Source organism: Rhizobium sp. 11_C7_N12_5, from assembly GCF_051811145.1.
Taxonomy (GTDB): Bacteria; Pseudomonadota; Alphaproteobacteria; order Rhizobiales; family Rhizobiaceae; genus Rhizobium; species Rhizobium lusitanum.
The window spans coordinates 864,256-920,910 of the sequence record NZ_JBPWPY010000002.1 but is presented as its reverse complement, the minus strand read 5'-3'; the positions used below and the strand labels follow the sequence as shown (position 1 = coordinate 920,910).

Below are 56,655 nucleotides of genomic sequence, written 5' to 3'. Positions count from 1 at the left end.
CATAATGCCGATCGACGGGATGTTGAGGATGGCGGTCTTGCCCTTGAAGGCCGGGTCGAGAATATCGGCCCAGCTGGTGATCGGACGGCCTGTCAGGTCGGGACGAATGCCGAGCGTGTCGGCGTTATAGATGGTCGGAACCATCGTCATCCACTGCGTCGGCTCCTTGGCGAATTTCTTGGAACCCTGGCCTTCGACGAAACCGACCGTGTGCGGCGCCGTGCCCTGAGCGATGACGCTGTCCGGCTTCAGCTTGCCGTTGATGAACAGCGGTACGATCTTGTCGTAATATTTCAGCTTCTTGACATCCATCGGCTGTAGGACGCCGACGGGGAACACCTTCTTGGCGATCCAGTATTCGATGTCGGCGATGTCGTAGCTGTTCGGCTGCGTGACGGCGCGCTGAGCGGCAGCGTCGGAATCGGTCGCGGTCATCTCCAGCGTGATGCCGAGATCAGCCTTGCACTTCTCGGCAATGGCATTGATGTTCGAAACGCCGGTGCCGAACTGGCGCAGCGTGATGTTCGACTGTGCCCAGATGGTCGGAAAGCCGGTGATGAGGCCGGAGCCTGCGATGGCGCCGGCGGCAGCAGCGCCGGTCTTCAGCAATGAACGGCGGGAAATGCCCTTTGCTGCCTTGGTAGTCTTCGTTTCAGTGGTCATGTCAGTTCCCCTTTTGTGATGCTTAGGATTCATGCGGAAATGCGACCGAGGAGGATGGCATCCTCCATGCCCCAACTCAGAGAGACGGCATCGCCGACCGATAGGAATTTGGCGGCGCTATCGTCGTTGCTTGCGATAACGGTGAAATCGTCGCTGCCGGCGCCGATGACGGTAATCTTCACCGTCGCTCCGCGGTATTCGATGTTGGAGACGACGCCATTGAAGCCGAGGCCCTTTTCGGCGGATTGCGAAAGGCGGACGCGATCGGTGCGGATACCGAAGTCGACCGGCTCTCCGACCTGGCGACCGGCGCCCCGCACGGAAAAGCTTTGTCCTTCCGGCGCGGTCATGGTGATGATGCCGTCATCGCTCGCCGTCACCCGGCCGGACAGCACATTGTGGTCGCCCATGAAGCGCGCAACGAAGGCAGTCGCAGGACGTTCGAAAACCTCTCGCGGCGAAGCCGCCTGCTCGATGCGGCCGTCGTTCATGATGACCATGATGTCGGCAAGCGCCATCGCCTCTTCCTGGCTGTGCGTGACATGGACGAAGGTGATGCCCAGCGTCTTCTGCAGCTTTTTCAGCTCGGCGCGCATGCGGATCTTCAGGAACGGATCGAGCGCCGACAAGGGCTCGTCCAGCAGCAACGCCTCGGGATCGGTGATCAGGGCGCGAGCGAGCGCCACGCGCTGTTGCTGGCCGCCCGAAAGCTGGGCCGGACGGCGGGTCGCATAGGCTTCCATCTGCATGAGCTTCAGCATTTCGAGCGCCTTGGCGCGACGCTCCTCCTTGGCGACACCTTTCATCTTCAGGCTGAAGGCGACGTTGTCGATGAGATCGAGATGCGGAAACAGCGCGTAGGACTGGAACATCATCGCCGTGCCGCGCTTGGCAGGCGGAAAATCGGTGACGACGATATTTCCCAGCCGGACATCGCCCGACGAAATGCTTTCATGCCCCGCGATCATGCGCAGGGTCGATGTCTTGCCGCAGCCGGACGGGCCGAGAAAGCAACAATAAGACCCTGCCGGTATTTTGAGGCTGATCGCATGCACTGCCGTCGTCGTGCCGTAGACCTTCGAAACGGACGCTATATCTATCTCTGCCGCTTTCGACATCATCTTCCCCTTTTGTCTGGGAAAGACAGTGCATCAATCGTGCCAGTTTTGCTGCGCCGCACTAACTGTTTGCGATCTTTGTATTTTTATAGAGATCTAAAATAAATACCCTTCACGAGGCAATCGACCGTCTGCACATGAAATAGGCTATTGTCCTCGATAAGTGCAGATAATTGTATACGATTTGACTTTATTTATGCATCAAATTCCGTTTAACTTTTGCAGCAAACCGCGATATCATTTCTCTGATAATCAGGTATGCGATTTCATGAATTCTCAAGCAGACGCGCTGCAGGCGCCCGGCGACTCCACGGAAAACGGTGCACAACAGATCCGCGATGCCCTTCGCGAGGCAATCGTCGAGCGCAGGCTCTCGCCCGGTACGAAACTATCCGAGAGCGATGTGGGCAGCCTGTTCAATGTCAGCCGCACACTGGCGCGCGCCGCCCTGCAGGCTCTTTCCTATGAGGGTCTCGTCAGCGTCGAGAAGAACAGAGGTGCCTTTGTCGCCTACCCTTCCCCCGATGAGGCCAGACAGATCTTCGCGGCTCGCCGTCTGGTGGAGCCCGGCATTCTCAAATCTGCGGCCGAACGTATCACGCCGGCTCAGCTCAAGCACCTGAGGCAGCTCCTCATAGAAGAAGGGCGGCTGATGAGCGAGCGTGGTCAATCCGCTCGTCGCGCCGAGATCAAGGCATCAGGCGATTTCCATCTGATGCTGGCTTCGATTTCCGGCAACCTCATCATGCAGCGTTTCATGGAAGAGCTGGTCGCGCGCTCCTCGCTGGTGATCGCACTCTACGGCCAGTCGAGCGCCTCGAGCTGTGGCCATGCTGAACATGGCGGCATCATCACCGCGCTCGAACGCAAGGATATCGATACGGCCTGCCATCTGATGCTTCATCATATCGCGCATATCGAAGCCGATCTCGATCTGCGCGAGCGCAAGAGCTTTGGCCTCAAGGAAGCCTTCGAGCGCTAAGGGGTCGCCCATATCGGTGCGGCACCCGAACGATTGAGTTTCAGCAGTGAAGGAGAAAGATTTGAGCGCGATCGAGACGCTTTTTACCCGAGCCAAGCTCGCCGACGGCGCAATAAAGGACATCGGCGTTACTGACGGACGCATCGTTTCGATCGAGCCGGCAGGATCGGTAGTCACAGCGGGCGAGATCGTCGAACTCGAAGGCGCGCTGGTCGTTCCCGGTTTTGTCGAGGGACATATCCATCTCGATACAAGTTTTTATGGCGACGCCTGGATACCGCACAAGCCCTGCACCAATGGCTTCGACGTCCACGAACGCGTCGCATTTCAGGCTGAGAACATGGCGCAGGCAGCGCCCATGGACGTGCGGGCGAGGAACCAGCTCGACCTCTGCATTGCCAATGGCAGCACGCATATGCGCAGCCATGTCATGGTCGACGGCTCCGTTGGGCTGAAATCGCTCGAAACCGTGCTCGCCGTGCGTGAGGAATATCGCGGACTGATCGATATCCAGCTTGTCGCCTTTCCGCAAAGCGGCATTCTGAAGAGCCCCGGCACGCCGCAATTGATGGACGAAGCGGTCGCGATGGGTGCCGATCTCGTCGGCGGCCTTGATCCGGCAAGCTTCGACCGCGATGTCGAGAAGCATCTCGACGTCGTTTTCGGTATTGCCGAAAAGCATGGCGTCGATGTCGATATTCACCTCCATGATGGCGGCACGCTCGGCCTGTTCACCATCGAGCAGATCTGCGCCCGCACGCGCGCCCTTTCCATGGGCGGACATGTCGCGGTCAGCCACGCCTACGGGCTCGGCGATCTCTCAAGCGAGGCGGCAAAGCGCGCCGCCACTCTCATTGCCGAGAGCGGCGTTTCCATCATGACCAATGCGCCGGGCAATCACGCCTTCCCGCCAGTCGCTATGCTTCGCGCAGCAGGCGTCACCGTCTTCAGCGGCAGCGACAACATTCGCGACTCCTGGTGGCCCTATGGCGATGGCGATATGCTCGGACGCGCGATGATGATCGGCTATCGCTCCGGCTTCTATACCGATGACGAGCTGAGGGCCGCCTTCGACATCGTTACCGAAAGCGGTGCCAAGGCGCTGCGCCTTGAAGACTATGGCTTGCGCGTCGGCGCGAAAGCCGATTTTGTGACTTTGAAGGCTGAGCATGTGCCCGAGGCGGTCGTCGCGGTTCCGAAAGGGCGTTGCGTTTACAAGGCCGGCAAGCTCATCGCCAGAGACGGTGCCGTCCTGCGGAACTGACAAAGCACCGGCATTCAGCTTGCGAAAATAAGGTAGCCCGATGCTCGACCTGGTGATTTCTAATGTTCGTATCGCCAACCGCGAGGGCTGCTTCGACATCGGCATCAGGGACGGCAGGATTGCCGCAATCGAACATGCCTTGGCAACCGATGCACCGCGGCAGGATATGTGCGGCTGCCTCGCCTTTGGCGGCTTCGTCGATAGCCATATCCATCTCGACAAGGCCTGCATTCTCGATCGCTGCCTGATATGCGAGGGAACGCTGGAGGAAGCGGTCCGTGAGACTGCCAAAGCAAAAGCCGGCTTCACAACCGAGGACGTCTACGCACGCGCGGCCCGTGTCGTCGAAAATGCCATCCTGAACGGTACGACAGCGATGCGGACCTTCGTGGAGGTCGATCCTCGTGCCGGCTTTCGTTCGCTGGATGCGATCAGGCAGATCAGGCGCACCTATGCCTGGGCGATAGATATTCAGATCTGTGCCTTTGCCCAGGAGGGCCTTACGAACGAGCCTGAAACGACGGACATGCTGGATCGCGCGCTCACCGACGGGGCGGATCTCATCGGCGGCTGTCCCTACACCGATCCCGATCCCCAGGCTCATATCACCAGGATTTTCGATCTGGCCGAGCGCCATGGTGTCGACGTCGATTTCCATCTCGATTTCGATCTCAATCCGTCAGGCTCCGCGATCCCGGCGGTCGTGGCGGAAACCAAGCGGCGGGGCTATGGCGGCCGTGTTTCCATCGGCCATGCCACGAAGCTTTCTGCCATGTCGACACAGGCGGCCGACGAGCTTGCCGCGCGTCTTGCCGATGCCGGGATAGCCGTGACGGTGCTACCAGCAACGGATCTCTTCCTGCTCGGCCGTGACAGGGATCATCTTATCCCGCGCGGCCTCGCTCCGGCGATGCTGCTTACGGCCAGCGGCGTCACCGTGACGGCGGCGACAAACAATGTTCTCAATCCCTTCACTCCTTACGGCGACGTCTCGCTTGGCCGCATGGCCAATCTCTTCGCCAATGTGGCGCAACTCTCGCGGGATGAAGATATCGGAAGGGCATTCGACATGGTTACGGCCAATGCCGCCCGCCTGATGCGACGCAACTATGGTCTGGAACCGGGCGCACCCGCGGATATAGTAGTAGCGGACGCTGCCGATCCACTATCGATGATCCGAGAAATCCGCCAGCCCATAGCCGGCTGGAAGAACGGCAAGCAGACGTTCGTACGGCCGCAGCCGCGCCTGTTGCCTCCTGCAAGCTAGGCCACGAATGGGGCCTCACCCGCCTATCGCTTCAACTCCCGCTCGAATTTCTCGATCTGCTGCAAGATCCATGGATCGTCGGCGGAATACTGAATCGTCTCGGCCTCCAGCCGCCGCTGGCGACGACGCCTAATCCAGTCGATGAAAGCGAGAAGCAGCCGCATGCGTATATCCAAGTCTTTCAGTATCTGCGAGGCCCGACTACCAGGCGTAAGCCGCAAGGTAGTCGGGCCTCGACAACCGCAAGGCGTTGCGGCAACTATCTATTTGCCCGCGCCTAAATGAACGGTAGCTGAACACATTTACACGGAAAGATGGTTTTCTTCTCGGCCTTCGCATCCATAGGGAAGCTTGACGAGCTACAACCCATGCTCTGAAGAAGCCAAAAGCAGCCGGCATCGGCGACATGGTTCAGGGATGAAAAGCTTTTTTATGCGAGCGTACCGCTATCGCCCAATCTGACCTAGCCGAGCAGAATGACCACCGCTAAACAACGCCACGTCGCTTCCGATTTCCCCGGAGCGGCACAAGCTTGGCCTCGCCTTTGCGAGGCCTTTTTCTTTTTGGCAGCGATGTTGCTACCGGCGCGGCTCGCCGCCCGGTGCATAGACCGTGTCCTGTTCGAAACGGAAGACGGCGCCGCAGCGGCAACGCATCATATGCTTGCGCGGGTCGGGCGACGGCCGTTCGGTGGAGAAGCCGCGGGGCATCTCATCGATCTTGAAATCGCGGCTGGGTGCCCGACGGTTGTCGGTCTCGGAAACCTCGGCAAAACCGGCGTGCCCGCATCTCGCACATTCCAGCTTCCGTGAATATCGATCTCGCGCGGCCATTCTCTTCCAACTCGGGGACTCACATTGGGCCCTTTCTATCAGCGCTATCAGCACTCTTGAAGACCGCGCGATCTCGCTGTCCCGCCTTCTTCCCATGGATCCGCTCAATCTTGATGCCGAACACAGAAAAATTCGGCTTACCGGAAAAAGAGATTGACCTGATGGCAGATGTCAGACCAATTTATCGACCCATGATCAAGACGATGCTCACACCCCTTCCCTCCATCGACCGGACGCAGCAAGTCATCGACGCGCTGTCGACCTTCATCGAGTCGTCGAAACTCCGGGCGGGCGACCGGTTGCCCACGGAGCGCGAGTTGATGGCGGCGCTTTCCGTTGGGCGCTCGACCATCCGGGAGGTGCTCACCTATTTCCAGGCTCTGGGTGTCATGGAAACCCGCAAGGGCAGCGGCACCTATCTGCTGAAGCCTGTTTCCAAGGGCACCATCCACATGCCCCTGTCGCTCGACCCGCCGCATCTGCGCGATGCTCTGCTGCAGACGCTGGAGGTTCGTCGCGGCATCGAATGCGAGGCCGGCATGGTGGCGGCCAGGAAACGCACCTCCGAGGACATCGTCATCATCGAGCAGAAGCTCAACGAGATGGAACGCGTCCACATGGCCAAGGGCACGTCTGGACCTGAGGATCTCGCCTTTCACCTGGCAGTCTACGACGCCACGCACAATCCGTTGTTCAAGCAACTGCTCGAACAGATGCGCGAAACCTTCGAGCGCTTCTGGTCTCATCCATTCGACCGGCAGGACTTCGCCCGCCGATCCTTTCCCTTTCACCGCACCCTGTTCAACGCGATCGTCGACCAGGATCCCGAAGCGGCGCGCGCCGAAACACTGAAAATTCTCGACGTCGTCGAGGAAGACATCAAGGAAATGTCCAAATGACTGACGGGCTAGAGCCGTTCGATCTTGCGTCCCTCATAACAGCCCACGACGAAGGCAATTTCGCCGAGGCCGTGGTGCCGCCGATCTTTCAGACATCGTTGTTCACCTTCTCCAGCTATGACGAGATGATCGCCTCCTATCGCGGCGAGAAGGTGCGGCCGATCTATACGCGCGGCCTCAACCCGACCGTGCGTATGTTCGAGGAAATGCTGGCTAAGCTCGAAGGCGGCGAGGATGCGCTCGGATTCGCAAGCGGCATGGCCGCAATCTCGTCCGCCGTGCTGAGCTTCGTCGAGCCGGGCGACCGGATCGTGGCGGTCAAGCATGTCTATCCCGATGCCTTCCGTCTCTTCGGCACGGTTCTGAAGCGCATGAAGGTCGAAGTGACCTATGTCGATGGCCGCGATGAGGAAGCCGTCGCCAAGGCCCTGCCCGGCGCCAAGGTCTTCTATATGGAGAGCCCGACGAGCTGGGTCATGCAAGCGCACGATGTCGGCGCTCTCGCAGCCCTTGCCAAGAAGCACGGCGTCGTCTCGATGATCGACAACAGCTGGGCCACTCCCTATTTCCAGCAGCCCTTGAAGCTCGGCGTCGATCTCGTCATCCATTCCGCCTCCAAATATCTTGGCGGCCACAGCGATGTGGTGGCGGGTGTGGTGGCCGGCTCGAAGGAGATGATCGCGCGGCTGAAAGCCGAAGCCTATCCCTATCTCGGCGGCAAGCTCTCGCCCTTCGATGCCTGGCTCCTGATCCGCGGCCTTCGCACCCTGCCGATCCGCATGAAGGCACATGAAGCCGCGGCGATGACGATTGCCAAGCGGCTGCAGGAACTCGACGTCGTCGAGCAGGTCTGCCATCCGGGCCTTGCCAATCGGTTGCCTTCCGGCCTCAACGGCACGTCTGGCCTGTTTTCCTTCATCTTCCGTGAAGGCGTGGATATCCGCACCTTCGCCGACCGTCTCAGGCTCTTCAAACTGGGCGTGAGCTGGGGCGGGCATGAGAGCCTGATCGTGCCTGGCGAAGTCGTGCTGCAGCAAAAGGCGCAGCCGAATTCCGCCCACACATTCGGCATCAATCCACGCTCCGTGCGGCTCCATATCGGCCTCGAAGGAACCGAGGCGCTGTGGAGAGAACTCGAGGAGGCGATCGCCGCCGCCTCGTGACGTCAGCAACCCAAAAGGAAAACCTAAAAAGGGGGAACCAAGCATGAAAAGACTGATAACCGCAGCACTCTTCACCGCCATGATGGCCGGCACGGCCTTTGCCGACACGACGCTGAAGCTCGTCGAAGTGATCACCAGCCCGGAGCGCACCGAGACGCTGAAGTCGATCGTCGCCCAGTTCGAAGCAGCCAATCCCGGCACCAAGGTCGATATCATCTCGCTGCCCTGGAACGAAGCCTTCCAGAAGTTCGCGACCATGGTCTCTGCCGGCGACACGCCCGACGTCATGGAAATGCCGGACACTTGGCTTTCGCTCTATGGTAACAACGGCATGCTCGAAAGCCTTGAACCTTACCTGGCGAAGTGGGACCATACTAAGGAACTGACGCCGCGCGCACTCCAGCTCGGCCGCGACGTGAAGAACACCGCCTATATGCTGCCCTACGGCTTCTATCTGCGCGCCATGTTCTACAACAAGAAGCTTCTGAAGGACGCCGGCGTCAGCGAGCCGCCGAAGACGTTGGACGATTTCGTCAAGGCTTCCGAAGCGGTTTCGAAGCTGCCGGGCAAATATGGCTACTGCATGCGCGGCGGGCCTGGCGGCCTGAACGGCTGGATGATCTTTGCCGCCTCCATGGCCGGCGACAACAAATACTTCAAGGATGACGGCACCTCGACGATGAACAGCCCGGGCTGGGCCAAGGGCATCGAATGGATGGTTGACCTCTACAAGAAAGGCTTGGCGCCGAAGGATAGCGTCAACTGGGGCTTCAACGAAGTCGTTGCCGGCTTCTATTCCGGCACCTGCGCCTTCCTCGACCAGGATCCGGACGCCCTGATTGCCGTCGCCGAGCGCATGAAAAAGGATGATTTCGGCGTTGCGCCGCTGCCGAAGGGACCGGACGGAAAATCCTTCCCGACCATCGGCTATGGCGGCTGGTCGATGTTCTCCACCAGCCAGAACAAGGATCTCTCCTGGAAGCTGATCGCAACGCTCGAGGGGCCGGAAGGCAACCTCACCTGGAACAAGAAGATCGGCGCCCTGCCGGCCTATACGGCGGCGGAGAAGGATCCCTTCTATGCGGGTGACCAGTTCAAGGGCTGGTTCCAGGAACTGGCCGACAAGGACACCGTTCCGACAGTGATGCCGACCTACCTTGAGGAATTCGCCTTCTTCAAGGATTCGCTCGCCATCAAGACCTCGCAGCAGGCGCTGCTCGGCGATATCTCCGCGAAGGATCTTGCCGATCAGTGGGCAGACTATCTGACCAAGGCGCAGCAGAAGTTCCTTGCCAAGAAATAATCCACATATCCGGCGGCGGAGCGATCCGCCGCCGCTCTTGCCCACCTGAAACAGACGGCGTCCGAACGCCGCGAACGGGAACTCTTGCAGATGACTTCGATCACCGACACGCTCGACAGGCGTCACGACCAAAGGCCGTGGCTGAAACGCCTCGCCGACGCCTCGGAGCCTTATCTCTACAGCGCCCCTGCCCTCATCCTCATCATAGCCGTGATGCTGGTGCCGCTGGCGATCGGCATTTCCTACGCATTTCGCGATATCCAATTGCTCAATCCATTTTCGGGCGGCTTCATCGGCCTGCAGCACTTCCGCGACCTCTCCAAGGATGCAGCCTTCTACGGCGCGCTGAAGAACACGCTCTGGTGGACCGGCGCATCCGTCGTGCTGCAATTCATCTTCGGGCTGATCCTCGCCCTTTTGCTCGACAAGCCCTTCCTCGGCAGGTCGATCGTGCAGGCGCTGGTGTTCCTGCCTTGGGCGGTTCCCTCGTTCCTGGCCGGCCTCAACTGGTCATGGCTCTTCAATCCCGTCATAGGCCCGATCCCGCATTGGCTTTACGCCATGGGGTTGATGAGCGAGCCGGGTAACATTCTTTCCGATCCGCACTATGCGATGTGGGGGCCGATCATCGCCAATGTCTGGTGGGGCATCCCCTTCTTTGCGATCACGCTGCTGGCCGCGCTTCAGGCAATCCCGCGCGATCTCTATGAAGCGGCCTCCATCGATGGCGCCGGCTGGTTCGAGCGCTTCCGCTCTATCACGCTTCCCTTCCTCGCGCCGACCATCGCCATCACGGTACTCCTGCGTACGGTCTGGGTTTCCAACTTCGCCGACCTGATCGTCGTCATGACGGGCGGCGGACCGGCCGACCGCACGCAGATCGTCGCGAGCTACATCTTCACGCAGGCCTTCAGGCGGCTGGACTTCGGTTATGCCTCGGCCATCGCGTTGGTGCTGCTGGTCCTGCTGCTTGCCTATTCCATGCTGATCATCCTGCTGCGGCAGACCCTGCTGAACAAGGATTGAGCCATGAGACGATCCGTTCTCCCGACTATCGCGCATCGCCTGGCGATCCTCTGCTACGTCGTCTTCGCGCTCTTCCCGCTCTTCTGGCTGCTGAAGGTCTCGGTGACGCCGAACGACCTGCTCTATACGGAAGGCGTGCGCATGTGGCCCTCGCGCACGACATGGGAACACTATGCTTTCGTGCTGCAGCACAGCGACTTCCCGACATTCTTCAAGAACAGCCTGATCGTCTCGGGCTCGACGGCGATTGCGGTGACCATCTGCGCTTCGCTGTCCGGCTATGCGCTCTCGCGCTTCAACTTCCGCGCCAAGTACTGGATCGTGGCGCTGATGCTGCTCACCCAGATGTTTCCGCTGGTCATGCTGGTGGCGCCGATCTTCAAGATCCTGACGCCGCTGCATCTGACAAATAGTCTCACCGGCCTCGTCGTCGTCTACACGGCCTTCAACGTGCCCTTCGCCACCTTCCTGATGCAGTCCTTCTTCGACGGCATTCCGAAGGATCTGGAAGAGGCTGCCATGATCGACGGCGCGACCCAGTTTATCGCCTTCCGGCAGATCATCCTGCCGCTGACGCTGCCCGGCATCGCCGCGACGCTCGGTTTCGTCTTCACGGCCGCCTGGAGTGAGCTGCTCTTCGCGCTCATGCTGATCAACGGCAATCAGGCCGCGACCTTCCCGGTCGGGCTTCTCACCTTCGTCTCGAAATTCTCGGTGGATTTCGGGCAGATGATGGCAGCGGGCGTCATGGCGCTCATTCCGGCCGCACTCTTCTTCCTGCTCATCCAACGCTATCTCGTGCAGGGCCTGACGGCCGGCGCGGTCAAGGGTTAGTCACATGGCATCGATCGATATCCAGAACGTCAAGAAGGCCTACGGCCATGTGCAGGTGCTGCACGACATCGATCTGAGGATCAAGGATGGGGAGTTCGTCGTCCTCGTCGGCCCATCGGGATGCGGCAAGTCGACCCTGCTCAGAATGATCGCCGGCTTGGAGGACATCAGCGGCGGCGAGATCCGTATCGCCGAGAAGCGCGTCAACGAGCTGCATCCGAAGGACCGTGACATCGCCATGGTCTTCCAGTCCTACGCGCTCTATCCGCATATGAATGTCGCCGGCAACATGAGCTACAGCCTGCGACTTCGGAAGATGGCGAAGGAGAGTATCGCGAAAGCGGTCGCGGCAGCTGCCGCGAAGCTCGGCCTCGACCCCCTGCTTGAGCGCCGCCCGAAGGCGCTTTCCGGCGGCCAGCGTCAGCGCGTCGCCATGGGACGCGCCATCGTGCGCCAGCCGAAAGCCTTCCTCTTCGACGAGCCGCTGTCGAACCTCGACGCCCGTCTGCGCGAACAGATGCGGGCCGAAATCAAGAAATTGCATGGCGACCTGAAAGCGACATCGATCTACGTCACCCACGATCAGATCGAGGCGATGACGCTGGCGGACCGGATTGTCGCCATGCATGGCGGGGTGGTCCAGCAGGTCGGGAGCCCCCTTGAGCTCTACGACCGCCCCGCCAACCTCTTCGTTGCCGGCTTCATCGGCTCACCCGGCATGAATTTTCTCGATGCGACCTATGAAACGGGCAGCATGAAGCTGAAGGACGGCACCGTCGTGCCGCTACCGGCGCCGCTAAACTTGCGGTCAGGCGTCAGGGCGACCCTCGGCATCCGGCCTGAGCATGTCGTCCTCTCTTCGGATCAGTCCGATATGGCCGCCAATGTCGAGCTTCTCGAGCCTACGGGTTTCGGCATCATCCTGCACCTTTCTCTGCATGGCCTGCCGTTCAAGGTGTTCACGCTGGATCGCAGTGCGTTGAGCGCCGGTACCCAGGTGAATGTCGCCTTTCCGCCGCAGCATCTGCACGTCTTCGATGAAGAGGGAAAAAGGGCGACCTAAGCGACGACTTTTTTCCTCGCCGGAGCCAAATCGCGCAAACCGATAGAACTTTGACGCGCGCGCGGCTATCTTCTAATGTCGCAGAAGTTTCATTCAAGTACGACACTATGCTCTTCCTTAAATAGACCAGGGAGGATGTCATGCCGCTTAACAATTACGCCGTGCTCAAAGGCAGACCCATCAACAATCGCCTGGCGACCGGCTCAAGCCCGCATTATCAGGTGCTCGTTTCGGAAAATGGAACGCTGTATCGCATCGCGGTCAATGTGCGTTCGCAGGACGGAAGCGAGGTCGAATTCCTCGTGCGGGACCGCTTTGAACATCCAATCACGGCACAGCTGGCCGAGCTGCCGGAAGGATTGCACCCGACGCCCAGCCAACCCGGTGGCGTCGCGCTCGATTTCATTCGCGGCAATCTCATGCAGCCCTGGGAACTGAAACCGCTTCCGATTTCGGCGGCAGGCCCCGACAACGATCTCAACGAAAAGATCGATAGTTACATTCAGCGCGCCATGTCGGACGAACAGGCGATGATCTATGCCTTTGGCGAGACCTGGGGACCGGAGAATAGCAAGGCGGATCAATATTTCGGCTTCAAACCCGGCCGCGGCATTCATGACATCCATTTCAATCAGGGCAATCCGGGCGGAAAATACGCCTCTCAGAACGGTCCGTGGCAGGACGGCGGCCTGATACTGGAGTTTCCTCGCGAGCAGCAATGGGTCGCGATCTTCATGAAATTCCAGACGCAGGCGTGGCATTCGGACGACACGGACGGGTCCGTCATCGTCGCGCCGAGCCGGGATCATCCGAACCTGCCGCATGCGCCGGTCGACCGTGATGCCATCCCGACCTTCGATGTACCGGACGGGCTGGTGCGCATCATCGCCGCCTATGTCAACGACGTTAAGACGCCCGAACGCGAAACCGTCACGCTGCTGAATACCGCCGATGTGCCCGTCGATCTCACCGGCTGGCAAATCAAGGACAAGCAGAAGAACGCAATGCCGCTCGCAGGTTCGATTGCTGCCGGCGCGACGCAGGTTGTCGAAATCCACCCTCCCGTTGCACTCTCAAACAAGGGCGGGATCATCACCCTGCTCAATGCGCAGGGCATCAAGGTCCACGGTGTCTCCTATACCAAGGATCAGGCAAAGCAGCCGGGACGTACCATTCCGTTCCAGGCGTGAGCACGGCTCATACGTTCTTCAGGCATTTCCCGGCGCTAGTTCCCTTCGGAGCGCCGGGGTCGCCTGCCATCAGGAAAATGGTTCGGTCGGCCCCTTGGACGGCTGGGTGAACCAACGCGGACCATCCGCCGTCATGTGGATATGGTCCTCGAGCCGGATACCGAATTTCTGCGGAAAGACGATCATCGGCTCGTTCGAGAAGCACATGCCGGCAGCAAGCGTCGTCGCATTGCCGCGCACGATATAGGGCTCCTCATGGATTTCCAGCCCGAGGCCGTGGCCGGCGCGGTGCGGCAGTCCTGGCAGCTTATAATCCGGCCCCAGGGAATATCTGGCAAGCACGGCACGAGCAGCATCATCCAGACTTGAGCAGGTTGCGCCCAGCTTTGCGGCATCGAAAACGGCCTGCTGCGCATCGCGCTCGATCGCCCAGGCCTGTTCGAAGGCGCTGTCGCCTGTCTTCAGCTTGTAGGTTCGCGTCAGGTCGGAGTGATAGCCGTCGATGCGGCAACCGGTGTCCACGAGAATGACATCGTCTTCGCCGAGCGTCTGGTCACCATTGGCGCCATGCGGGAGTGACGTTGCCTCGCCAAAGGACACGATGCAGAAAGTCGAGCCGCCATGGGCGCCCGCCTCCCGATGCCGCCGGTCGATGAATTCCACCACCTCGGAGGCGCGGATTCCCGGCTTGAGCAAGGCATGCGCTTGCTTGTGCACATCGAGCGTCAGGTTCATCGCATAGTGAATGAGCGCGATCTCAGCAGGCGATTTGATCCGGCGAAGGCTATTGATGATCGGCCCGCCGTTCGTCAGCCTTTCAGTCCCGAGCTTGGCCGCCAGAGCGTGATAGAAGAAAAGCGGCATGCTGTCGTCAAGTGCCAGAACACCGGCATCGCCGAGCAGACGTGCGATCAGCGCGGCACTGCTTTCCTCCTCCTGCCATTCGAGAATTTCGGCAGGCAGCCGCGGCAAGGTTTCGACGCGGCTGCGCTCGAAGCCGGGGACGATGTAATAAAGCTCGGTCGGCGTGACCAACGCCCCGAGGAACCGTTCGCTCGCGTGCCAGACAAGCCCGGTGAAATAGCGCAGGCTCTCGCTCGGTCCGATCAGCATGCCGGCCAGGCCTTGTGCATCGAGTAGCCGGCGAAGCCTTGAAAGGCGCTCCTGCCTTTCCTCCTGGGTGATCCGGGGTACGGGATGCTGCCACGACATGTTTTCAACTCTCCTCAATGATCCCAGGCGAATGCGCTTTGGTGCCATACACAATGATATCGACACTAGCGACCCTGTAGGCAAAATGTCGACAGATAAAATGCAGTCATTACCGGCCGCTTGCGTGGCCGGCTTTCAGCCCAGTTTGACCGCCACTGGCCTATCCATGTCACGGGCGATATAATCCTGGATCTGTCGGACGATCTGGGCGGCGTGATCGATCGCGAGCCTATCGGCCTGCTCGACATCGCCGGCTTCGATCGCGGCGATCATCTCTTCATGCTCATCGACATATTGACGCGGCAGGCGGTCATCGAAGGTGGAATAATAGAGCCGCAGGATGCGTCGCCCTTCGTCGAGCAGGCGCGTGAAAAATGTCGTGTAGTAGGGGTTGCCGGCGAGCTCGGCGATGGCGACGTGAAACTCGCGGTTCGCCTCGATCATCGCGAAGGCATCGCGCGCAAGCACGGCGTCGGCGAAATCCTTCTGATGGGCGCGAATGGTTCGCATGATGGCTGCATCGCGTCTCTGCGCCGCGCCACGCGTCGTCACCCGATACATCAGCGTGAGCGCCTCGAAATAGGTGGGAAGGCCGGCGAAATCGATCGTGGCGACGATGGTGTTCCTGTTCGGAAGCGTCGTTACCAGTCCGTCGGCGGCAAGGCGAAGCAGCGCCTCGCGCACCGGCGTCCTCGACATGCCGAAACGCTCCGAAAGCCGCACCTCGTCGAGCGGGCTTCCTGGCTCGAGAGCCATGGACAATATCTCCCGCCGCAGCGTCACATAGACGCTCTGCGTGCCGGACCCCCGCACCCGCACATTTTCCGCATCACTCTGCATTCGGATACCCCTCGCAGCCAAGGCTCCAATATTGCCTTTTCACATGCCCCGGCAAGGCCGGCCACCACTTGTTAAACTTTCATGCCACGCTTCTTGAGCTTTGTCGACAGTTTGTATATAAGACCTTCATCTCCAATGAGGATCGAACGATGACGACAGGATGGAAGGGCGTATTTCCCGCCGTAACGACGCAATTCAAGGAAGATCTTTCCGTTGATATCCCCGAAACGCAGCGCGTTCAGGACGCGCTCGTCAACGATGGCGTCAACGGCTTGATCGTCATGGGAACATGCGGCGAGAACAATTCACTCGACCCGGAGGAAAAGCGCACCATCCTCAAGGCCGCCGTCGAGGTGGTCAACGGTCGAGTGCCTGTGGTCACGGGCGTCTCCGAACTCGATACGCGCCGGGCCGTCGCCTACGCCCGCGATGCCGAGAAGCTCGGCGCCGACGGCCTGATGCTGCTGCCGGCAATGGTCTATGTGCCGAAGCCTGAAGAACTGATCGCGCATTTCCGCGCTGTTGCGCAAGCGACCTCCCTGCCGATCATGCTCTACAACAATCCGCCCGCCTACCGCGTCAACATCGGCGCCGATGTGCTGCAGGCGCTTGCCGACGTGCCGAACATCAAGGCCGTCAAGGAGAGCGCGCCGGATCCGCGCCGCTTCACGGATCTCATTAATGCTTTCGGTGATCGCTTTGATATCTTTGCAGGTTTGGACGATGTCGCGCTTGAGGGCCTGATGCTCGGCGCCAAGGGCTGGGTCTCCGGCCTGACGAGCGCCTTCCCGCAGGAATCGGTGCAACTGGTTGCCGCCGCCGAGCGTGGCGATTGGCAGGAAGCACGCAAGATCTATCGCTGGTTCATGCCGCTCCTGCATCTCGATGCCGAGCATGATCTCGTGCAGTCCATCAAGCTTGCCGAGCAGATCATGGGCCGTGGCTCGGAGCGCGTCCGTATGCCGCGCCTGCCGCTTTCCGGAGCCCGTCGCGCCGAGGTTACCGCGATGGTCGAAAAGGCAGCGGCCACCCGCCCGTCGAAGGTTCGTACCGCCGCCTGATTTTAAACGCCGGCGACCGCTGCGACAGCGGTTGCCGGCTGCCTCCCCCCTGCGGCGAAACGATCGGCCCTGTTCGATCGCTAAATTATCTGACAGCGCGGACGCCGCGGGAGTGGTTGACTGCCTCCATCGAAACCAACGGTGGAGGATCACCATGCAAAGCCCCAGCATCACAATTTCATCCGCGCGCATTCGTGTCGGCCTCAAGGTTCGGCGCACGCCCCTCTCTGCCATCGCAGCCGTTGCGCGATTGCTGATGCACAAGATGACTGAACGGCGCAATCGAAACGCACTTCTGGAGCTCTCCGACGATCAGCTGAAGGATATCGGGCTTTCGCGCGGTCAAGCGGGAAGCGACGTTCATGTTTACAGCCGCTACTAAAAAGCCGGCGCGAGATGTGTTAAGCTCGGGCAGCGGAGCCCTACGGCTCGATGGGGATTGCGGTATGTCACAAATTTCGACGGCTCTGCTGCTGAAGACGAAAACCGTCATGATCCGCGATGTCGTCTGCAATGGCGAATGCCGCCACAAGAGCGACGAGGAATGCGCTCACAAGACAAGCCTCGTCTACCCCTATCGCGGCGTCTTCAAGCGGCATGTCGGCCAGAATGACGTTGTCGCCGAGGCCAATCAGGTCATCTTCTTCAACGGCGGACAAGATTACAGGATCAGCCACCCGGTCGAGGGTGGCGATTCCTGTCTCGATCTGGCGATCGATGAGGCTGTACTCCAAGAGCTTGCGCCGAAGGAACAGGTGCAGGCCGGCGAAGGCGTCGTCTTCCGCCGCCAACGCCGTCGCGTCGACCCGCGCGCGCAGGCGCTCGTCGCCCTTCTTCGCCACGGCCTGAGCCGCAACATAGCCGAAAGCCTCGAGGGCGAGACCTTGGCACTGACCCTGGTGCGCCGATCGCTCGGCGAGCGCACATCACATGCGGCCGGCGCCAGCTTTGGCCGGCAGAAGCTTGTCGATCGGGCGAAGCTCGTCCTGTCTTCCGATCTCGCCCGGCGATGGACGCTCGCAGAGATCGCCAAGGAGGTCGGTGTCTCGCCGGTTTACCTCACGCAGGTCTTCCAGCAGGTCGAAGCCATGCCGCTCTATCGCTATCAATTGCGGCTGCGGCTGGCCCGCGCGCTCGACCTTCTTGGCCGGTACGACGACCTGACCATGCTCGGCCTCGATCTCGGCTTTTCCAGCCACAGCCATTTCAGCGCCGCCTTCAAGCAGACCTATGGCCTGACACCCGCGGAATTTCAGCGTTCCGCGCAGCTGAAACCGAAGCGCTACATCAGTCGCTAAAGATTCCGACAGCGCCGATAGGGCCAACGGTGCTCTCATGACCCTGCCCCGATCGGGGGATCATTCAGGAAAGGGTTATGAGATGAAGAGAACCACATGCGCCGCCTGCGACTGCGAATTGGGTGCAGAGACCATCAAGGTCAACCTCGGCGGCAAGTCGGTCGAGGTCTGCTGCGAGGAGTGCGCCGCCGCACTCAGGGAAGCCGATCAGTCAACCTCGGCTGCGTTGAGCAGCAAGGAATAGAGACGGGACCGAAGCGGCTCGAGCCGCGCTTTCATCGGGCCATTATCATGGAAAGAGCCGCGCCCAAGGCGCGGCTCTTTCCATGATGATTCAAAGGAAAATATAGGCACCAGGTGCGACGGACCGCAGATTTCACCCCCTACGTGTCCTCCGCAGGAAAGTTGTAAAGAATTGTTGCCACCGCGCTCCCAGCAAACTTCGTTCGCAACATTCCTTCGCCAAGAAACATTCGGAAATATCGGGACCTATTGCATTCATACGGCCTCGCTAGCCTCAGCATCAGTAAATCGTAATGAAGGTACTGATCATGAGGCAACGACACATCGTCGCAACTTTGTTGATAACAGCCATCGGCGGCATTGCCGTTTCCGCGCTCGCCGCCGAGCCGGCTGCCACACCCGACACGCAGAAGCCCCCAGGCATCGAGGCGGCGCAACCCATGCCGGGCCGCATGGCGCCGGGCGGTTGGCCCTGCCCGGGTCCGCATCCCGAAGGGCCGATGATAGCCTTCGGCGCCGGCATGCCCATGCCGCCAAACGAGCCGCCCGGCGGCTTCCATCATGGGCCGGATCCGGCTCTCGAGCTTGCGGGCAAGCTGTCGGCCATGGAAACGCTGATCGGCATTCATAGCGCCCAGCTCGATGCCTGGCGGGACTACACCAGCGCGCTGTCGGATTTTCTGGCTTTTCCGAAACATCGTCCACCCGGCCCGCCGCTCCCGGATGACGCTGCTGCGTCGCAGCCCGATCAAGACGCCGACAAGCAGAAAGAACTCTTTGGCGAACTCGTCGCCGATCACGCGCTGGATCGCGCCGCCAAGGCCACCATCCTCAAGGGCAAGGCCGTCGCCCTGCGCAACGTCCTGACCGCCGATCAACTTGCAAAGCTTGAGGATGCGGAACGATCCCTCGTTCCAGGCCCTCACGCATTCCGCTGATAGACGATCGAGGATTCGACCAGGGAACATCCGACTGCATAGTCACAACAGACCATTTCCTCTCCGCCTCCAACCGATCGAGATTCCCCCCGGACGCCCTCGTCGATTGGAAGGAGCGGCCCCTCAAAGGGCCGAATGGTCCGGGAACGCCCCGCCCGGCGTTCCCGGACCAATGACGCGTGAGCTTCATCGTCCCTTCCCGCAGAAGGAAAGCCGATTGCCTCCTCAAACGCTCCGCCTCCCGTCCGAGCCAGAACCGAGGCCGGCGCACATGATCCATGAACAGGGATAGAGATCTTGCCGATATGTTCGCCTTCAAACACAGGGTTGTCGGATATTGCTGCTGCCATCGCACTCGCCGTGACGTTGACAAGCTGTGTCGTTGGCCCGGACTACCGGACGCCTGGCCTTGCCGTGCCGTCGCACTGGGGCAGCAAGGCCGGAACCAAGCCTGCGAAGGCGCCGCAATTGTCCCAATGGTGGAAGCAGCTCAAGGACCCAACGCTCGATGCACTGATCGAGGAGGCGATAGCCGGCAATCTCGACGTCGCGACGGCCAAGGCAAAGATCCGCGAAGCGCGCGCCACCTATCGCGAGCAGAGAGGCGCTTTGCTGCCGACAGCCGAGGGAACCGCATCGGCAACCCGCACGCGCACGTCAGCCGCGGCAGGCGGCGCGACCGATGCTACCTTCTCCACGTTATATGATGGAGGTTTCGACGCCAGCTGGGAGCTCGATCTCTTCGGTGGCAACAAGCGCGCAGCCGAAGCGGCAAAATATGGCGTCGATGCAGCCGACGAGGAGTTGCGCGACACGATGCTGACCCTGATCGGCGATGTCGCTTCCTATTATGTGCAGGCACGCGAATATCAGGCGCTGCGCGATCTGGCCAAGCGCACCGCCGTCTCGCAGCGCAAGAGCGCCGCCCTCACCCATGCCGAATATCTGGCGGGCAGTGCCACCGCTGTCGACACCGCCAAGGCGGACGCTCTGGCGAGCAGCACCGAAGCCGATATTCCGGCCTACGAAATCTCCTACGCCCAAGCTGTTCATCGTCTCGGCGTACTGCTGGGTAGGCCGCCGGCGGCACTTGAGGAGAGGCTCAAGGCCAGCGCTCCCATTCCCAGCCCCAAAATGAGCGTCTCGACGGGCATTCCCGCCGATATCCTCGTCTCACGACCCGACGTCCGGCTGGCCGAACGGCAACTTGCGCAATATACGGCCAAGATCGGCAAGGCCGAGGCCAATCGCTATCCATCCATCTCGCTGACGGGCGACATCTCCTCGTCCGCCGCCAGCATCGGCGACCTCGCCAAGAGATCCTCCATCGGATGGTCGCTCGGTCCTTCGCTGACCGTGCCGATCTTCCAGGGCGGCCAGCTCAAGGCGGCGGTCGACGTCGCCAAGGCCGAGCGCGATCAATATTTCATCGCCTACCAATCAGCCGTGCTTTCGGCGATGGAAGACGTCGAGAACGCCGTCGTATCGCTCACCCAGGAGCGATTGAAATACGGTAAGCTCGTCTCCTCCAGCAGCTCCTACAACCGTGCTTCGGATTTGTCGCGTACACTCAACAAGGCTGGTGTTACCGACTTTCTCGACGTGCTCGACGCCGAACGCTCGCTCTACAGCGCCGAGGAAGCCGTCATTCAGAGTCGTGCATCGATCGCCACCGACTATATCTCGCTCAACAAGGCGCTCGGCGGCGGCTGGGACGGCGATGTCGACGTCTCCAAACCCGCGGTGGTCGATACCGACACCGGTCCACATTTGACGATGGCCAAATAATCACATGCTGAACACCCTAGACCGAGAAGCACCGGCGACCATCAATCCGAAACAAACCGCAGAAGCAGTCCCTGCGAGATCCCCCTCACGCCGAGGCTTCAAACCGATGCGGCTGGCATTTGTGATTTTGCTCCTGCTCGCCGCTATTGGCCTCATCCTCTTCTGGTACGGCTTTTTCGACCGGCAGACATCATCCGCCATTACCGCGCCGGTGACACGCGGCGATGTCGAGGAAGCCGTGCTTGCCTCCGGCACGTTCAAGCCAGTCAAGCTGGTCGCAGTCGGCGCGCAGGTCTCGGGGCGCATTACCGCGCTCGATGTGAAGCTCGGCGATGCCGTGAAGAAGGACACATTGATCGCCGAGATCGACTCGACGACGCAGAGCAACGACCTCAAAATCGCGCAGGCCTCGCTTGCCAACGTCAAGGCGCAGCGTCAGGAGAGCGAGGCCGACCTTGCCAATGCGCAGCTGACCCTCATCCGCCAGCAGACCGTCTTTCGCAACCAGGCCGGCTCCAAGGCCGATCTGGACAGCGCGGAAGCCAGCGTTAAGAAGATCACGGCGCAGATCGCCGCTCTCGATGCGCAGATCACCTCGGCGGAGGTAGCGGTGGAAACGGCGCAGGCCAACCTCTCCTATACGCGCATAACCGCGCCGATGGACGGCACCGTGCTCGCGATCGTCAATCAGCAGGGCCAGACGGTGAATGCGGCGCAATCGGCGCCGACCATCGTCATTCTCGGACAACTCGATACGATGATCGTTCGCACCGAGATATCGGAAGCCGATGTCGTCAAGGTCAAGGTCGGGCAGCCGGTCTATTTCACCATTCTCGGCGATCCCGGCACCCGCTACGACGCCATGCTGCAATCAATCGAACCGGCGCCGGAATCGATCACCAGCGACACCAGCGTCACATCCTCTTCCACCACGACATCGTCCAGCAGCAGCACGACGTCATCCTCGGCGTCTTCGGCGATCTACTACAACGGCGTCTTCGCCGTGCCGAACCACGACAATCATTTCCGCACCTATATGTCCGCCGAAGTGCACATCGTCCTCGGCCAGGCCAGGAGCGCGCTGACCATTCCATCCTCCGCGCTCGGTGCAAGGCTGGCCGACGGTTCCTACAGCGTTCAGGTCGTCGATCAAAATGGCAAGCAGAGTTCCAGAAAGGTTATGGTCGGCCTCAACAACAATGTCACGGCCGAGATCCAGTCCGGCCTGTCGGAGGGCGAGAGCGTCGTGATCGGCGAGGCCATCGCCGCGACGACGAAGAACAGCAACAATGGTGGGCCGCCGCCGATGGGGTTCTGAACCATGGCTTTTCCGATCATAGAACTGCAGGGCGTGCGCCGGGAATACCAGTCGGGCGAGCGCACCATCGCCGTATTGCAGGACATCGATCTGTCCATCGACGAAGGTGAGATGGTGGCTATCGTCGGCCCTTCCGGTTCCGGCAAATCGACATTGATGAACATTATCGGCCTGCTCGATCGCCCGACCGACGGAACCTATGCGATCGCCGGCGCGCAGACGCATCGCCTCGACAACGACGCGCTTTCCAGGCTGCGGCGAGAGCATTTCGGCTTCATCTTCCAGCGCTACCATCTGCTTTCGGAGTTGACCGCGATCGGCAATATCGAAGTGCCGGCAATCTATGCCGGGCAACCGGGCGAGGCGAGACGGGTGCGCGCGGCCGCACTTCTCGAACGCCTGGGCATGGCCGAAAGGGCAGGACATCGGCCAGGCCAGCTTTCCGGTGGCCAGCAGCAGCGCGTCTCGATAGCGCGCGCGCTGATGAACAACGGCAATGTCATTCTCGCCGACGAGCCGACCGGGGCGCTGGACCGACAAAGCGGCGAAGAGGTGCTGCGCATCCTTGGCGAGCTGCACGCAGAAGGCCATACGGTCGTCATCGTCACCCACGACATGAATGTGGCCGCCCGCGCCGATCGCATCATCGAGATCTCCGATGGCCGGATCGTTGCCGATAGGCGCACGCGGGAGGAAACTCCCCGGCTTCGCACAGCGGTCGCCGAGGCCGGTTTCGGCAAATCCAGCTGGCGCGAAATGTCTGGCCGACTGGCCGAAGCCTTTTTCATGGCGATGCTTGCACTTAGGGCCCACCGGCTGCGCACCTTCCTCACAATGCTCGGCATCATCATCGGTATCGCCTCGGTCGTCAGCGTCATCGCGCTTGGCGAGGGATCGCAGCGCAAGGTCCTGGCAAACATCAACAGCCTTGGCACGAACACGCTGGAGATTTTCCCCGGCAAAAGCTTCGGCGATATGCGGTCGGGGCGCATAAAGACCCTGGTCGTCGCGGACGCCGACGCGCTGGCGAAGCTCACTTATGTCGCAGCCGTCACACCGACTGTCTCGACGAGCAGTACCGTGCGCTTCGGCTCAACGGAAGCAAATGCGCTGATCAACGGCGTTGGTGACGCCTATTTTACGGTGAAGGGATCAAAACTGGTCGCCGGCCGTCTGTTTGACGCTGACGGTATCAGGCGCATGGCGCAGGACGCCGTGATCGATCAGAACACCGCAACGACGCTGTTTACCGACAAAGGTCTCGACCCGATCGGGCAGACGATCTTCGTCGGCAAGGTGCCTGTGCGTGTCATCGGCGTCATTGCCTCCCAACAGGGCGGCTTCGGCTCCAGCGACAATCTTTCCGTCTATCTGCCCTATACCGGCGTGCAGGCGCGCTTCCTCGGCGATATGTCGCTGCGCAGCGTCACCGTACGCGTCGTGGACGATATCGAAAGCTCAACAGCCGAAGCGGCCGTGACGCAGTTCCTGGAGCGCCGCCACGGCACCAAGGATTTCTTCATTCTCAATACCGACGATATCCGCCAGACGATCACCACCACGACCAGGACAATGACCCTCCTCGTCTCGGCGATCGCCGTCATCTCGCTGCTTGTCGGCGGCATCGGCGTCATGAACATCATGCTCGTCTCGGTATCCGAGCGTATCGCGGAGATCGGCGTGCGCATGGCCGTCGGTGCAAGGCGCCAGGACATCCTGCAGCAGTTCCTGATCGAGGCCGTGCTGGTCTGCCTCCTCGGCGGCGCTTTCGGCATTGCCACAGCGCTCGGCTTCGGCGCCGCCTTCAATCATTTCGCGTCCAATTTCACATTGGTTTTTTCGGCGAGCTCGATCCTTCTCGCCTTCACGTGTTCGTGCGCCATCGGCCTCACCTTTGGATATCTGCCGGCACGCAACGCCTCGCGGCTCGATCCGGTCGCAGCGCTTTCAAGAGACTGATTATCAAGGGAAATTTTAGGGGTGCCCTCGGAGATAATCCGGCTTCGCCATTCGTGTTGGGGGCGTCATGGCGAAGCCGGTATGCGGGGCGATCAAAGCCTGCTCGAGCCAGGCTTGTGATCGACTGTGATACTACATCAGTCCGCGGCTCGAACATTTCTGAATGTTTCTGAAAGGAGGCATTTTCGAGAAATTTAGTGTCTCGGCTTTGCCAAAGGGCCGGCTTTATTTGGTAAGTTCTGTAACCTTATTATAATACTATCGTCCATTGAAACTTCCGAAAGTCTTACGCAAGTAAATCTTGTTTTTCTGCGAAACGCCAGTCGCAATTCGGCACTCGGTTCGAAAATGCGACCGAGTTGTGCCCACCGCGAAAACTTGGGCGAACGGACATGGCTTAATTCGCGGATTTACCGTCGGCGCTCTTAAATGAAACTACCTGCTCAAGCCCCGTAGGCTGCCGGTTTCGCACGGTGATTTCGCCGTCGAAGCGGGTGACGATCTCATGGGCAATGGCCATGCCGAGACCGGCGCCGGGAAAGGATCTTTGTCTTGCTATGTCGATGCGGAAGAAAGGCTCGAACACCTGATTGAGCCGCTCCTCGGGGATGCCGGGACCGGTATCGATAATTCTGACCACCGCCTTGTTGCCGAGATGCGTCACGGTGACCGTTGCCGATTGGCCATGCGTGGCGGCATTGATGAGCAGATTCCGCAATGCCCTGGTGACCGCCAGCGGCCCCGCAGAGATCAGCGCAGGTTCCAGCTCGCCGCTTTTGACATTCATGTGGATCGCCTGAAGCTCCTCGACGATTTCCTCTACGGCCGTATCGAGCCTAACGCGCTCCAGGCTGTCCTTGGAAATCTCTTCCCTCACCAGGCCAATCGCGCTGTCGGCGATCCTGTCGAGCTCCTCGAGATCGGCGAGCCATTTGCGCCGCTCTTCATCGTCCTGGATGAACTCCGCCCGCAGACGCATCCGCGTCATCGGCGTCCTCAGATCATGCCCGGCAGCCGCCACGAGCCGCATCCGGCTTTCCGTGGAGGCCTTCACTCGGGCCGACAGGCCGTTGAGCGCCTGTGCGGTGACCCGAATTTCACCCGGACCGGTTTCCGGTATATGTGGGAGCGTGCCATCCGGGTTGACTTCGGCCACGGCCCGCTCCAGCAGGCGAAGCGGTTTCATGATCTTCGAAGCCGCGAAGATGGAAACCAGCACGCTGCCGATGATGATAAGGCCGAGCCATCCGACAAGAATCTTCCAGCCTCCCGGCGGTGGACCATGTTGCGGCATCGGCGTGACGAGCCAGCTGCCGTCGGAGAGCTTCAGCGACGCAATCATCTCGCCGGTCGATTGGCGCGATATGATCGCCTCGCGCATGCTGGAAATCCGAAGCAGCGCCTCGACCAGAAAGCGGGACAATTCTTCATCGCGCGGACCGTCGGCAGGCTTGGGAGCGACAATCAACCCCGCCGCGGCAGCCATGGCCCGGTCCTTCTCGGCAAAGGCGGCCAGAACGGCGAGTTGCCGTGCCTCCGGCTCGATCATCATGTCCGGCCTGGGTCCCCGCATGACAAGGCTTGCCACGAAAGACGATGAAATGACGACCAGAACGATAGCCGTCAGCAGGAGCAGCGCCAGACGCGCACCGAGGGATTTCATGGATCGCCCTTGACCGCCGTCACCGGTACGACGAGCTGATAGCCGCCATTGCGGACCGTTCGGAAGACCGGCTCCTCAGCGGTTTCGCCGAGCTTCCGGCGCAGCCGGCTCATCAGGACATCGATCGAGCGGTCGGCGGGATCGCGATCACGCCCCTGCGTCAGGTCGAGCAGCTGATCACGCGACAAAAGCCGCCCCGCCCGCTCGAGGAAGGTCTTGAGCAGATCGAATTCGGCGCCGGTCAGCGGGATCACTTCGCCATTCTCCCTGGTCACCCGGCGGAGCTGCGGATCAAGGGTCATATCAGCGAAAAGATACCGCCTTTGTTCAGGCTCGGAAGACATGTCCTCGTTGGTACGACGCAACACGGCACGAATGCGGGCAGCCAGCTCACGCGGATTGAACGGCTTGCCGAGATAATCGTCAGCGCCGATCTCGAGGCCGAGAATCCGGTCTATATCTTCCTTTAAGGCCGTCAGCAGAATGACCGGAACGCGCGGGCGCCTGTTGCGCAGGTCGCGGCAGAGATCGAGACCTGATCCGTCCGGCAGCATGACATCCAGAACAAGCAGATCGGGGGAGCGCCGATTGAGGGAATCATTGCAGCCGCGGAGGTCGCTTGCCGTCGACACGCGAAAACCCTGCTCCTCGAGATACCGGCTCAGCAGCGAGCGAATCTCGTGGTCGTCATCGACGATTAAAATATCCGGTGCGGCGATAACAGTCATGGGCTTCATTCCGTTTCTCAACTCTTATACGAACTATCAACTCCATGAAAAGACGGGTTTTGCGGCGCCAATACGGAATTTCTCGCGCCGGAAATGTTGGTTTACAAAATTCCCGACAATAGAAATGTTCAGCAACAAAATCGCATTCATGACGGGGGAAAACGCCTCCGGTGAGATCATCCGCACAGCATATCACGGTTCGGAAAAGTACGATCGGCCGATAGTCACGGCAATGCGCGCTGGATCGGCGGGATCCTGGGCTCAAGGCATCACGCCGCGCGCAGCCATTCGACACTCCAGGCCGAAAGCCGCCCTTCGATGGCGCCGCTGTCCATCATGATCCGAATTTCGATAGGCGCACGCGGATTGGTGACTTCGACGGGCACTGCCGCTTCGAAAGAGGCGGTACCCTGCGGGCAGACGCGCAGCTTGCCAAGCAATTCCGCAGCATGAACTTCCACGGTGAAAATCTGGCCGTGGCAATCCTCGTCGACGTCGAAGAAGAATTTGGCGTTCCAGCGGCCGGTCGGCAGATGAAGCTAGGGGGGCCACAGATCAGGCAACGCGCGCGCCCGGTCGCGACCAACGGCGAACCGGTCGGATCGCTATCTGCTAGCCGAAGAGCATGGGATCGAACGATTTCAGGAAACGGTTGGCGACCATCTCGATCGCACGCGCACCGAACTTGCGAAGCGCCGAACTGCGCATGAATAAGGCCTTCAACGAGAACAGTCGCAGCGGCCTTCGAAATAGTCGAAGGGCGCACCCGTCAAGGTGCGCCCTGCTATCAAACTATGAAAAAAGTTGAAGGTGGAACCTGCAATGCAGCGGCTATTCGCCGAAGTTTTGCCGGATCAGCCTCAGCGCCAGCCTCTATTTCGACAATTTCCTCGCTCGTAAGCCCACAGGTTTCGGAGAGATCACCGATCGTGTAACCGATGGTTTCGCGAGACTGTCGAACGGCATCGGCGATTTCTTGATGGGGAACTGTAGAAGCCTTTGAACTATCGAGATTGTTCGGAGTAATGGACATGAAATTTCTCCTTCCAAAGTCCGCCGGCAAATCAAGTGCCGGGTGAAGGCGGCTGTTGCAGCCAAGCAGCATCTCGGCCTAAACACGCGGCCGAATGCTCGCTCAATATAGGCATCAATGCGGCACTGGCAAGCGTGGAAGCGCATAGCTGCCAATCCCACAGATCTCGGCTCGTCTGACGCCCTGGAAGGATGATCGGGAGCGTCACACGCTGTGGTCACAGCCCGACCGGGTATACAGCCGATCGACTGGCAATCCTCGCCGCTGCCGAGGTCCGTTCCGGCGGGCAAATTTGCCGAGGAGGTGACCTACCCCAGCGCCTGGCTGGCCAAACCGTAGGTCAGCGGCTTTCCATCGGCAGGCGGACGCCCGTCCCCGTGCAGCCAGACCTGTCGCAGCGACATGCTCGTGACGGTGTCGTGGATCGCAAGTCCGGATCGCATGAGAAATTGCGGGAATGGACCGGTCTGCTGGCGGGTATCGAGGCGCAGGAAGCCGCCGGCGCGTTCGGCGACATACGGTCGAACAACGGCAATCGCCTCTTCGTCGCCCATCGCCACCACGGGGCCGATCACATGGCCGCGCCCGAAGCGGCGACAGAGCGCAAAGGCCACCATATTGTCACCCTGGACAAGCGCCAATCCCTCCGAGATGGCGATGAGACGTTGCAACAGGAGCGTGCGGTCCGCGCCATAGGCGGCCAGATCCAATGCAGCGACCTCTGCCAGGTCGGCCTCGACGATCGGGCGCAGTCGCGTGCCCGGCGGCAAAAGCTCGGCAGGCGGCGCGATTGCCTCGCCTTGGCACTGGTAGACGACCTGCTCGGCATTAAAGCCGAGAGACTGATAGAGCCGCTTGGAGGAGCGGGTCGCGTTCAGTCCAAGTGGGCGCGAGCCGGTCTGCGCGATGATATGATCCATCATCCAGCGCCCCGTTCCCAGCGCCTGCAAACGCGGCGAGGTGATCACCATGCCGATGGTGGCGAAATACGGCCCGAAGTCGAAAAGCATGGCGGAGCCGAGCACACGACCGATCGAATCATGCGCCACGATCCCTTGACCCAGCTCGCGGACGATCTGCCAATCCTCCGCTCGATGCGGCCAGCTTACCGACAGCGACAGAGCATGCAGGGCATCGACATCGGCCTTTGCGATATCCCCCATGGTCAGCTCAAACGATTCCAGTTGGATCGAACTGGAATTAGTCATGACACTCCCCCATTCTCGCAGGCACATTAGAGGTGATCCGAATTGCTGCCGGGCTCGGTTTGAATTCACAATTTGCAGGCAACACTGCCTGTATCGGTTGTAGCGTCGCTTACGCAACAGAATGCGCTTGAGAGCCCCACAAATACGGAAGATTCCACCAAAGCTGCAACACTTTCAGCAGCCGGTGACATTGCGGCATATTATGTTGATGAAAGCCATCTTGGCGGCGTGGCTACGGGCAAATCAGGATATTCCAGTGATTGAAATGACTCCGGATCAGATTCTTGAACGGCTGGTGGCCTTTCCATCCGTCGTCGGCACGCCGAACCAGGCGATCGTCGGCTGGATTGCGGACTATCTCGAGCAGGCCGGCGCGCGCGTCACCCTGCTCGCCGGGCCGGAAGGTGATCGCTCCAATCTGTTCGCCACTGTCGGCCCGGCCGATCAGCCGGGCTATCTGCTTTCCGGCCACATGGATGTCGTGCCCGCGGGCGAGCCAGGCTGGACGAGCGATCCATTTTCGCTGCAGCGCGACGGCGAAAGGCTGACGGGACGCGGTACCAGCGACATGAAGGGCTTTCTCGCCTGTGCGGTCGCCGCGCTGCCGGCAATCGCACGGCGACCGCTCGAGCGCCCCCTGCATCTGGCGTTTTCCTATGATGAGGAGGCCGGATGCCGCGGCGTGCCGCACATGATCGCCAGGCTTCCCGATCTCTGCGCTCCGCCGTTGGGATGCATCATCGGCGAGCCGAGCGGCATGCGCGCCATTCGTGCCCACAAGGGCAAGGCGGCAGCCAGAGCCGCGATCGGCGGCCGCGCCGGTCATTCCTCGCGCCCCGATCTCGGCCTTAATGCCATCCACGCGATGGCAGAAATTCTCGACCAAGCCGTCACGACCGCCAGGCGTCTGACAAAGGGACCGTTCGACGAAAATTTCGAACCGCCCTATTCCTCCTTGCAGGTCGGCACCATCCACGGCGGGCAGGCCGTCAACGTCATTCCTGATCAATGCACGATCGAGCTGGAGGCCCGCGCTATCGAAAGTGTCGACCCGGTCGGTCTGCTCGCCGAAGTCGAAGCTTGTCTTACCACTTTGACGGATCGCGGCTTTACCGCCGGTTGGGAGGTGCTCAGCAGCTATCCCGCACTATCGCTGGCCGCCGATGCACCTCTGGCCGGGCTGATGGAAGAGCTGACCGGACAGACGCCACTTGCCGCCGTCAGCTACGGCACGGAGGCCGGCCTCTATCAGGCCGCAGGCATGCCTGCCATTATTTGCGGCCCGGGCGACATCGGCCGCGCGCATAAGGCCAATGAGTTCATCGAACTCGCTGAGCTCACGGCCTGCGTGCGGATGATCGAAGCGCTCGGGAATCGTCTGGTTCTGTAGGCCATCACGATTGCATTGCAAGACCGCAAAAATCCGCATCGTTATGCGGTCACGCGACCCTATTTCGATGCATCCTGCCGTGAAGGGCACGGCAAGCTGGCTCAAGCAAACCCGAAGGAAAGCCATGGCCTTCTTATTCAATTCCGATGCCGAACGGGCCAAAATCTTCAAGGCCGCTTTCGCGCGCGAGCTGCCGGGCCTTCCTTTCATCACGGATGCTGAAAGCATCGACCCGGACGCTATCAAATATCTGATCACCTGGACTGCACCCGCCGACCTTGACCGTTATCGCAATCTGGAAATCCTGTTTTCCATCGGCGCCGGCGTCGACCAGTTCTCCCTTTCGGCCCTGCCCGAAAAGGTCAAGCTCGTGCGCATGGTCGAAGACGGCATCACCCGGATGATGCAGGAGTATGTGACGCTCGGGGTGCTCGCTATACATCGCGATCTTCCAGGCTATATCGAACAGCAGAGAGCGCAGAAATGGGCCGCCCGGCCCGTGCGCCAGGCGTCCGACCGGCGTGTCGGCGTGCTTGGCCTCGGCAATCTCGGTCTTGCCGTTCTTGAGCGCCTGTGCCCCTTCGGCTTCCCGCTTCGCGGCTGGAGCCGCTCTCCACGCAGTATCGAAGGGGTCACCTGCTATCACGGGGCCGATCAGTTGCCGGAGTTCCTGGCAGGCACCGATATCCTTGTCTGCCTTCTGCCGCTGACACCCGAAACGCAAGGCATCCTTAACGCCGATCTCTTTGCTGCCCTGCCGCCGGGGGCGGGCCTCGTGCACGCCGGTCGCGGCCCGCAACTCGATGCCGCAGCCCTGATCCGCGCGCTCGACGACGGTCATCTCTGCGGCGCTATCCTGGATGTCACCGACCCCGAACCGCTGCCGGCCGGGCATCCACTCTGGCATCACCCCAGGATCGTTCTGACGCCGCATGTCGCCAGCGTCACGCAGCCCGAGACTGCCGCAAATGCCGTCATCACCAACATCCGCCGCCACGAGAGCGGGCTAGAGCCCATCGGCCTCGTCGACCGCAGCCGCGGCTACTGATTACCCCTGAAAGGAACCGCATGTCCCTGCTGAAAGCCATCGATCCGACACCGACATTCGAGCCGAAGCAATCCAAGGCCCTCCCCGAGCGGCTGATTTCGGGCGATCCGTCCTTCAAGACCTGGGCGCAGGACAGCGCCCGCGACGGAACGGTCAATACCGGCATATGGGAAGCGACGCCGGGTGAGACCCGCTCGATCAAGGGAGAGACTTTCGAATTCTGCCATATCCTGCAGGGCGTTATCGAACTGACCGAGGACGGCGGCGCGCCGGTTACCTACCGCGCCGGTGACAGCTTCGTCATGAAACCGGGCTTCAAAGGCGTCTGGCGGACGATCGAGACCGTCCGCAAAATCTATGTCACCGTGACCGGATGACACGCGTTGCGGATCTTCCCGTTCTTGAAGCCGAACCAACCGTGCAGCTTCGCTGCGTGGCGCACTTTCAGGCACCAAATCTTGCGCTGAAACATCGGGGACAAACGGGATATTCCGTCGCGACATCGCGGACGCACGACCGAAACTGCCACGGCACAGCCGTTAGACTTGCTGGAACCGCTGGCAAGGAAACACTATGACCCTCAGTTTCGACCCAGACTCCCTCGATCTTCCGAGCGGACATTTCATCGCCGGCCGCTATGTCGCAGCAAGCGGTGGCATAGACGTCCACCGGCCTTCGGATGGTGTCGCTTTCGCGCAATGCCCGATCGCGGGAAGGGACATAGTCGATCAGGCCGTGGACGCGACCAATCAGGCCCTCAGGACAAGCGGCTGGGCCAGCCTTCGGCCGCGCGAGCGGACCAAGGCTTTGGTGCGATGGGCCGACCTCATCGAGGAAGAAGCCGTCACATTGGCGCGTCTGGAGGCCATATCCTCGACCCGGCCGGTCGGGCATCTCATCGCCGGCGACATTGCCGTAACAGCCGAGCAGATCCGCTTCTTCGCGGAATTCGCCGACAAGGAAGGCAGCGATCTCGTGCCGACCGACGGCAACAGCCTCGGCATGATCATGACGGAACCCTATGGTGTCGTCGGCGCGATCACGCCCTGGAATTTTCCGATTTCCATGGCGGGCTGGAAGATCGGGCCGGCACTTGCGGCCGGCAATGCCATCGTGCTGAAGCCATCCGAGATGACGCCTTTTTCGACGCTCCATATGGCCGAGCTTTCGGTGCGCGCCGGCATTCCCGCCGGCCTGATCAACATCGTGCTCGGCGACGGCCCGACGACGGGGGCTGCGATGACGGGCCATCCCGGCATCGGCAAGATCAGCTTTACCGGTTCGACCGCCGCAGGGTCGGCGATCATGGAGAATATCGCCCGCACGGGCATCAAGCCGATGACATTGGAGCTCGGCGGCAAGAGCCCGCAACTCGTCTTTGCCGACGCGGATATCGCGCTGGCCGCCGAAGCGATCGCCCGCAACATCCTTGCCAATGCCGGCCAGGCCTGCGTGGCCGGATCGCGGCTGATTGCCGAGCGCAGCATCGCCGCGCCGCTGGCCGAAGCGATCCTCGAGCATATGTCCAGGATCAAGCCGGGGCCGACCTGGGACGAGAACAGCCTCTACTCGCCCATCATCTCGGAACGCCAGATCGGACGTATCGACCGGATCGTCCAGGCCGCGATCGATGCCGGCGCGGAGTGCCTGACCGGTGGAACGCAATTGGGTCGACCCGGCTATTTCTACGCGCCGACGCTGCTTGCAAGTGTCGATCAGGCCTCCCCCGCCGTCACGGAAGAAATCTTCGGCCCGGTGCTGACCTTGCAGACCTTCGAGGAGGAGGAAGAGGCTCTCGAGCTTGCCGATCACCCGATCTACGGACTTGCGGCGGGTCTCTTCACACGCGATCTTTCCCGCGCCATTCGCGTCACGCGCCGCCTGCAGGCCGGCACCGTCTGGGTCAATCGCTACGGGCGTTCGCGCGACCATATTCTGCCGACGGGCGGCTACAAGAGTTCCGGCATCGGCAAGGATCTCGGCCGCGACGCCTATCTTGCCAACCGCCGCAGCAAGTCCGTGCTGATCAACATCTGAGGAACCGACCATGAAGACCTACAGGATCGCGCTTATCCCCGGCGACGGTATCGGCAAGGATGTTATCGACGCGGCATGGCAAGTCTTGGAGAGAGTGGCCGATAAGACGGGCTTCGGGCTGGAGCCGACGAGCTTTCCCTGGTCCTGCGCCTACTACAAGGAAACCGGGGCAATGATGCCTGCCGACGGCGTCGCGACGCTGCGCGGTTTCGACGCCATCCTGCTCGGCGCGGTCGGCTGGCCGGCCGAAGTGCCTGACTCCGTCTCGCTGCATGGCCTTCTTCTGCCGATCCGCAAGGCCTTCGAGCAATATGCCAATATCCGCCCTCACCGGCTGCTGCCGGGGGTTGAAGGGCCGTTGAAAGCCAAAGACTTCGACATTCTTTGCATCCGCGAGAATACCGAGGGCGAATATTCCGGCGCGGGTGGCCGCGTGCATCAGGGCACGGCGAACGAAGTCGCCGTCGAAACCTCGATCTTCACCCGCACGGGCGTGGAGCGCATCCTGCGCTTCGGCTTCGAGCAGGCGCGCATGCGGCGCGGCAAGCTCGCCTCCGTCACCAAGTCGAATGCGCAGAAATATTCCATGGTGTTCTGGGACGAGATTACTGCCAAGGTCGCAGCCGACTATCCCGACGTCGCTGTCACCAGCTACCATATAGACGCCATGGCGGCGCGCATGGTGATGGCGCCGGAGAGCCTTGACGTCGTCGTCGCCTCCAATCTGTTCGGCGACATCCTGACGGACCTCGGGGCCGCGATCCAGGGCGGGCTCGGCTTTGCCGCCTCCGCCAATCTCAACCCGGACCGAACCGCGCCGTCGATGTTCGAGCCCGTGCACGGCTCCGCCCCGGATATCGCCCATCTCAGCATCGCCAATCCGATCGCCGCCATCTGGTCGGCCGCCATGATGCTGGAGCATCTCGGCGAGAAGACTGCCGCCGACGCGATCATGGATGCCATCGCGGCGGCGACTGCGGCCGGCATCGGCACGGCTCTAGGCAAAGACAAGACCGACACCATTACCAAGGCCGTGCTGAACGCACTTAGCTGAACGACAAGGACGCAAGACATGATCGATCTCAAGGACAAGAGCCTGTTTCGCCAGCAGGGCCTGATCGGCGGAACCTGGCTGGATGCGGCCTCTGGCAAGACCGTCGATGTCATCGACCCGGCCTCGCAGACGGCTGTGGGTACCGTTCCCGATATGGGCGAAACCGAGACGCGGGCGGCGATCGAAGCTGCCAATGCAGCCTTTCCCGCCTGGCGCGCGAAAACCCATGCCGAGCGGGCGCAACTGCTCGAAGCTTGGCACGATCTGATGATCGAGAACTGCGACGATCTCGGGCTGCTGCTGACAAGCGAACAGGGCAAGCCGCTCGCCGAGGCGCGTGGCGAAATCCGCTACGGCGCGTCTTTCGTCAAATGGTTCGCCGAGGAAGCTCGCCGCATCGGCGGCAGCACCATCCCCTCACCGACGCCAGATCGGCGGATCATCGTGTTGAAGGAGCCCGTTGGTGTCTGCGGCATCATCACGCCGTGGAACTTCCCGAACGCGATGATCACCCGCAAAGTCGCACCCGCCCTTGCCGCCGGCTGCACTGTCGTCATCAAGCCATCCGACTTCACGCCCTATTCGGCGCTGGCGCTTGGCGTGCTCGCCGAACGCGCCGGTATCCCCGCCGGCGTCATCAACATCGTCACTGGAATGCCAACAGAGATCGGCAACGAGCTGATGCGCAACGAGATAGTGCGCAAGATCTCCTTCACCGGCTCGACCCGTGTCGGCGCCCTGTTGATGCGGGGTGCGGCCGACAGCATCAAGCGCCTCAGCCTCGAACTCGGCGGCAATGCGCCCTTCATCGTCTTCGACGATGCCGATCTCGACCTCGCCGTCGAGGGCGCAATCGCCTCGAAATTCCGCAATGGCGGCCAGACCTGCGTCTGCTCCAACCGCATTCTGGTGCAGGACAAGGTCTATGACGTCTTTGCCGAAAAGCTTTCCGCCCGCGTTTCCGCCATGAAGGTCGGCCCCGGTACGCAAACGGGAATCGACATCGGGCCGATGATCAATGCAGCGGCCATCGACAAGATCGAGCGCCATGTCAGCGATGCCGTCGAGAAGGGTGCGACGATCATCGCCAAGGCTTCAAATCTGCCGGAGGGCCGCCAATACGCCGCCCCCATCGTCCTGTCTGGTGCCACCACCAACATGCTGCTGGCAAGCGAAGAGACCTTCGGCCCGGTCGCGCCGCTCTTCCGCTTCACGACCGACGAAGAGGCGATCGCCATCGCCAACGGCACGCCGTTCGGCCTTGCTGCCTATTTCTATACGCAAGGGCTCAAGCGTTCCTGGGCCATCGGCGAGGCGCTGGAATTCGGCATGGTCGGGCTGAATACGGGCGCGATCTCGACGGAAGTGGCCCCGTTCGGCGGCGTCAAGCAATCCGGTCTCGGACGCGAAGGCTCGCAGGCCGGCATAGAGGAATATCTCGAGATGAAGACCTTCCACATCGGCGGGCTTGCCTGAAAGTCGCGCCCAAGCCGACTTGCAGCACGGACATCGTTGCAGCTTTCTTGGCGACAGGAATTCACGCAGGCTTCGTGAGAAGGCCCCCGGCCAAGGCATGGAATGTCTCGATGGCCTTCGGCAGCACATGCTGCGGATCGTCGCTGGCGGCGACCCAGAGAGCTGCATTGAGCGTAGCGCCGCTGAGAAGCCGGGCGGCCGCCTCCGCGTCGACCGGCTTGAGGACCTTTTGGGCGATCAGACGCTCCACTGTCCGTCTGGTTGCTTGAAGACAGCTGCTTTGACTGGGCCACTTTGACGGATCACCCAATACTGCAGGTCCATCGAGCAGAACGATGCGTTGGACCTCCGGAACGAGCGCCATCTCGATATAAGCAGCGCCTTCGGCGAGCAGGCCCTTCCAATCATCGCCTGCTCGAACGCCGACCCCTTGAGCGCGTAACGCCATTTCCGAGTCGATCTGATCGACAACCGCCGCCAGAAGCCCGCGCTTGTCACCGAAATTATGGTAAAGCGCGCCCCGTGTCAGACCGACCTCGGCGGTCAGCTCGTCCATGGAAGCGGCCGAATACCCTTTTTCGGCGAAGGCCTTTCGTGCGGCCACGATCAACTTGGCCCGGTTCTCTTCCATCGTCTCGACGCGTCGCTTCGCCATCTTGCCCTCGATTTCATATACGCGTCGTATATTAATTTGACATACGGCGCGTATGTCGGCTATTTCAGATACGCAACGTATATCAGATGATCCGACAGCGTGTGAAGCTCCCGGATCGCGCTGCGCTCATCGACAGCCCGTCAACGTCTATGAAGAGAGATCGGAAATGACCAAGCGCGAAGCAATCTTCCCTGCCAACCGGCACGCCCTTTACGAGGAACACGGCTACTCGGCCGCCATCCGATCCGCTGACCTGCTTTTCGTGTCAGGACAGGTCGGCAGTCGTTCCGATGGAACGCCCGAACCTGATTTCCAACTTCAGGTCCAGTTGGCTTTCGAAAACCTCAAGGCAACACTGGATGCGGCAGGCTGCACGCTCGATGATATCGTTGATATAACGACGTTTCATACCGATCCTGAAAACCAGTTCCCAACGATCATGGCCGCCAAACAGAAGATTTTCAGCGCGCCGCCCTATCCGAACTGGACCGCGATCGGCGTGAACTGGCTCGCCGGCTTCGACTTCGAGATCAAGGTCATTGCCCGCATCCCTTCAAAGGCGTGATTCCGGCGATCCGCGGCTATTGAAAACGATCGAGGGTCTTGTAGTACATGCCGACGAGCGGCAGGAACCAGGGCTTGCCGAAATGCCCGGGAACGGCGGGCCATTCCAGCCCCTTGACCGGGTTGCGATCCGTCTTGCCCAGGATGGCGTCGGCTATGATCATGCCCATATGCGTCGCCATCTGCGCCCCATGGCCTGAATAGCCCATCGCATACCACAACCCGTCGACGTAGCCGGCGCGCGGGAACCGATCCTTGGTCATATCCACCAGGCCGCCCCAGCAATAATCGATCTCGACCTTGGCGAGATGCGGAAAGATCTCGGCAAGGCTGGCGCGCAGGATTTCGCCGCTCTTGGCATCCGACTGCTGATCGGAGGTCGCCGAGAACCTGGCCCTGCCGCCGAAGATGAGCCGGTTGTCTGGCGCAAGCCGGAAATAATTGCCGATATTGAGCGAGGTGACGCAGGTGCGGTTGCCCGGCATGGTCGCGGCAACCTCCGCCTCCGTCAGGGGTCGGGTGGCGATGATGAAACTGCCGACGGGCACGATCCGCCGGCGAAAATAGCCGAAGATCCCCGGGGTATAGGCGCCGGTCGCGAGCAGGACATTGTCAGCCGTAAGCTTGCCGCGCACCGTCGTCAACTCGTGCTTGTTGCCGTTGATTCGCCTGTCGATCACCGCCGCATTTTCATAGACCACCGCTCCATGGCGGACAGCCGCCTCTGCAAGCCCGACTGCGTAGCGCCCCATATGCATCATGGCGCTCTTCTTCGACAGCATCGCGCCGTGAAACGAGGCCGATCCGATTTCGGCCTTCAGGTCGCTTGACGTCAGGAGCGCCGTATCCGGATCGATCTCGCGGTGAACCGCCTCGAAATTTCTGGCGATACCTTCGAAATGAGCCGGCTTCGACGCGAGCTTGAGCTTGCCGGCGCGGCGGAAATTGCAGTCGATCGCCTCTTCCTTGACGATCCACTCGACCGTATCGACAGCATCGTCGAAGGCTCGATAAAGCGCCTTGGCCCGCTCAACCCCGAGCTCCGCCTTGGCAGCAATGAAGCTGTGAGCGATGCCGTTGTTGAGATGACCACCATTGCGGCCGGAGGCGCCTGAACCGACCGTGTTCGCCTCCAGTACGACCACCTTGGCGCCGGCCTTGGCGAGCTGCCGTGCCGCGCCCAAGCCGGTAAAGCCGCCGCCGATCACCGCGACATCATAGTGACCTTCGATCGGCGCTGCACTCTGACCGGCAAAACGCGGCGCGGTATCGTGCCAGTAGGACTTGAACTGCATTGCCGTCTCCCGTCAGAGCCCGAGAACGCCGGGCAGGCCGGAAATGTCCTTGATCTCGGCGTATTCATAATAAGGGTTTGCGGGCTCATGGCCACGATTGACCCAGACCTTGTGCTTGATGCCGAGATCATAAGCCGACATCAGATCGTAGCGGAAGGAGGAAGAGCAATGCATCACGTCCTCCGGATTGCAGCCGAGCATGTCGAACATGTATTCGAAGGCTTTGAAGCGCGGCTTGTAGGCATTGGCCTGCTGTGCTGTGAAAACTGCGTGGAACGGCGCGCCGAGCTTTTCGACATTGTGCATAATCTGCTCGTTCATGGCGTTCGACAGGATGACGAGCGGAATTTCCTTGGCGACCTTCGCAAGACCGGCCGGCACATCCGGATGCGGACCCCAGCTCGGAACGGTCTCGTAGATGGAGCGGGCATCTTCGGCGTGGAAGGCGACCCCGTTCCTGCGGCAGGTACGCTCGACGGCATTATGGATTACTTCATTATAAGGCTTCCAGTCACCGAGAATTTCGTCCAGCCGGTAGGCGGCGAAGTTCTTGATGAACCGCGCCATGCGCGGCTGATCGAGCTGCTCGCCATAGATCTTCTGGGCCGCCTCGGCCATCTGGAAGTTCGTCAGGGTGCCGTAGCAGTCGAAGGTAATGTATTTTGGCCGGAACGTCGTCATGTCCTTGATCCCTTGCAGAATGCCGTGCTGGCGCTGATCTCGCCCCATCATAGGCAGCCTTTCCCCATCGGTTCACCGCATTTGCGCCGTCGGGAAGCAGAATGTTCTGTATGCTTGTCCTGCTTTGGCAGAGAGTTGCGCGCCTGACGCCTCCAGGCACCGTCATCTCGCCCAGTCGCGCCGCGTTGCCGGCATAAGATGCGGCGGGCGTATCGACGGACGGTGAAAGATACCGCTGCGGCTTCGTCGTCAGGACGATCTTCTTTCCTTGTCGGTCTATCAAAGAGATAAAGCAACAGACGGGAGAAAAGGCCTGTGCAGGCATCCGCGATCGACGTTCGCCCCCTCGACCAATCCCATCTCCCATCAGCCCTTGCCCTGTCGCGCCAGGCGAGGTGGCCGCACCGGCTCGAAGAGTGGCAAATGCTGCTCGAACTCAGCAGCGGCCTCGTGGCGATCGAAAATGAGAAAGTGGTCGCGACGATCTTCGTCACGCCCTACGGCGCCGACGTCGCGACAATCAACATGGTCATTGTCGACGAGGCCATGCGCGGGCGCGGCATCGGTCGGCGCATCATGCAGGCTGCTCTTGAGATCGTCGGAACCCGCGAGTGCCGGCTCGTGGCAACCGCCGAAGGCCTTCCGCTTTATCAAAGTCTCGGCTTCGAGAGGACAGGCGAGATCGTCCAGCATCAGGGGCCGTTGCGGGCCTGTATCGCGGCCGGGACGGTCGATCGTGCGACGTCGGCCGACTTCAACCACATCGTCGCTCTCGATCGTCTCGCCTATGGCGCGGACCGCACGGCGCTGCTGCAGGCATTGTTCCACACCGGTCGTCTAGCCGTCTTGCGCAAGACCGACGGCCTGCGCGGATATGCGGCGTTACGCGCCTTCGGGCGCGGCGAGCTCTGCGGCCCGGTCGTCGCGGAAACGGCGGCGGATGCCGAGGATCTGCTGAGCTTCCTGTTTGCGGCCCGACCCGGTGTCTTCATGCGCGTCGATACCGGGGCAGAAACCGGCCTTGCTCCATTTTTGCTCGAACACGGCCTTACCCATGTCGGCGGCGGCATTGCCATGCGCCGCGCCGCATCACCCGCTCCGTCAAACATTTCAAGCGTTCACACATTTGCCCTGGCAAGCCAAGCCCTGGGTTGAAGAGAGATATCATGCTGAGCAATTCCCTTGTCGAACTCGATCGCGCTCACCTCGTCCATCCGGTCGCCTCCTATCGCGGCCACGAGCGAGCCGGTGTGCGGGTCCTGAAATCCGCCAAAGGCGCTACCGTCACCGACGCGACGGGGCATCAGATGATCGACGGCTTCGCCGGTCTGTGGTGCGTCAACGCCGGATATGGCCATGAAAGCATCGTAGAGGCTGCCGCCCGCCAGATGCGCGAACTGCCCTATGCCACCGGCTATTTCGGCCTCGGCTCGGAGCCGGCCATCCGGCTTGCCGCCGAGCTGGCCGACCGTGCGCCGGGCGATCTCAACCACGTCTACTTCACGCTCGGAGGCTCGGATGCCATCGACAGCACGATCCGTTTCATCCGCTACTATTACCATTCGCTCGGCAAACCGGCGAAGGATCAGTTCATCTCGCTTGAGCAGGGCTATCATGGCTCCTCGACGGTGGGTGCCGGGCTAACGGCGCTGCCGATCTTCCATGCCGGTTTCGGTGTGCCGCTCGACTGGCAGCACAAGATTCCAACGCACTATGCCTATCGCAATCCCGTCGGCAGCGATCCGCAGGCGATCATAGCCGCCTCCGTCGCCGCGCTGCGCGCCAAGGTCGAGGAGATCGGCGCCGACCGAGCGGCAGCCTTCTATGTCGAGCCGATCCAGGGCTCCGGCGGCGTGCTCGTACCGCCGCCCGGCTGGATGAAGGCGATGCGTGACGTCTGCACCGAGCTCGACATCCTCTTCGTCGCTGATGAAGTGATCACCGGCTTCGGCCGCACCGGGCCGCTCTTTGCCTGCTCCGATGAAGACATCGTCCCCGACCTGATGACAACAGCCAAGGGTCTTACCTCCGGCTATGTACCGATGGGCGCCGTCTTCCTGTCGGAGCGCGTTTACCAGACGATCGCCGATGGTGCCGGGTCCGCGGCCATCGGCCATGGCTACACCTATTCCGCCCATCCCGTCAGCGCAGCGGTCGGCCTCGAAGTTCTGCGCCTCTATGAAAACGGCTTGCTGGAAAACGGTGTCAAGGCGGGCGCTCGCCTGATGGCCGGCCTGCACGAGCTGGCCGCGCATCCACTGGTCGGCGATGTACGCGGGCGCGGCATGCTGGCCGCCATCGAACTGGTCGTCGACAAGGAGCGCAAGACGCCGCTGCCCGCGGCCGCCGATCCCTCCCGCCGTATATTCGATCGTGCCTGGGACAATGGACTTGTCATCCGCGCCTTCGGCAACGGCGTGCTCGGCTATGCGCCGCCGCTCTGCTGCACCGATGCGGAAATCGACGCGATCATCGATCGTACGCGCAGGACACTCGATCAGACGCTGGAAGATCCGGACGTTCGCGCGGCTCTCGCTTGAGCGCGGCGGCCGAAATACCGCTTTGCGCCCATATTCGCAATTTTGTGCCGCCACAGCTCCGCCATTCAGAGACTCCGGCAGGCCTTAACTGCGAAACTGGACGTGCTGCCACCCTCAGAGCCTAAAAAACGCGGATTTTGAGGAGATAGAACAGAACAAGCGGCAAGATCGGAACAGCATTTTCTTCTGCATTCAGTCGCGCGATCGAAATTGATGGCGCTCATTCGAGGACAGATACTTGGCCAAGAGCTTAGCGGATTTCAAATATTTCACCTTCGATGTCGTCGGAACGCTGATCGACTTCGAGGGCGGCATCAAGGAGTGTCTGGCTGGGATCGCTGAAGAGGCAGGTGTCTCCGTCGATGGCGAAGAGGCGTTGGCACTCTATCGCGCTGCGCGCTATTCCGGCGACGCTGGTCTTTTCCCCGATGATCTGGTCCGCGTCTATACGGTCATTGCGCCGAAGCTCGGCTTGCCTGCCGAAGTGAAATTCGGTGAACGGCTGCGCGATTCCGCTGGCAGTTGGAAAGGCTTTGCCGACAGTGCCGATGCGCTCCGCCGTCTGTCCAAGCACTATCGGCTGATTGCCATGACGAATGCCCGCCGCTGGGCCTTCGAACATTTCTCCAAGGAACTCGGCAATCCGTTCTATGCGGCATTCACCGCTGATGACACCGGCACGGAAAAACCCGATCCGGCCTTCTTCGAGCAGGTCTTCGCCTTCGTCGGCAAGGAGCAGGCCTCGAAGGACGACATTCTGCACGTCGCCCAAAGCCAGTATCACGATATCGGCATATCCCGCCAACTCGGCATGACCAATTGCTGGATCGAGCGACGCCATGCCCAGAAGGGCTATGGCGGCACCATCGAACCTCAGGAATTCACAAAGCCCGATTATCATTTCACCTCCATGGCAGGACTTGCCGAAGCAGCGGAGGCAAGCAAGGCCGCCTGACGGAGTAACGACCCGATACTGAGCCCGCCAAAGACGGGACGACAACTCAACTTCAACAAAAAGGGGAACGCAATGAACGACAAGATCACGAATTGGACCAGCGCAGACGATGCCATGGTCGAAAATGCCATCCGCCGTGGCGCAACTCGCCGCGATCTCCTGCAAATGCTGCTCGCGGGCGGCATCGCCGCTGCGGCCGGCGGGGCGATCTTCGGTCGAGCCTCCGCCGCCTTCGCAGCAACCCCGGTCTCGGGCGGTTCGCTGAAGGCGGCCGGCTGGTCGTCCTCGACCGCCGACACGCTCGATCCGGCCAAGGCATCGCTGTCGACGGACTATGTCCGCTGTTGTGCCTTCTACAATCGCCTCTCCTTCCTCGACAAGAATGGCGTCACGCAGATGGAACTCGCCGAAAGCATCGAAAGCGCCGATGCCAAGGTCTGGACCGTCAAGCTGCGCAAGGGCGTGACCTTCCACAGCGGCAAGACCCTGTCTTCGGCCGACGTCGTCTATTCGCTGAAGCGCCATCTCGATCCGGCCGTCGGCTCGAAGGTCAATGCCATCGCCAAGCAGATGACAGGCTTCAAGGCTGTCGATCCGCTGACCGTCGAGATCACGCTCGTCAATCCGAATGCCGACCTCCCGACAATCCTTGCCATCCATCACTTCATGATCATTGCCGACGGCACGACGGATTTCAGCAAGGCCAATGGCACGGGCGCTTTCGTCTGCGAGACTTTCCAGCCGGGCGTCCGCTCCGTCGCTGTCAAGAACAAGAACTACTGGAAGCAAGGCGGCCCGCACCTCGATTCCTTCGAGTTCTTCGGGATCGAGGACGATTCCGCGCGCGTCAACGCACTCATGTCGGGCGACATCCAGCTTGCCGCTTCCATCAACCCGCGCTCCATGCGGCTCCTGGACGGCCAAACGGGCGTGACGTTGTCGAAGACCACCTCCGGCAACTACACCGACCTCAACATGCGCCTCGACATGAACCCGGGCAGCAACAAGGACTTCGTTACCGGCGTCAAATATCTGCTGAACCGCGAAGCGATCCAGAAGTCGGCCTTGCGCGGCCTCGCAGAAATCGGCAATGACCAGCCCGTGCCCCCATCCAGCATCTATCACAATGCCGATCTGAAGCCGAAGGCCTTCGATCCTGAAAAGGCGAAGTTCCACTTCCAGAAGTCGGGCCTCTTCGGCCAGTCCATCCCCGTCGTCGCCTCTGATGCAGCAACCTCTTCCATCGACATGGCGATGGTGTTGCAGCAGGCCGGCGCGGATATCGGCATGAAGTTCGATGTTCAGCGTGTGCCCTCCGACGGATACTGGTCGAACTACTGGCTGAAGGCGCCGATGCATTTCGGCAATATCAATCCGCGTCCGACACCGGATATCCTGTTCTCCCTGCTCTATTCCTCCGATGCTCCGTGGAACGAGAGCCAGTACAAGTCCGCCAAGTTCGATAGCATGCTCATTGAGGCGCGCGGCTCGCTTGACCAGGCCAAGCGCAAGGCGATCTATGGCGAAATGCAGGTGATGATTGCCGAAGATGCGGGCACCGCTATCCCGGCCTATATCTCCAACGTCGACGCGATCTCCTCGAAGCTGCATGGGCTGGAAGCCAATCCGCTCGGCGGCATGATGGGTTACGCCTTTGCGGAATATGTCTGGCTCGATGCCTGATCCCTGCCTTCGTACCCGGCCGGTGGTGCTTCGGTGCCGCTTGTCGGGTACAATGCCGGGAAACTGGCACATCCGCTCTCGCGATGGGGATCCGTCATGAACCGCCACGTTCTTTATCTCGTGTTCGGCCGTGTGCTCGTGGCCCTCGTCACGCTGCTCATCGTCTCGTTCACGGTGTTTGCGGCGACATCGATGCTACCGGGCGACGTTGCGCAGATCCTGCTCGGCCAGGCTGCCACTCCTGAAGCAGTCGCCGGCCTTCGCGCCGCCATGCATCTGAACGATCCGGCCATCCTGCGTTTCGTCCGCTGGCTTGCTGGCCTCGCCACCGGCGATCTCGGCATTTCCTATGCCAACAACATGCCGATCGCCGATCTGATCGGCTCGCGGCTCGGAAATTCCTTGAAACTGGCGGCGGCGACCACGCTGTTTTCCGTGCCGATCGCGCTCACCCTCGGCATTACGGCGGCGATGCTGCGCGGCTCGCTCTACGACCGCATCGTCACCATCATTTCGATCGGCGTCATCTCCGTGCCGGAATTCATGGTCGCCACCTCGGCCGTATTGATCTTCGCCGTCTATCTCAAATGGCTGCCGGCACTTGCCTTCGCCAACGAGATCCATTCCTTCGGGCAGATGCTACGCGTCTTCGCGATGCCCGTCATCACGTTGAGTTTCGTCATATCGGCGCAGATGATCCGCATGACGCGTGCCGCCGTCATCGAGACGCTGAACACGCCCTATGTCGAAATGGCGCTACTGAAGGGGGCGTCGCGCCGGCGCATGGTGCTGAAACATGCCTTGCCGAATGCACTGGGACCGATCGTCAACGCGGTGGCGCTGTCGCTCTCCTATCTGCTGGGCGGCGTCATCATCGTTGAAACCATCTTCAACTATCCGGGCATCGCCAAGCTGATGGTCGATGCCGTCGCCACGCGCGACCTGCCGCTGATCCAGACCTGCGCGATGATCTTCTGCGTGGTCTATCTCCTGTTGATCACCATCGCCGACATCATCGCCATTATGTCCAATCCGAGGTTGCGCTGATCATGGCCCTTACCGCCTTCACTCCCCGCAAGCTCGGCTTTCGCTTCAACATCGTCGGCATGCTCGGCTTTGCAGTCATTCTGCTATGGGCATTGGTGGCGATCTTTGCACCGCTGATCATCCCCTATTCGATCGGCGATATCGTCGACTTCGATTATTTCGGACCGATATCGGCCAAGTTCTGGCTCGGAACGGATTATCTCGGCCGGGATATCCTGTCGCGTATTCTCATGGGTGCGCGCTACACGGTGGGCATCTCGCTTGCCGCCGTTTGCGTCTCCTGCGTCTCCGGCGTCGCGCTCGGCATGATCGCGGCCGTCATCGGCGGCTGGTTCGACAGCGTGCTCAGCCGCTTTCTCGATGCTTTGAATTCGATCCCGAGCAAGCTGTTCGGCCTCGTCGTCGTGGCTGGTGTCGGCTCCTCGATCCCGGTACTGATCCTGACGCTCGCCGTCATCTACACGCCAGGCGCCTATCGCTTTGCCCGCGCGCTGTCCGTCAATATCAACACCATGGATTTCATCACGGTGGCCCGCGCGCGCGGCGAAGGCACGCTCTATCTCATTCGTTCCGAAATCCTGCCGAATATTCTGGCGCCGGTCATGGCCGATCTCGGCCTGCGCTTCGTGTTCATCGTGCTGCTCCTGTCCGGCCTCTCCTTCCTCGGCCTCGGTGTGCAGCCGCCCAATGCCGATTGGGGTGCGCTGGTGCGTGAAAACATCGGCGGCCTGCCCTTCGGCGCGCCTGCGGTGATCTTTCCGAGCATCGCGATCGCCAGCCTGACGATCAGCGTCAACCTGCTGATCGACAACCTTCCCCAGAAGATCCGGGACCGGAGCAATTGATGGCCAAACTCGTCGAAATCCGCAACCTGAAGGTCGAGGCAAAGACCGATTCCGGCCGTCGCGTCGAGATCATCCGCGGCGTCAGCTTCGATATTCAGGAAGGCGAGATCGTCGCCCTGATCGGCGAAAGCGGTTCCGGCAAGACGACGATCGCCCTGACCCTGATGGGCTACGCTCGCCCTGGATGCCGGATCAGCGGCGGCGAGGTGCTGCTTGCAGGTAAGGACATGGCGAGCCTGTCCGAAAAAACCAGAGCGAAGATCCGTGGCACGGAGGTTGCATACATACCGCAAAGTGCCGCGGCCGCCTTCAATCCGGCTCAGACCATCATGGAACAGGTGATCGAGATCACCCGCATTCATGATCTCATGCCGGTCGAAGACGCGAAAGCACGCGCCGTCGAGCTTTTCAAGGCGCTCAGCCTGCCCAATCCGGAGACGATCGGCGCGCGCTATCCGCACCAGGTATCCGGCGGGCAGTTGCAGCGGCTATCGGCGGCAATGGCGCTGATCGGCAATCCGAAGCTCGTGATCTTCGACGAGCCAACGACTGCGCTCGATGTGACGACACAGATCGAAGTGCTCAAGGCTTTCAAATCGGTCATGAAGACCGGCAGCATCGCCGGCGTCTACGTATCGCATGATCTCGCCGTCGTCGCCCAGGTGGCCGACAGGATCGTCGTGCTGAAGGGCGGCGAAATCCAGGAAATCGGCACGACCGAGCAGATCCTTTCCTCGCCTTCCCATCCCTACACGCGGGAACTGCTGGCCGCGTTTGAGCCCAAGCTCTACGCCTCGCCGGCGCAAGCAACCGCCGACAAGACGCCCGCCCTGCTCGAGGTCACGGATATCGTGGCGGGATACGGCCCGATCCAGCCGAACGGCCTGCCGACGGCGGTCGCGCTCAAATCCGTGAGCGTCAGGCTGGAAGCCGGCCACAATCTCGGCATCATCGGCGAATCCGGCTGCGGAAAGTCGACGCTTGCCCGCGTCATCGCCGGGATACTGCCGCCGGTCTCGGGAGATATCGTCTTCGACGGCAAACAGCTCGCCGCCGACGCCAGGTATCGCCGGCGCGAAGAGCTGCGCAGGCTGCAGATCGTCTTCCAGTTCGCCGACACAGCGCTCAATCCGGCCAAATCGATCGGAGATATTCTTGGTCGGCCGCTTGCCTTCTATGGCAACCCAAGCGCCAGGCAGCGCGAAGCCCGCATCGAGCAGCTGCTCGACATGGTGCATCTGCCGGCAGCCATCAAACACCGCCGTCCAGCCGAACTGTCAGGTGGTCAGAAGCAGCGCGTCAATCTGGCCCGCGCCTTGGCGGCCGAGCCGAAGATCATTCTCTGCGATGAGATCACCTCGGCCCTCGATACGGTCGTGGCGGCCGCCATCATCGATCTCCTCAAGGAGCTGCAGCGCGGGCTCGGCCTGTCCTATGTCTTCATCAGCCATGATCTTTCGACCGTGCAGGCGATCTGCGACGAGATCATCGTGATGTATGCGGGCGAGAAGATCGAGCAGCTTTCCTCCGCCGATCTCGCCGGCGGCGCCAAGCACCCCTATTCGAAATTGCTGTTCTCCTCGGTGCCGAAGCTCGACACGGGTTGGCTCGACGGCCTGCAGCAGGACGACGAGCTGATCCGGGCTTTCGCGAGCCGCTGAGATTTGCGAGTTAGACTAACGGCTCAACGCCGGTCAGACCGGAAACAGGCTTGTGAGCGGCATATGCGCCTTGACGATCGGCGATTTCAGCACGACGAAGCTGAAATATTTGTCGATGCCGATCTCCATATCGATCAGCCGCTCCATCGTCGTCTGGTATTCGGCAATGCCGGCGGTAACGAATTTCACCAGATAGTCGTAACCGCCGGAAACCAGATGGCATTCCACCACCGAATCCACCTTCTCGACCGCCGCCAGAAAGCGGGCGAAATCGATCTGGCGATGGTTCTTCAGCGTCACTTCCGTAAAGACGGTCAGTGTCTGCCCGAGCTTGGCGATGTTGATCTGGGCGGAATAGCCGGAGATATAGCCCTCGGACTGCAGCTTCTTGACCCGCATCAGGCAGGGGCTGGGCGAGAGATTGACCAGCTCGGCCAGTTCGACATTGGTGATACGGCCGTTTTTCTGCAGTTCGTAGAGGATCTTGATATCGATCCGGTCGAGTTTCATCGGCACGCTCCGGTTTGCGGATGGCAGAATGGCTGCCTTGCGGAATAATCTTTCGTCATTTTAAGCCGAAAGCTTCGCTTAGCAAGCGGAATCGGGCATGTATATCTCGATATAACGACGTAAAATCCGTGCTTTAACAGAAGAATTCGTAGTCTCGGCCCTGCACAGAAGGAAATGCTGTCTGATTGCGATCTGCAGCATTTGCGGATGAAAAGCTCGATTACAATGCTGGTCTGCGAACGGAGATTGCCATGCCCGCCCCCCTTCTTCACATCGAGACCACACCGACGTTGCCCGAGACGGCGGATGCGGTGGTCATCGGCGGCGGCATCGTCGGCGTCTTCTCCGCCTATTACCTTGCACGCCGCGGCATGAAAGTCGCACTTGTCGAGAAGGGACGGATCGGCGCGGAACAATCCAGCCGGAACTGGGGCTGGTGCCGGCAGCAGAACCGGGATGCTCGCGAGCTGCAGATGGCGACCAAGAGCCTGGCGCTTTGGGACGCATTCGCTGAAGAGAGCGGCGAGGACGCCGGCTTTCGCCGCTGCGGCCTGCTCTATCTCAGCGACAATGATGCGGAACTGGCCGGCTGGGCACGCTGGGGCGAGTTTGCCCGTAGCGTCGGCGTCACCACCCATATGCTTGACAGCAAGAAAGCCAGCGAATTCGGCGCGGCGACCGGCAAGGCCTGGAAAGGCGGCGTCTTTTCGCCGACCGACGGCACCGCCGATCCCTCTCGCGCCGCCCCCGTTGTCGCCCGCGCCATCATGGCGCTCGGCGGCAGCGTGCATCAGATGTGCGCGGCCCGTGGTCTGGAAACCACAGGTGGCCGCGTCAGCGCCGTGGTCACGGAAGCGGGGATCATCCGCACCGAAACCGTCGTCATGGCGGGCGGAGCCTGGGCATCGTCCTTCTGCCGGCAGCTGGGTGTTCGTTTTCCGCAGGCAGCCATCCGATCCTCGATCCTGTCCGTCGCGCCCGGAGCCAAGAGCCTTCCGGCAGCCCTCCATACGGCCGCCGTCTCGGCGACGAGACGAAGCGACGGCGGCTATACGCTCGCCATCAGCGGCAAGGCCCGCGTCGACCCCACCCTGCAGCAGCTTCGCTTTGCCCACTATTTCGTGCCGATGTTCGCCCGTCGCTGGAAAAGCCTGGCGCCGGGAGGCATGGAGGGATTGAAGGGCGGTCACGAGACCCTTTCGCACTGGCGGCTCGATCGGCCGACGCCGATGGAGCGCAACCGCATCCTCGATCCGCGCCCCGACCGCAAGCAGATCGACCTGACGCTTGCGCGGGCACGCACACTTCTTCCCGCCCTGGTTCAGACCCCCGTTTCGGCCGTATGGGCCGGCTATATCGACAGCACGCCGGATGGCGTGCCCGCGATCGGCGAGATAGCTGCAATCCCCGGCCTGATCCTGGCGGCAGGCTTCAGCGGCCACGGTTTCGGAATTGGCCCCGGTGCCGGACACCTTGTTGCCGACCTCGTTACGGGTGCAACGCCGATCGTCGACCCCAAGCCCTATTATCCGGATCGCCTGAACCGCTCCGCCTGGGGAAAAGTTGCCGATTTCTGACGGGCGGCGAGCCTCAGCCTAAGGGATAGGCGCATTTCTCGCGCCAGGCGACGGGCGTCATATCGGTGACGCGGCGAAACTCGCGGTTGAAATTCGATTTGGTCTGGAAGCCGGCCTCAAGCATGACTTCGGTCACCGGCCGATCGGTTTCAACAAGAAGACGGCAGGCCTCGGCAATGCGGTAGTCGTTGACATATTGCGAGACGTTCTTGGCCATCCGGCGATTGATGGCGCCCGAGATGCGGCGAGACGGTATGCCGGCTCTGCGGGCAAGGCGCTCGAGATTGAGATTGGCGTCGCGATAAAGCTTCTTCTCACCCATCAGCGCCTCGATGCGGGTAATCGTTTCTGCGTCTTCCGCCGTATCCGGAACCGGCGCAACGTCGACAATATCTCTCACGGTCGAATTCCGGCTGGCCGCGGCTGCTGCCATGCCGAGCATGAACAGGCCGAGAAGATTGGCGATGCTGAGGATCTTGCCGACATGAGCGCCCTGGGTCCATTCGAAATCGAACATGACAAGCGCGTCGATCCCCGCCGAAAAGCTCAGCGTCGCCGCCGCAAAGACGAAGGCTCGATGGGTCGGCTGAGCCGTCTCGAAGGAAGCAAGCGGCAGCACGTCGGGGCCGGCGCGCATCAGCCAGAGCAAGGCGCTGGCATAGCCGAGATAGATCAGGATCATCGCGATATCGATCGCCTCGGGCCAGATAATGATCAGCAGCGCGATGATCGCAGGCGGGAAACCATAGAGACCGATGCGCTCGGACCAGCGGCGCGGGCCAGCGGCACCGAGGTGCATGACACCTGCGACAACCAGTGACGGCATGATCGTCGCGAGCGCAAGCGTCAGGCGGCCGACGACCGGCAGATCGTAACCCCAGCGCAAGCCGACAAGGACCGACTGCACGCAGCAGAGTGCCAGCAGCACGAGGAAAGGTCGGTTGGTGGCCATGCCGTCATCCCGCCGCAGCATTGCCAGAAGCAGCAGCAGAAGCAGCAACGCGACGACGAACGGCAACGGCACGAACAGCATGAGACCCCTTCCACGATCAATCGTGATCGGCCGCACTATGACGTGACTCGCGACCTCAGGCGATCCAGATCGCGATCCCGGACGTCCTGAATCGTGATCGAGGTCGCATCCGCTGCCTTGAACGGCGATGTTGGCGACGAAACCCGCTGGAGACCGCGATGAGCGCCGACGCAAACATGGCTACCCGACTTCGTTCCCTGGCAATCGATCGCCCCGACAGCCCGCCCGCCGGCGCTGCGGCAAGCCGACGGCTCGCAATCCGCAGCCTCATTCTGGCGAGCGCGATCGCGATACCGGCAGCCATCGTCTGCCTGCCATCGAAGCTCGCCATCGATACACCAGTAAAGTACTCGTCTTCGATCGCGACCAGTTCCGTATCGCCTGCGACGGCAGACACATCATCGCGGAATGAAGACACCGTCGCAGCCGTACCCATCGCCAGCCTTCCCCAGGCCGTGATCGGCTCCGGCTATGTCGTTGCTGGGCGCATGATCACCTTGCGGCCCGAGGTTGGCGGCAAGGTCGTCTCCCTGCCACTGGATGTCGGGGATCATTTCATTGCCGGCCAAGTCATTGCAAGGCTCGATACGACGACGAGCGAGATCGAGCTGAAGATCTCAAGGTCACAGGCCGCCGCTGCTGTCATTGCCGTGCAGCGCAACCAGATTTCGCTCGCAAAGGCGCAAAGGACCCTGGCACGCACCAAGCAACTCGCCGATCGCGGCGCGGCGTCCCAGAGCAACCTCGACACGGACGAACTCGCCGTTCTGCAGTTATCCAATGATCTCGACAGCACAAGACAGGCAGCCGAGACCGCGCGGCTTCAGGTGGAGAGGCAGGAAAACACCATATCGCTCCATCGCATCGTCGCTCCTTTCGATGGCGTGATCGTTGCCCGGCTGGCTGGTCTTGGAGACATGGTCGCCTCGGGGACGGACGGCGGCGGGCCCAGAGATGGCATTGCGACGCTTCTCGATCCGGCTTCGCTGGCCATCGACGTCGATATCGCCCAATCCAACGCCGCACGCATTGAGGCTGGCCAGGCTGCGATCGCCGTTCTCGACGCCTTTCCCGACCGGCAATTCACGATGCGCGTGACAACGATCGTACCCGTTGCGTCGATGCAGAAAGGCACCGTGACCGCGCGTCTCGAATTCCTGACGGCGCCTTCGGGCGTGCTGCCGAACATGGCGGCCAAAGTGACGCTGAACCCACCGAGCCTTCAGGCGAAGGCCGACGAGAAAGGAAACTGAGATGGACGGCATTTTGATCAGCAACGTGCGCAAGGACTACCGGCTCGGACGCAACACCGTGACGATCTTTTCCGATCTGACCATGACGATTGCGCCGGGCGATTTCGTCGCCATCGTCGGACCGTCCGGGTCGGGAAAATCGACACTATTGAACCTGATCGGCGGCATCGATCGCCCGGACCAAGGCGAGATCGATTTCGAGCATGCCCGCCTCAGCCGGATGAGCGAAAGTGCATTGGCGAGATGGCGCGCGGCCAATGTCGGCTTCGTGTTTCAGTTCTACAATCTGATGCCGATGCTGACGGCGGAACAGAATGTCGAGCTGCCGCTGCTGTTGACGAGCCTCAGTGCGCGCCAGCGTCGCGAACGGGTCGAGACGCTTCTGTCCATGCTCGGCCTTGCCGACCGGCGACGGCATCTGCCTTCGGAGCTTTCCGGCGGCCAGCAGCAGCGCGTCGGCATCGCCCGCGCACTGGCAAGCGACCCGAAACTTTTGCTCTGCGACGAGCCGACGGGCGATCTCGATCGTGAATCCGCCGACGAGGTGCTCGCCATGCTGCGCATCCTCAATACCGAGCTTGGCAAGACGATCGTCATGGTGACGCATGACGACGCCGCCGCCCGTTCTGCCCGGCGTCAACTGCGGCTGGACAAGGGCAAATTCATCGAAGCGGAGGCTGCGTAACCGCCATGCATCGCTTGACGTTCATTCGCCGCGGCATGACGCGCAGACCGGTGCGCAGCGCGCTGCTGATCACCAGCATCGCCATCGCCTTCTTCATTTATCTCGTGCTGACGAGCTTCGAGCGTGGCTTCCTTGGCGGCGAGGTCGAGTCCGAGCGGCTCGTAGTCAGCAACAAGATCGGGGATGCCCTACCCCTGCCGATCAGCTATTACGACAAGATCCTCGCCCTGCCTGGGATTGCCAGCGCAACCTACATGGCGCGCAGCCGCGCAACCTATCGCACCCCAAGTAATTTCCTGGGGCTGACGGCGGTGGAACCCGACAGTTTCCCCGCCTTCATCGGCGACGAGTACGATATCTCCGCCGAGACTCTCGCCCGCTTCCGCCAAACCCGCAACGGCGTCATTGCCGGGCGAAGCATCGCCACCCAGGAAGGCTGGGTGGTCGGGCAGAAAATCACGCTGAACACGTCAAGTTTCTTCAGGGCCGATGGCAGTTCGGACTTCGAGTTCGAGATTGCCGGCATATTGGATGGCCGAAAATCCGCCGATACGCATTTTGTGATGGCGCGCTACGACTACATCAATTCGGAGCGCAGCGTCGATCGCGATACCGTCAGCAACTTCGGCGTCCTGCCAAGGAGCGGCGCGCATGCCGACGACGTCATCAAAGCAGTCGATACGCTCTTTGCCAATTCCGCCTATCAGACCCGGACGCGAACCGAGGCTGAATTCATGAGGGATTTCATCGCGCAGTTTGCCGATATAGCGACCATCGTGCGGCTGGTGGTCGGCGTCGCTTTCGTCACCATTCTGATGATCGTCGCCAATACCATGGTCTTCGCTATTCGCGAGCGAACGAAAGAAATCGGCCTGTTAAAGGTGCTGGGCTTCTCGCGCCGCTTCATTCTCGGCAATGTGCTCGCCGAGACATTCAGTCTGTTTGCAGCCGGCCTTGGCCTTGCGGTCTGCCTTGCCTATGCCGCGATCATCCTGCTGCGGGAGCCGCTGCACACGGTCGTGCCGGACATGTCGCTTGCCCCTGCAACCGTGCTGCAGGCCATCGGCCTATCCGCCGTTCTGGCGGTAGCGACTGCCGCAATACCGGCTTACGGCGCCATGCGAGTGCCTCCCCACGCAGCCCTGAGAGAGAAGTGACGACGATGACGACTATCATCAACCAGATCCTTGCCCTTACCGCATCCAATCTGAAATCGCTCCATCGCCGCAAATGGATGTCGTTGTCCCTGGTGTTTTCGGTCGCCATGGTCGTGACCGTTCTGCTCGGCTTCCTGGCAATGTCGAACGGCTTCCGGCTATCCCTCATGCAGGCAGGTTCCCCGGACATCGCCATCGGCCTTGGCAAGGGTGCCGCAACGGAGCTCGGGAGCCGGATCGACATCTCGCAACTTCACTATCTGGACGGTGCAGGCGGTTTCGCGACCAATGCCAAAGGCGTGGCGCTGATATCGCCGGAAATGGTCGTGCCCGTCGATATCCAGCAAAAATCCGGTGTTTCTTCCGCCACATTGTCCCTGCGCGGCATCGGTCCATTTGGCCTCGATGTGCGACCGAACGTGCGCATCGTCAGCGGCCGCACATTCACACCCGGCACCAGCGAGATCGTTGTCGGCCGCCGGCTCAGTCTCGATTACAAGGGGCTCGACATTGGCGAGAAACTGACGCTCGGCACATCGAAATGGACGGTCGTCGGCATCTTCGACGCGGGCGGATCTGCTTTCGAATCCGAAATGCTGGGCGACCTTGGCGTGGTCCAGACGCTGTTCGACCGGCCCAACCAGATTCAGAGCATCCGTGTGAAACTCGCTTCGCCGCAGGCCTTGCCCGCCCTGCAATCCATGGCGGCCGGCATGCCGCAGATCGCATTGACGCTGCGCTCGGAGCAGGACTATTTCGCAGCGCTCGCCGAACGCACGTCGAAGCTCATCCTTTTGCTCGGCTGGCCGCTCGCCGTCATCATGGCTGTGGGCGCTGCGGTTGGCGCTATGACCACCATGTCCAGCTCCGTGTCGGATCGCAGCACCGAGATTGCCACGGCGCGGGCGATCGGCTTCAGCCGGCGTGCCGCCTTTGCCAGCACCTGGATCGAAGCGATGATCCTGACTGCGCTGGGCTGCCTGAGCGGCATCGCCATTTCCTATCTCGTGCTCAACGGTTGGAGCGCATCGACGATAAGCCTCGATCGCACGCAGATCGGATTCCAGCTGATCCTTTCGCCGCCCCTCATTGGCAAGGCCGCAGTGCTGGCGCTGGCCATCGGCGCGATCGGCGGCGCCGTTCCCGCCATCGCCGCCACTCGGATCCCCTTGCGATTGGCGATGAGCGGCAGAACATGAACCGCAATGCGAGCACACCGCTCGGCTATCTCTTTGCCTTTGCCTTGGATATTTTTCGTTCGGCTGCGAGTAGAAGGCCCTTGAGTTCCGGTTCGCGCACACGGCTCGCCGCTTCGATGAAGGAAACCCATTCGCTGCGGCGCTGGCCACGTTCGGGAAAGTCCTGGAAAATCTGTGCGACCTCAAGCAGATGCAGCTCGACCACGCAAGGAACGTCCTTGCCGTCGTCAAGCTGCTTTACATAGGTGAAATAGCCGAAAGGCTTCTTCTTTACCTTTCCGCGCACGCCGGCTTCCTCAAACGCCTCGATGGCCGCTACCTCATGCGGCTTCTTGCCCTTGATCGGCCAGCCTTTGGGAACAACCCAACGGCCACTTTCGCGGCTGGTGACGACCAGGACTTCCGGTGCATCGCGCTCGGCAGACTTTCTGTAGCAGATGGCTGCATATTGCTCATAGGCGCGGCCGCGAAACAGCGCATCGGTATGGGAGGCGAGTTCGGACAGAAAGCTCCCCGAACGCTTCAAGGCTTTTTCCTGCGCTGAGATGGAAGATGCCATGCCCTCGGCTACCCGTAATAATGTCGCCAGAAGCAAGGCCAGCCCAAAGCCGGTCGGCGCGCGCTCACAAAGATTTTCTGCGACACGCTGCTCTCCTGTCCTGCATGCGACTCTGCCGAAATTCCCAACTCTCAACCCCATGCTGTGAGCCGTTGGCGTGACAGTTTTATGAAGATGGCTGTTAATTGATATGGCGAGCCCTGCAGCGATCGTCGGTCTGCGCCTGGTGTGACAATGCGGCCACGCAAACTGAAAACGGCCCCGTGAAGGAGCCGTTTTGCATTGTGGAGGATTGGCAAAAGCCTATTCGGCCGCCTGCAGCGCCGGCACCTCGATCTCTTCACTCAATTGCCCGGCCATGGCCGCGGCGAACTTCGTTTGATCGAGCTCATTCTCCCAGCGGGCAACGACGATGGTGGCCACCGCGTTGCCGACGAAGTTGGTCAGCGCGCGGCATTCCGACATGAAGCGGTCGATGCCGAGGATCAGGGCCATGCCGGCGATCGGAACCGAAGGCACGACTGCAAGCGTGGCGGCAAGTGTGATGAAGCCCGCACCGGTAATGCCGGCCGCACCTTTCGAGCTCAGCATGGCCACGAGCAACAGCAGGATTTGGTCACCAAGCGCCAGCGGCGTATCGGTCGCCTGCGCAATGAAGAGCGCCGCCAGCGTCATGTAGATGTTGGTGCCGTCGAGATTGAAGGAATAACCCGTCGGAATGACGAGGCCGACGACGGAGCGCTTGCAGCCCGCGCGTTCCATCTTGTTCATCAGGCCGGGCAATGCGGCTTCCGACGAGGAAGTACCAAGCACCAGCAGCAGCTCTTCCTTGATATAGCGGATGAGCGCCAGGATCG

General features: G+C 61.1%; 55 protein-coding genes (2 of these 55 cut by a window edge). 37 read left to right on the top strand and 18 right to left on the bottom strand.

Annotation, left to right across the window (positions count from 1 at the left end; all coding sequences use genetic code 11):
* Positions 1-663 carry the 5' portion of an ABC transporter substrate-binding protein gene (locus AB8B29_RS23305; protein ID WP_037197500.1) on the bottom strand. 636 nt of this gene lie to the left of the window's left edge, so 663 of the gene's 1,299 nt are visible here — the first part of the coding sequence; it begins with the start codon at positions 661-663; its stop codon lies beyond the left edge, outside the window.
* A gap of 29 nt (positions 664-692) precedes the next feature.
* Positions 693-1,781, bottom strand: coding sequence for an ABC transporter ATP-binding protein (locus tag AB8B29_RS23300; RefSeq protein ID WP_037197499.1), 1,089 nt, complete (start codon positions 1,779-1,781; stop codon positions 693-695).
* 268 nt (positions 1,782-2,049) lie between these two features.
* Between AB8B29_RS23300 and AB8B29_RS23295 the strand changes: the two genes are divergently transcribed.
* The 3 genes from AB8B29_RS23295 to AB8B29_RS23285 all read left to right on the top strand — a co-directional run bounded on the left by AB8B29_RS23295 (position 2,050) and on the right by AB8B29_RS23285 (position 5,294).
* Positions 2,050-2,763, top strand: a complete 714-nt coding sequence (locus tag AB8B29_RS23295) for a GntR family transcriptional regulator (protein WP_037197498.1) — start codon at positions 2,050-2,052, stop codon at positions 2,761-2,763.
* A gap of 61 nt (positions 2,764-2,824) precedes the next feature.
* Positions 2,825-4,027, top strand: a complete 1,203-nt coding sequence (locus AB8B29_RS23290) for an amidohydrolase family protein (RefSeq protein WP_037197497.1) — start codon at positions 2,825-2,827, stop codon at positions 4,025-4,027.
* 40 nt (positions 4,028-4,067) lie between these two features.
* Positions 4,068-5,294, top strand: a complete 1,227-nt coding sequence (locus AB8B29_RS23285; RefSeq protein ID WP_037197496.1) for an amidohydrolase family protein — start codon at positions 4,068-4,070, stop codon at positions 5,292-5,294.
* Between the two features lie 23 nt (positions 5,295-5,317).
* Here AB8B29_RS23285 and AB8B29_RS23280 read toward each other — a convergent pair whose 3' ends face one another.
* Positions 5,318-5,458, bottom strand: a complete 141-nt coding sequence (locus AB8B29_RS23280) for a hypothetical protein (RefSeq protein ID WP_167669602.1) — start codon at positions 5,456-5,458, stop codon at positions 5,318-5,320.
* Between the two features lie 414 nt (positions 5,459-5,872).
* Positions 5,873-6,127, bottom strand: a complete 255-nt coding sequence (locus tag AB8B29_RS23275) for a hypothetical protein (RefSeq protein ID WP_037197495.1) — start codon at positions 6,125-6,127, stop codon at positions 5,873-5,875.
* Between the two features lie 203 nt (positions 6,128-6,330).
* On the opposite strand from AB8B29_RS23275, the gene AB8B29_RS23270 reads away from it, so the two are divergent.
* The 7 genes from AB8B29_RS23270 (at position 6,331) to AB8B29_RS23240 (ending at position 13,605) form a co-directional block, all read left to right on the top strand.
* Positions 6,331-7,026, top strand: coding sequence for a FadR/GntR family transcriptional regulator (locus AB8B29_RS23270; protein WP_092575761.1), 696 nt, complete (start codon positions 6,331-6,333; stop codon positions 7,024-7,026).
* A complete protein-coding gene (locus AB8B29_RS23265; RefSeq protein WP_037197493.1) occupies positions 7,023-8,189 on the top strand; it encodes a PLP-dependent transferase in 1,167 nt (388 codons plus the stop codon). Before AB8B29_RS23270 ends, AB8B29_RS23265 begins: the two co-directional genes overlap by 4 nt.
* Positions 8,190-8,232: 43 nt before the next feature.
* On the top strand, positions 8,233-9,492 hold the full coding sequence (locus AB8B29_RS23260) for an ABC transporter substrate-binding protein (protein WP_037197492.1): 1,260 nt from the start codon (positions 8,233-8,235) through the stop codon (positions 9,490-9,492).
* A 90-nt stretch (positions 9,493-9,582) separates the two neighbouring features.
* The gene (locus tag AB8B29_RS23255) at positions 9,583-10,518 is read left to right on the top strand and encodes a carbohydrate ABC transporter permease (RefSeq protein ID WP_037197490.1); all 936 of its coding nucleotides are present in this window, start codon (positions 9,583-9,585) and stop codon (positions 10,516-10,518) included.
* A gap of 3 nt (positions 10,519-10,521) precedes the next feature.
* On the top strand, positions 10,522-11,352 hold the full coding sequence (locus AB8B29_RS23250) for a carbohydrate ABC transporter permease (protein ID WP_034510592.1): 831 nt from the start codon (positions 10,522-10,524) through the stop codon (positions 11,350-11,352).
* 4 nt (positions 11,353-11,356) lie between these two features.
* The gene (locus tag AB8B29_RS23245) at positions 11,357-12,415 is read left to right on the top strand and encodes an ABC transporter ATP-binding protein (protein ID WP_037197488.1); all 1,059 of its coding nucleotides are present in this window, start codon (positions 11,357-11,359) and stop codon (positions 12,413-12,415) included.
* A gap of 140 nt (positions 12,416-12,555) precedes the next feature.
* On the top strand, positions 12,556-13,605 hold the full coding sequence (locus AB8B29_RS23240) for a DUF2278 family protein (protein WP_037197486.1): 1,050 nt from the start codon (positions 12,556-12,558) through the stop codon (positions 13,603-13,605).
* A 69-nt stretch (positions 13,606-13,674) separates the two neighbouring features.
* Here AB8B29_RS23240 and AB8B29_RS23235 read toward each other — a convergent pair whose 3' ends face one another.
* Both AB8B29_RS23235 and AB8B29_RS23230 read right to left on the bottom strand, forming a co-directional pair.
* Positions 13,675-14,817, bottom strand: a complete 1,143-nt coding sequence (locus AB8B29_RS23235) for a M24 family metallopeptidase (RefSeq protein ID WP_037197485.1) — start codon at positions 14,815-14,817, stop codon at positions 13,675-13,677.
* Between the two features lie 135 nt (positions 14,818-14,952).
* Entirely contained in the window at positions 14,953-15,657 is a 705-nt protein-coding gene (locus AB8B29_RS23230; protein ID WP_112442654.1) for a GntR family transcriptional regulator, read from the bottom strand.
* Between the two features lie 149 nt (positions 15,658-15,806).
* Between AB8B29_RS23230 and AB8B29_RS23225 the strand changes: the two genes are divergently transcribed.
* From AB8B29_RS23225 to AB8B29_RS23190, 8 genes are all read left to right on the top strand, one after another.
* Positions 15,807-16,718, top strand: a complete 912-nt coding sequence (locus AB8B29_RS23225; protein WP_037197482.1) for a dihydrodipicolinate synthase family protein — start codon at positions 15,807-15,809, stop codon at positions 16,716-16,718.
* A gap of 154 nt (positions 16,719-16,872) precedes the next feature.
* Positions 16,873-17,100 (top strand): DUF1127 domain-containing protein, encoded by a 228-nt coding sequence (locus tag AB8B29_RS23220; protein WP_047640678.1) that lies wholly within the window; start codon positions 16,873-16,875, stop codon positions 17,098-17,100.
* Between the two features lie 64 nt (positions 17,101-17,164).
* Complete coding sequence (locus AB8B29_RS23215; protein ID WP_037197480.1) at positions 17,165-18,016, top strand: helix-turn-helix transcriptional regulator; 852 nt, start codon at positions 17,165-17,167, stop codon at positions 18,014-18,016.
* An 82-nt stretch (positions 18,017-18,098) separates the two neighbouring features.
* Positions 18,099-18,260, top strand: coding sequence for a hypothetical protein (locus tag AB8B29_RS23210; protein WP_167669603.1), 162 nt, complete (start codon positions 18,099-18,101; stop codon positions 18,258-18,260).
* 307 nt (positions 18,261-18,567) lie between these two features.
* A complete protein-coding gene (locus AB8B29_RS23205; protein WP_113119418.1) occupies positions 18,568-19,197 on the top strand; it encodes a hypothetical protein in 630 nt (209 codons plus the stop codon).
* A gap of 297 nt (positions 19,198-19,494) precedes the next feature.
* Positions 19,495-20,985 (top strand): efflux transporter outer membrane subunit, encoded by a 1,491-nt coding sequence (locus AB8B29_RS23200; RefSeq protein ID WP_112442656.1) that lies wholly within the window; start codon positions 19,495-19,497, stop codon positions 20,983-20,985.
* Positions 20,986-21,091: 106 nt separating this feature from the next.
* On the top strand, positions 21,092-22,303 hold the full coding sequence (locus tag AB8B29_RS23195) for an efflux RND transporter periplasmic adaptor subunit (protein WP_113119406.1): 1,212 nt from the start codon (positions 21,092-21,094) through the stop codon (positions 22,301-22,303).
* Between the two features lie 3 nt (positions 22,304-22,306).
* Positions 22,307-24,262, top strand: a complete 1,956-nt coding sequence (locus tag AB8B29_RS23190) for a MacB family efflux pump subunit (protein WP_113119407.1) — start codon at positions 22,307-22,309, stop codon at positions 24,260-24,262.
* A 397-nt stretch (positions 24,263-24,659) separates the two neighbouring features.
* Here the strand turns inward: AB8B29_RS23190 and AB8B29_RS23185 are convergent, their stop codons facing one another.
* From AB8B29_RS23185 to AB8B29_RS23165, 5 genes are all read right to left on the bottom strand, one after another.
* Positions 24,660-25,925, bottom strand: a complete 1,266-nt coding sequence (locus tag AB8B29_RS23185; RefSeq protein WP_037197476.1) for a sensor histidine kinase — start codon at positions 25,923-25,925, stop codon at positions 24,660-24,662.
* Positions 25,922-26,653, bottom strand: coding sequence for a response regulator (locus AB8B29_RS23180; protein ID WP_037197569.1), 732 nt, complete (start codon positions 26,651-26,653; stop codon positions 25,922-25,924). Before AB8B29_RS23180 ends, AB8B29_RS23185 begins: the two co-directional genes overlap by 4 nt.
* 269 nt (positions 26,654-26,922) lie before the next feature.
* A complete protein-coding gene (locus AB8B29_RS23175) occupies positions 26,923-27,114 on the bottom strand; it encodes a hypothetical protein (RefSeq protein WP_439006723.1) in 192 nt (63 codons plus the stop codon).
* A gap of 326 nt (positions 27,115-27,440) precedes the next feature.
* Positions 27,441-27,686, bottom strand: a complete 246-nt coding sequence (locus AB8B29_RS23170) for a helix-turn-helix domain-containing protein (RefSeq protein WP_080760624.1) — start codon at positions 27,684-27,686, stop codon at positions 27,441-27,443.
* Positions 27,687-27,994: 308 nt separating this feature from the next.
* Positions 27,995-28,894, bottom strand: coding sequence for a GNAT family N-acetyltransferase (locus AB8B29_RS23165; RefSeq protein ID WP_113119408.1), 900 nt, complete (start codon positions 28,892-28,894; stop codon positions 27,995-27,997).
* A gap of 265 nt (positions 28,895-29,159) precedes the next feature.
* Here AB8B29_RS23165 and argE point away from each other — a divergent pair, with 265 nt between their 5' ends.
* The 6 genes from argE (at position 29,160) to AB8B29_RS23135 (ending at position 35,899) form a co-directional block, all read left to right on the top strand.
* On the top strand, positions 29,160-30,284 hold the full coding sequence (gene argE / locus AB8B29_RS23160; RefSeq protein WP_439006914.1) for an acetylornithine deacetylase: 1,125 nt from the start codon (positions 29,160-29,162) through the stop codon (positions 30,282-30,284).
* A gap of 124 nt (positions 30,285-30,408) precedes the next feature.
* Positions 30,409-31,332 (top strand): 2-hydroxyacid dehydrogenase, encoded by a 924-nt coding sequence (locus AB8B29_RS23155; protein ID WP_037197473.1) that lies wholly within the window; start codon positions 30,409-30,411, stop codon positions 31,330-31,332.
* Between the two features lie 20 nt (positions 31,333-31,352).
* Positions 31,353-31,709 (top strand): cupin domain-containing protein, encoded by a 357-nt coding sequence (locus tag AB8B29_RS23150; RefSeq protein WP_037197472.1) that lies wholly within the window; start codon positions 31,353-31,355, stop codon positions 31,707-31,709.
* A gap of 196 nt (positions 31,710-31,905) precedes the next feature.
* Positions 31,906-33,369, top strand: coding sequence for an aldehyde dehydrogenase family protein (locus AB8B29_RS23145; RefSeq protein WP_113119409.1), 1,464 nt, complete (start codon positions 31,906-31,908; stop codon positions 33,367-33,369).
* Between the two features lie 10 nt (positions 33,370-33,379).
* A complete protein-coding gene (locus AB8B29_RS23140; RefSeq protein ID WP_113119410.1) occupies positions 33,380-34,423 on the top strand; it encodes a tartrate dehydrogenase in 1,044 nt (347 codons plus the stop codon).
* 18 nt (positions 34,424-34,441) lie between these two features.
* Complete coding sequence (locus AB8B29_RS23135) at positions 34,442-35,899, top strand: NAD-dependent succinate-semialdehyde dehydrogenase (protein ID WP_047640795.1); 1,458 nt, start codon at positions 34,442-34,444, stop codon at positions 35,897-35,899.
* A gap of 61 nt (positions 35,900-35,960) precedes the next feature.
* Here the strand turns inward: AB8B29_RS23135 and AB8B29_RS23130 are convergent, their stop codons facing one another.
* Entirely contained in the window at positions 35,961-36,554 is a 594-nt protein-coding gene (locus AB8B29_RS23130) for a TetR/AcrR family transcriptional regulator (protein WP_113119411.1), read from the bottom strand.
* A 166-nt stretch (positions 36,555-36,720) separates the two neighbouring features.
* Here AB8B29_RS23130 and AB8B29_RS23125 point away from each other — a divergent pair, with 166 nt between their 5' ends.
* Complete coding sequence (locus tag AB8B29_RS23125) at positions 36,721-37,119, top strand: RidA family protein (RefSeq protein WP_113085052.1); 399 nt, start codon at positions 36,721-36,723, stop codon at positions 37,117-37,119.
* A 16-nt stretch (positions 37,120-37,135) separates the two neighbouring features.
* On the opposite strand, the gene AB8B29_RS23120 is transcribed toward AB8B29_RS23125, so the two are convergent.
* Together AB8B29_RS23120 and AB8B29_RS23115 are read right to left on the bottom strand one after the other, a co-directional pair.
* Positions 37,136-38,413 carry an NAD(P)/FAD-dependent oxidoreductase gene (locus tag AB8B29_RS23120; RefSeq protein WP_113119412.1) on the bottom strand — a complete coding sequence of 426 codons (1,278 nt, stop codon included), beginning with the start codon at positions 38,411-38,413 and terminating at the stop codon, positions 37,136-37,138.
* Positions 38,414-38,425: 12 nt separating this feature from the next.
* Positions 38,426-39,094 carry a haloacid dehalogenase type II gene (locus AB8B29_RS23115; RefSeq protein WP_037197565.1) on the bottom strand — a complete coding sequence of 223 codons (669 nt, stop codon included), beginning with the start codon at positions 39,092-39,094 and terminating at the stop codon, positions 38,426-38,428.
* A gap of 315 nt (positions 39,095-39,409) precedes the next feature.
* Between AB8B29_RS23115 and AB8B29_RS23110 the strand changes: the two genes are divergently transcribed.
* From AB8B29_RS23110 to AB8B29_RS23080, 7 genes are all read left to right on the top strand, one after another.
* Positions 39,410-40,249, top strand: coding sequence for a GNAT family N-acetyltransferase (locus AB8B29_RS23110; protein ID WP_113119413.1), 840 nt, complete (start codon positions 39,410-39,412; stop codon positions 40,247-40,249).
* A gap of 11 nt (positions 40,250-40,260) precedes the next feature.
* On the top strand, positions 40,261-41,634 hold the full coding sequence (locus AB8B29_RS23105) for an aspartate aminotransferase family protein (RefSeq protein WP_113119414.1): 1,374 nt from the start codon (positions 40,261-40,263) through the stop codon (positions 41,632-41,634).
* Between the two features lie 238 nt (positions 41,635-41,872).
* The gene (locus tag AB8B29_RS23100; RefSeq protein WP_047640802.1) at positions 41,873-42,589 is read left to right on the top strand and encodes an HAD-IA family hydrolase; all 717 of its coding nucleotides are present in this window, start codon (positions 41,873-41,875) and stop codon (positions 42,587-42,589) included.
* A gap of 72 nt (positions 42,590-42,661) precedes the next feature.
* Positions 42,662-44,272: an ABC transporter substrate-binding protein gene (locus tag AB8B29_RS23095; RefSeq protein ID WP_047560207.1), complete on the top strand. Its 1,611-nt coding sequence runs from the start codon at positions 42,662-42,664 to the stop codon at positions 44,270-44,272.
* A gap of 96 nt (positions 44,273-44,368) precedes the next feature.
* Positions 44,369-45,319 (top strand): ABC transporter permease, encoded by a 951-nt coding sequence (locus tag AB8B29_RS23090; RefSeq protein ID WP_037197456.1) that lies wholly within the window; start codon positions 44,369-44,371, stop codon positions 45,317-45,319.
* 2 nt (positions 45,320-45,321) lie between these two features.
* On the top strand, positions 45,322-46,164 hold the full coding sequence (locus AB8B29_RS23085; protein ID WP_047640804.1) for an ABC transporter permease: 843 nt from the start codon (positions 45,322-45,324) through the stop codon (positions 46,162-46,164).
* Positions 46,164-47,825: an ABC transporter ATP-binding protein gene (locus tag AB8B29_RS23080; protein ID WP_113119415.1), complete on the top strand. Its 1,662-nt coding sequence runs from the start codon at positions 46,164-46,166 to the stop codon at positions 47,823-47,825. The genes AB8B29_RS23085 and AB8B29_RS23080 overlap by 1 nt, the downstream gene beginning before the upstream one ends.
* A 33-nt stretch (positions 47,826-47,858) precedes the next feature.
* Here the strand turns inward: AB8B29_RS23080 and AB8B29_RS23075 are convergent, their stop codons facing one another.
* Entirely contained in the window at positions 47,859-48,335 is a 477-nt protein-coding gene (locus tag AB8B29_RS23075) for an Lrp/AsnC family transcriptional regulator (protein WP_034510479.1), read from the bottom strand.
* Between the two features lie 251 nt (positions 48,336-48,586).
* Here AB8B29_RS23075 and AB8B29_RS23070 point away from each other — a divergent pair, with 251 nt between their 5' ends.
* Positions 48,587-49,912: an NAD(P)/FAD-dependent oxidoreductase gene (locus AB8B29_RS23070; RefSeq protein ID WP_112442688.1), complete on the top strand. Its 1,326-nt coding sequence runs from the start codon at positions 48,587-48,589 to the stop codon at positions 49,910-49,912.
* A 13-nt stretch (positions 49,913-49,925) separates the two neighbouring features.
* Here AB8B29_RS23070 and AB8B29_RS23065 read toward each other — a convergent pair whose 3' ends face one another.
* On the bottom strand, positions 49,926-50,945 hold the full coding sequence (locus AB8B29_RS23065) for a helix-turn-helix domain-containing protein (RefSeq protein ID WP_113119416.1): 1,020 nt from the start codon (positions 50,943-50,945) through the stop codon (positions 49,926-49,928).
* A 158-nt stretch (positions 50,946-51,103) separates the two neighbouring features.
* On the opposite strand from AB8B29_RS23065, the gene AB8B29_RS23060 reads away from it, so the two are divergent.
* Genes AB8B29_RS23060 through AB8B29_RS23045 form a run of 4 tightly spaced genes read left to right on the top strand, consistent with a single transcriptional unit; the run spans position 51,104 to position 55,239 of the window.
* The gene (locus AB8B29_RS23060; protein WP_047560222.1) at positions 51,104-52,198 is read left to right on the top strand and encodes an efflux RND transporter periplasmic adaptor subunit; all 1,095 of its coding nucleotides are present in this window, start codon (positions 51,104-51,106) and stop codon (positions 52,196-52,198) included.
* A 1-nt stretch (position 52,199) separates the two neighbouring features.
* A complete protein-coding gene (locus tag AB8B29_RS23055; RefSeq protein WP_047560225.1) occupies positions 52,200-52,883 on the top strand; it encodes an ABC transporter ATP-binding protein in 684 nt (227 codons plus the stop codon).
* 5 nt (positions 52,884-52,888) lie between these two features.
* Positions 52,889-54,040 (top strand): FtsX-like permease family protein, encoded by a 1,152-nt coding sequence (locus AB8B29_RS23050; RefSeq protein ID WP_047560227.1) that lies wholly within the window; start codon positions 52,889-52,891, stop codon positions 54,038-54,040.
* Positions 54,041-54,045: 5 nt separating this feature from the next.
* The gene (locus AB8B29_RS23045) at positions 54,046-55,239 is read left to right on the top strand and encodes an ABC transporter permease (RefSeq protein ID WP_037197563.1); all 1,194 of its coding nucleotides are present in this window, start codon (positions 54,046-54,048) and stop codon (positions 55,237-55,239) included.
* Between the two features lie 25 nt (positions 55,240-55,264).
* On the opposite strand, the gene AB8B29_RS23040 is transcribed toward AB8B29_RS23045, so the two are convergent.
* Positions 55,265-55,765, bottom strand: a complete 501-nt coding sequence (locus AB8B29_RS23040; protein WP_312865301.1) for an NUDIX hydrolase — start codon at positions 55,763-55,765, stop codon at positions 55,265-55,267.
* 336 nt (positions 55,766-56,101) lie between these two features.
* Positions 56,102-56,655: the 3' end of a dicarboxylate/amino acid:cation symporter gene (locus AB8B29_RS23035; RefSeq protein ID WP_037197446.1), read on the bottom strand. 775 nt of this gene lie beyond the right edge of the window; only the last 554 of its 1,329 coding nucleotides appear in the window; the start codon falls outside the window, past its right edge — the gene reads right to left on this strand; its stop codon occupies positions 56,102-56,104.

Coding starts and splice junctions, on each gene's coding strand:
- AB8B29_RS23250 (WP_034510592.1), top strand. CDS start 10,522: ATGAGACGATCCGTTCTCCCGACTATCGCGCATCGCCTGGCGATCCTC.
- AB8B29_RS23260 (WP_037197492.1), top strand. CDS start 8,233: ATGAAAAGACTGATAACCGCAGCACTCTTCACCGCCATGATGGCCGGC.
- AB8B29_RS23145 (WP_113119409.1), top strand. CDS start 31,906: ATGACCCTCAGTTTCGACCCAGACTCCCTCGATCTTCCGAGCGGACAT.
- AB8B29_RS23080 (WP_113119415.1), top strand. CDS start 46,164: ATGGCCAAACTCGTCGAAATCCGCAACCTGAAGGTCGAGGCAAAGACC.
- AB8B29_RS23230 (WP_112442654.1), bottom strand. CDS start 15,657: ATGCAGAGTGATGCGGAAAATGTGCGGGTGCGGGGGTCCGGCACGCAG.
- AB8B29_RS23210 (WP_167669603.1), top strand. CDS start 18,099: ATGAAGAGAACCACATGCGCCGCCTGCGACTGCGAATTGGGTGCAGAG.
- AB8B29_RS23205 (WP_113119418.1), top strand. CDS start 18,568: ATGAGGCAACGACACATCGTCGCAACTTTGTTGATAACAGCCATCGGC.
- AB8B29_RS23090 (WP_037197456.1), top strand. CDS start 44,369: ATGAACCGCCACGTTCTTTATCTCGTGTTCGGCCGTGTGCTCGTGGCC.
- AB8B29_RS23165 (WP_113119408.1), bottom strand. CDS start 28,894: ATGACTAATTCCAGTTCGATCCAACTGGAATCGTTTGAGCTGACCATG.
- AB8B29_RS23245 (WP_037197488.1), top strand. CDS start 11,357: ATGGCATCGATCGATATCCAGAACGTCAAGAAGGCCTACGGCCATGTG.
- AB8B29_RS23060 (WP_047560222.1), top strand. CDS start 51,104: ATGAGCGCCGACGCAAACATGGCTACCCGACTTCGTTCCCTGGCAATC.
- AB8B29_RS23065 (WP_113119416.1), bottom strand. CDS start 50,945: ATGCTGTTCGTGCCGTTGCCGTTCGTCGTCGCGTTGCTGCTTCTGCTG.
- AB8B29_RS23280 (WP_167669602.1), bottom strand. CDS start 5,458: ATGCGGCTGCTTCTCGCTTTCATCGACTGGATTAGGCGTCGTCGCCAG.
- AB8B29_RS23240 (WP_037197486.1), top strand. CDS start 12,556: ATGCCGCTTAACAATTACGCCGTGCTCAAAGGCAGACCCATCAACAAT.
- AB8B29_RS23155 (WP_037197473.1), top strand. CDS start 30,409: ATGGCCTTCTTATTCAATTCCGATGCCGAACGGGCCAAAATCTTCAAG.
- AB8B29_RS23215 (WP_037197480.1), top strand. CDS start 17,165: ATGTCACAAATTTCGACGGCTCTGCTGCTGAAGACGAAAACCGTCATG.
- AB8B29_RS23190 (WP_113119407.1), top strand. CDS start 22,307: ATGGCTTTTCCGATCATAGAACTGCAGGGCGTGCGCCGGGAATACCAG.
- AB8B29_RS23150 (WP_037197472.1), top strand. CDS start 31,353: ATGTCCCTGCTGAAAGCCATCGATCCGACACCGACATTCGAGCCGAAG.
- AB8B29_RS23170 (WP_080760624.1), bottom strand. CDS start 27,686: ATGTCCATTACTCCGAACAATCTCGATAGTTCAAAGGCTTCTACAGTT.
- AB8B29_RS23225 (WP_037197482.1), top strand. CDS start 15,807: ATGACGACAGGATGGAAGGGCGTATTTCCCGCCGTAACGACGCAATTC.
- AB8B29_RS23255 (WP_037197490.1), top strand. CDS start 9,583: ATGACTTCGATCACCGACACGCTCGACAGGCGTCACGACCAAAGGCCG.
- AB8B29_RS23055 (WP_047560225.1), top strand. CDS start 52,200: ATGGACGGCATTTTGATCAGCAACGTGCGCAAGGACTACCGGCTCGGA.
- AB8B29_RS23220 (WP_047640678.1), top strand. CDS start 16,873: ATGCAAAGCCCCAGCATCACAATTTCATCCGCGCGCATTCGTGTCGGC.
- AB8B29_RS23265 (WP_037197493.1), top strand. CDS start 7,023: ATGACTGACGGGCTAGAGCCGTTCGATCTTGCGTCCCTCATAACAGCC.
- AB8B29_RS23105 (WP_113119414.1), top strand. CDS start 40,261: ATGCTGAGCAATTCCCTTGTCGAACTCGATCGCGCTCACCTCGTCCAT.
- AB8B29_RS23095 (WP_047560207.1), top strand. CDS start 42,662: ATGAACGACAAGATCACGAATTGGACCAGCGCAGACGATGCCATGGTC.
- AB8B29_RS23235 (WP_037197485.1), bottom strand. CDS start 14,817: ATGTCGTGGCAGCATCCCGTACCCCGGATCACCCAGGAGGAAAGGCAG.
- AB8B29_RS23300 (WP_037197499.1), bottom strand. CDS start 1,781: ATGTCGAAAGCGGCAGAGATAGATATAGCGTCCGTTTCGAAGGTCTAC.
- AB8B29_RS23275 (WP_037197495.1), bottom strand. CDS start 6,127: ATGGCCGCGCGAGATCGATATTCACGGAAGCTGGAATGTGCGAGATGC.
- AB8B29_RS23295 (WP_037197498.1), top strand. CDS start 2,050: ATGAATTCTCAAGCAGACGCGCTGCAGGCGCCCGGCGACTCCACGGAA.
- argE (WP_439006914.1), top strand. CDS start 29,160: ATGACTCCGGATCAGATTCTTGAACGGCTGGTGGCCTTTCCATCCGTC.
- AB8B29_RS23195 (WP_113119406.1), top strand. CDS start 21,092: ATGCGGCTGGCATTTGTGATTTTGCTCCTGCTCGCCGCTATTGGCCTC.
- AB8B29_RS23070 (WP_112442688.1), top strand. CDS start 48,587: ATGCCCGCCCCCCTTCTTCACATCGAGACCACACCGACGTTGCCCGAG.
- AB8B29_RS23285 (WP_037197496.1), top strand. CDS start 4,068: ATGCTCGACCTGGTGATTTCTAATGTTCGTATCGCCAACCGCGAGGGC.
- AB8B29_RS23075 (WP_034510479.1), bottom strand. CDS start 48,335: ATGAAACTCGACCGGATCGATATCAAGATCCTCTACGAACTGCAGAAA.
- AB8B29_RS23140 (WP_113119410.1), top strand. CDS start 33,380: ATGAAGACCTACAGGATCGCGCTTATCCCCGGCGACGGTATCGGCAAG.
- AB8B29_RS23120 (WP_113119412.1), bottom strand. CDS start 38,413: ATGCAGTTCAAGTCCTACTGGCACGATACCGCGCCGCGTTTTGCCGGT.
- AB8B29_RS23045 (WP_037197563.1), top strand. CDS start 54,046: ATGACGACTATCATCAACCAGATCCTTGCCCTTACCGCATCCAATCTG.
- AB8B29_RS23050 (WP_047560227.1), top strand. CDS start 52,889: ATGCATCGCTTGACGTTCATTCGCCGCGGCATGACGCGCAGACCGGTG.
- AB8B29_RS23115 (WP_037197565.1), bottom strand. CDS start 39,094: ATGACGACGTTCCGGCCAAAATACATTACCTTCGACTGCTACGGCACC.
- AB8B29_RS23270 (WP_092575761.1), top strand. CDS start 6,331: ATGCTCACACCCCTTCCCTCCATCGACCGGACGCAGCAAGTCATCGAC.
- AB8B29_RS23180 (WP_037197569.1), bottom strand. CDS start 26,653: ATGACTGTTATCGCCGCACCGGATATTTTAATCGTCGATGACGACCAC.
- AB8B29_RS23085 (WP_047640804.1), top strand. CDS start 45,322: ATGGCCCTTACCGCCTTCACTCCCCGCAAGCTCGGCTTTCGCTTCAAC.
- AB8B29_RS23185 (WP_037197476.1), bottom strand. CDS start 25,925: ATGAAATCCCTCGGTGCGCGTCTGGCGCTGCTCCTGCTGACGGCTATC.
- AB8B29_RS23130 (WP_113119411.1), bottom strand. CDS start 36,554: ATGGCGAAGCGACGCGTCGAGACGATGGAAGAGAACCGGGCCAAGTTG.
- AB8B29_RS23125 (WP_113085052.1), top strand. CDS start 36,721: ATGACCAAGCGCGAAGCAATCTTCCCTGCCAACCGGCACGCCCTTTAC.
- AB8B29_RS23135 (WP_047640795.1), top strand. CDS start 34,442: ATGATCGATCTCAAGGACAAGAGCCTGTTTCGCCAGCAGGGCCTGATC.